At 52.1% G+C, this 56,877-nt stretch carries 52 protein-coding genes, 1 tRNA gene and 1 pseudogene (1 of these 54 running past the window's edge); 20 read left to right on the top strand and 34 right to left on the bottom strand.

Annotated elements, in window-relative coordinates:
• Positions 1–50: 50 nt before the first annotated feature.
• On the bottom strand, positions 51–1,178 hold the full coding sequence (fbp, locus tag ACZ5TN_RS06765; RefSeq protein WP_464917553.1) for a fructose-1,6-bisphosphate aldolase/phosphatase: 1,128 nt from the start codon (positions 1,176–1,178) through the stop codon (positions 51–53).
• A gap of 136 nt (positions 1,179–1,314) precedes the next feature.
• A complete protein-coding gene (locus ACZ5TN_RS06760; protein ID WP_011251115.1) occupies positions 1,315–1,551 on the bottom strand; it encodes a hypothetical protein in 237 nt (78 codons plus the stop codon).
• 92 nt (positions 1,552–1,643) lie between these two features.
• Here ACZ5TN_RS06760 and ACZ5TN_RS06755 point away from each other — a divergent pair.
• The 3 genes from ACZ5TN_RS06755 (at position 1,644) to ACZ5TN_RS06745 (ending at position 5,123) form a co-directional block, all read left to right on the top strand.
• Positions 1,644–1,783 (top strand) — tRNA-Trp (locus ACZ5TN_RS06755).
• Positions 1,784–2,616: 833 nt separating this feature from the next.
• Positions 2,617–3,735, top strand: a complete 1,119-nt coding sequence (locus ACZ5TN_RS06750) for a M20 family metallopeptidase (protein ID WP_464916311.1) — start codon at positions 2,617–2,619, stop codon at positions 3,733–3,735.
• Positions 3,736–3,815: 80 nt separating this feature from the next.
• Complete coding sequence (locus tag ACZ5TN_RS06745) at positions 3,816–5,123, top strand: phosphoadenosine phosphosulfate reductase domain-containing protein (RefSeq protein ID WP_464916310.1); 1,308 nt, start codon at positions 3,816–3,818, stop codon at positions 5,121–5,123.
• Here the strand turns inward: ACZ5TN_RS06745 and ACZ5TN_RS06740 are convergent.
• Positions 5,077–7,008, bottom strand: a complete 1,932-nt coding sequence (locus ACZ5TN_RS06740) for a S16 family serine protease (RefSeq protein WP_464917552.1) — start codon at positions 7,006–7,008, stop codon at positions 5,077–5,079. The two genes, ACZ5TN_RS06745 and ACZ5TN_RS06740, sit on opposite strands and share 47 nt — an antisense overlap.
• 105 nt (positions 7,009–7,113) lie before the next feature.
• On the opposite strand from ACZ5TN_RS06740, the gene ACZ5TN_RS06735 reads away from it, so the two are divergent.
• From ACZ5TN_RS06735 to ACZ5TN_RS06720, 4 genes are all read left to right on the top strand, one after another.
• On the top strand, positions 7,114–8,481 hold the full coding sequence (locus tag ACZ5TN_RS06735) for a TldD/PmbA family protein (protein WP_464916309.1): 1,368 nt from the start codon (positions 7,114–7,116) through the stop codon (positions 8,479–8,481).
• Positions 8,478–9,767: a TldD/PmbA family protein gene (locus ACZ5TN_RS06730; RefSeq protein WP_464916308.1), complete on the top strand. Its 1,290-nt coding sequence runs from the start codon at positions 8,478–8,480 to the stop codon at positions 9,765–9,767. Before ACZ5TN_RS06735 ends, ACZ5TN_RS06730 begins: the two co-directional genes overlap by 4 nt.
• A 61-nt stretch (positions 9,768–9,828) precedes the next feature.
• Positions 9,829–10,497, top strand: coding sequence for a DUF257 domain-containing protein (locus ACZ5TN_RS06725; protein ID WP_464916307.1), 669 nt, complete (start codon positions 9,829–9,831; stop codon positions 10,495–10,497).
• Between the two features lie 44 nt (positions 10,498–10,541).
• Entirely contained in the window at positions 10,542–12,683 is a 2,142-nt protein-coding gene (locus ACZ5TN_RS06720; protein WP_464916306.1) for an alpha-amylase family glycosyl hydrolase, read from the top strand.
• Between the two features lie 2 nt (positions 12,684–12,685).
• Here the strand turns inward: ACZ5TN_RS06720 and ACZ5TN_RS06715 are convergent, their stop codons facing one another.
• From ACZ5TN_RS06715 to ACZ5TN_RS06675, 9 genes are all read right to left on the bottom strand, one after another.
• The gene (locus ACZ5TN_RS06715) at positions 12,686–13,267 is read right to left on the bottom strand and encodes a PH domain-containing protein (protein ID WP_011251123.1); all 582 of its coding nucleotides are present in this window, start codon (positions 13,265–13,267) and stop codon (positions 12,686–12,688) included.
• Positions 13,268–13,392: 125 nt separating this feature from the next.
• A complete protein-coding gene (locus tag ACZ5TN_RS06710) occupies positions 13,393–13,599 on the bottom strand; it encodes a hypothetical protein (RefSeq protein WP_232500581.1) in 207 nt (68 codons plus the stop codon).
• A 143-nt stretch (positions 13,600–13,742) separates the two neighbouring features.
• On the bottom strand, positions 13,743–14,075 hold the full coding sequence (locus tag ACZ5TN_RS06705; protein WP_232500582.1) for a hypothetical protein: 333 nt from the start codon (positions 14,073–14,075) through the stop codon (positions 13,743–13,745).
• Positions 14,076–14,672: 597 nt separating this feature from the next.
• Positions 14,673–15,269 (bottom strand): hypothetical protein, encoded by a 597-nt coding sequence (locus ACZ5TN_RS06700; RefSeq protein WP_011251125.1) that lies wholly within the window; start codon positions 15,267–15,269, stop codon positions 14,673–14,675.
• 16 nt (positions 15,270–15,285) lie between these two features.
• Positions 15,286–16,260, bottom strand: coding sequence for a hypothetical protein (locus ACZ5TN_RS06695; protein WP_011251126.1), 975 nt, complete (start codon positions 16,258–16,260; stop codon positions 15,286–15,288).
• 67 nt (positions 16,261–16,327) lie between these two features.
• Positions 16,328–17,203, bottom strand: coding sequence for a hypothetical protein (locus tag ACZ5TN_RS06690; protein WP_011251127.1), 876 nt, complete (start codon positions 17,201–17,203; stop codon positions 16,328–16,330).
• The gene (locus tag ACZ5TN_RS06685; RefSeq protein WP_464916305.1) at positions 17,200–19,617 is read right to left on the bottom strand and encodes a hypothetical protein; all 2,418 of its coding nucleotides are present in this window, start codon (positions 19,615–19,617) and stop codon (positions 17,200–17,202) included. The genes ACZ5TN_RS06690 and ACZ5TN_RS06685 overlap by 4 nt, the downstream gene beginning before the upstream one ends.
• 66 nt (positions 19,618–19,683) lie before the next feature.
• Positions 19,684–20,046 carry a hypothetical protein gene (locus ACZ5TN_RS06680; RefSeq protein ID WP_464916304.1) on the bottom strand — a complete coding sequence of 121 codons (363 nt, stop codon included), beginning with the start codon at positions 20,044–20,046 and terminating at the stop codon, positions 19,684–19,686.
• A gap of 50 nt (positions 20,047–20,096) precedes the next feature.
• A complete protein-coding gene (locus ACZ5TN_RS06675) occupies positions 20,097–20,969 on the bottom strand; it encodes a lamin tail domain-containing protein (RefSeq protein ID WP_464917551.1) in 873 nt (290 codons plus the stop codon).
• 191 nt (positions 20,970–21,160) lie between these two features.
• Here ACZ5TN_RS06675 and ACZ5TN_RS06670 point away from each other — a divergent pair, with 191 nt between their 5' ends.
• The 8 genes from ACZ5TN_RS06670 to ACZ5TN_RS06635 all read left to right on the top strand — a co-directional run bounded on the left by ACZ5TN_RS06670 (position 21,161) and on the right by ACZ5TN_RS06635 (position 29,565).
• Positions 21,161–21,946: a BtpA/SgcQ family protein gene (locus ACZ5TN_RS06670; RefSeq protein WP_464916303.1), complete on the top strand. Its 786-nt coding sequence runs from the start codon at positions 21,161–21,163 to the stop codon at positions 21,944–21,946.
• A gap of 240 nt (positions 21,947–22,186) precedes the next feature.
• Complete coding sequence (locus tag ACZ5TN_RS06665; protein ID WP_464916302.1) at positions 22,187–24,691, top strand: hypothetical protein; 2,505 nt, start codon at positions 22,187–22,189, stop codon at positions 24,689–24,691.
• Positions 24,684–25,940: a calcium-binding protein gene (locus ACZ5TN_RS06660; protein ID WP_464916301.1), complete on the top strand. Its 1,257-nt coding sequence runs from the start codon at positions 24,684–24,686 to the stop codon at positions 25,938–25,940. The genes ACZ5TN_RS06665 and ACZ5TN_RS06660 overlap by 8 nt, the downstream gene beginning before the upstream one ends.
• Before the next feature lie 160 nt (positions 25,941–26,100).
• Positions 26,101–26,550 (top strand): hypothetical protein, encoded by a 450-nt coding sequence (locus tag ACZ5TN_RS06655; protein WP_464916300.1) that lies wholly within the window; start codon positions 26,101–26,103, stop codon positions 26,548–26,550.
• A 20-nt stretch (positions 26,551–26,570) separates the two neighbouring features.
• Complete coding sequence (locus tag ACZ5TN_RS06650) at positions 26,571–26,960, top strand: hypothetical protein (RefSeq protein WP_464916299.1); 390 nt, start codon at positions 26,571–26,573, stop codon at positions 26,958–26,960.
• Positions 26,961–26,970: 10 nt separating this feature from the next.
• On the top strand, positions 26,971–27,684 hold the full coding sequence (locus ACZ5TN_RS06645; protein WP_464916298.1) for a hypothetical protein: 714 nt from the start codon (positions 26,971–26,973) through the stop codon (positions 27,682–27,684).
• Positions 27,685–27,790: 106 nt separating this feature from the next.
• Complete coding sequence (gene glmM, locus ACZ5TN_RS06640) at positions 27,791–29,140, top strand: phosphoglucosamine mutase (protein WP_011251135.1); 1,350 nt, start codon at positions 27,791–27,793, stop codon at positions 29,138–29,140.
• Positions 29,141–29,142: 2 nt separating this feature from the next.
• Complete coding sequence (locus tag ACZ5TN_RS06635) at positions 29,143–29,565, top strand: EamA family transporter (RefSeq protein ID WP_011251136.1); 423 nt, start codon at positions 29,143–29,145, stop codon at positions 29,563–29,565.
• Positions 29,566–29,587: 22 nt separating this feature from the next.
• Here the strand turns inward: ACZ5TN_RS06635 and ACZ5TN_RS06630 are convergent, their stop codons facing one another.
• Entirely contained in the window at positions 29,588–30,646 is a 1,059-nt protein-coding gene (locus ACZ5TN_RS06630) for a DUF835 domain-containing protein (protein ID WP_464916297.1), read from the bottom strand.
• A gap of 345 nt (positions 30,647–30,991) precedes the next feature.
• Here ACZ5TN_RS06630 and ACZ5TN_RS06625 point away from each other — a divergent pair, with 345 nt between their 5' ends.
• Entirely contained in the window at positions 30,992–32,296 is a 1,305-nt protein-coding gene (locus ACZ5TN_RS06625) for an ArnT family glycosyltransferase (protein ID WP_464916296.1), read from the top strand.
• Here ACZ5TN_RS06625 and ACZ5TN_RS06620 read toward each other — a convergent pair.
• From ACZ5TN_RS06620 to ACZ5TN_RS06600, 5 genes are all read right to left on the bottom strand, one after another.
• A complete protein-coding gene (locus ACZ5TN_RS06620; RefSeq protein ID WP_464916295.1) occupies positions 32,250–32,678 on the bottom strand; it encodes a hypothetical protein in 429 nt (142 codons plus the stop codon). The genes ACZ5TN_RS06625 and ACZ5TN_RS06620 overlap by 47 nt on opposite strands.
• On the bottom strand, positions 32,675–32,983 hold the full coding sequence (locus tag ACZ5TN_RS06615; protein WP_011251140.1) for an ArsR/SmtB family transcription factor: 309 nt from the start codon (positions 32,981–32,983) through the stop codon (positions 32,675–32,677). Before ACZ5TN_RS06615 ends, ACZ5TN_RS06620 begins: the two co-directional genes overlap by 4 nt.
• A 114-nt stretch (positions 32,984–33,097) precedes the next feature.
• Entirely contained in the window at positions 33,098–33,679 is a 582-nt protein-coding gene (locus tag ACZ5TN_RS06610) for a hypothetical protein (RefSeq protein WP_011251141.1), read from the bottom strand.
• Positions 33,676–34,248, bottom strand: a complete 573-nt coding sequence (locus tag ACZ5TN_RS06605; RefSeq protein ID WP_048053782.1) for an AAA family ATPase — start codon at positions 34,246–34,248, stop codon at positions 33,676–33,678. The genes ACZ5TN_RS06610 and ACZ5TN_RS06605 overlap by 4 nt, the downstream gene beginning before the upstream one ends.
• The gene (locus ACZ5TN_RS06600; protein WP_011251143.1) at positions 34,245–35,048 is read right to left on the bottom strand and encodes a hypothetical protein; all 804 of its coding nucleotides are present in this window, start codon (positions 35,046–35,048) and stop codon (positions 34,245–34,247) included. Before ACZ5TN_RS06600 ends, ACZ5TN_RS06605 begins: the two co-directional genes overlap by 4 nt.
• A gap of 95 nt (positions 35,049–35,143) precedes the next feature.
• On the opposite strand from ACZ5TN_RS06600, the gene ACZ5TN_RS06595 reads away from it, so the two are divergent.
• On the top strand, positions 35,144–35,767 hold the full coding sequence (locus ACZ5TN_RS06595) for an ECF transporter S component (protein WP_464917550.1): 624 nt from the start codon (positions 35,144–35,146) through the stop codon (positions 35,765–35,767).
• Here the strand turns inward: ACZ5TN_RS06595 and pyrI are convergent.
• Both pyrI and pyrB read right to left on the bottom strand, forming a co-directional pair.
• Positions 35,762–36,220: an aspartate carbamoyltransferase regulatory subunit gene (gene pyrI, locus ACZ5TN_RS06590; protein WP_011251145.1), complete on the bottom strand. Its 459-nt coding sequence runs from the start codon at positions 36,218–36,220 to the stop codon at positions 35,762–35,764. The two genes, ACZ5TN_RS06595 and pyrI, sit on opposite strands and share 6 nt — an antisense overlap.
• A 3-nt stretch (positions 36,221–36,223) precedes the next feature.
• Entirely contained in the window at positions 36,224–37,156 is a 933-nt protein-coding gene (pyrB, locus tag ACZ5TN_RS06585; protein WP_011251146.1) for an aspartate carbamoyltransferase, read from the bottom strand.
• Positions 37,157–37,272: 116 nt separating this feature from the next.
• Between pyrB and ACZ5TN_RS06580 the strand changes: the two genes are divergently transcribed.
• Positions 37,273–38,175: a thiamine-phosphate synthase family protein gene (locus ACZ5TN_RS06580; protein ID WP_464916294.1), complete on the top strand. Its 903-nt coding sequence runs from the start codon at positions 37,273–37,275 to the stop codon at positions 38,173–38,175.
• Entirely contained in the window at positions 38,172–38,585 is a 414-nt protein-coding gene (locus ACZ5TN_RS06575; RefSeq protein WP_011251148.1) for a secondary thiamine-phosphate synthase enzyme YjbQ, read from the top strand. The genes ACZ5TN_RS06580 and ACZ5TN_RS06575 overlap by 4 nt, the downstream gene beginning before the upstream one ends.
• A 265-nt stretch (positions 38,586–38,850) precedes the next feature.
• On the opposite strand, the gene ACZ5TN_RS06570 is transcribed toward ACZ5TN_RS06575, so the two are convergent.
• The gene (locus tag ACZ5TN_RS06570; RefSeq protein WP_011251149.1) at positions 38,851–39,603 is read right to left on the bottom strand and encodes a hypothetical protein; all 753 of its coding nucleotides are present in this window, start codon (positions 39,601–39,603) and stop codon (positions 38,851–38,853) included.
• Positions 39,604–39,646: 43 nt separating this feature from the next.
• A complete protein-coding gene (locus ACZ5TN_RS06565) occupies positions 39,647–40,993 on the bottom strand; it encodes a cyclic 2,3-diphosphoglycerate synthase (protein ID WP_011251150.1) in 1,347 nt (448 codons plus the stop codon).
• Between the two features lie 235 nt (positions 40,994–41,228).
• On the opposite strand from ACZ5TN_RS06565, the gene ACZ5TN_RS06560 reads away from it, so the two are divergent.
• A complete protein-coding gene (locus ACZ5TN_RS06560; protein ID WP_464916293.1) occupies positions 41,229–42,800 on the top strand; it encodes a hypothetical protein in 1,572 nt (523 codons plus the stop codon).
• A gap of 12 nt (positions 42,801–42,812) precedes the next feature.
• Here the strand turns inward: ACZ5TN_RS06560 and ACZ5TN_RS06555 are convergent, their stop codons facing one another.
• From ACZ5TN_RS06555 to herA, 12 genes and pseudogenes are all read right to left on the bottom strand, one after another.
• The gene (locus ACZ5TN_RS06555; RefSeq protein ID WP_464916292.1) at positions 42,813–44,075 is read right to left on the bottom strand and encodes an ATP-binding protein; all 1,263 of its coding nucleotides are present in this window, start codon (positions 44,073–44,075) and stop codon (positions 42,813–42,815) included.
• An 85-nt stretch (positions 44,076–44,160) separates the two neighbouring features.
• Positions 44,161–44,949: a DODA-type extradiol aromatic ring-opening family dioxygenase gene (locus tag ACZ5TN_RS06550; protein WP_464916291.1), complete on the bottom strand. Its 789-nt coding sequence runs from the start codon at positions 44,947–44,949 to the stop codon at positions 44,161–44,163.
• 40 nt (positions 44,950–44,989) lie between these two features.
• Positions 44,990–46,186: a hypothetical protein gene (locus tag ACZ5TN_RS06545; protein WP_011251154.1), complete on the bottom strand. Its 1,197-nt coding sequence runs from the start codon at positions 46,184–46,186 to the stop codon at positions 44,990–44,992.
• Positions 46,187–46,320: 134 nt separating this feature from the next.
• On the bottom strand, positions 46,321–47,466 hold the full coding sequence (gene thrC / locus ACZ5TN_RS06540) for a threonine synthase (protein ID WP_464916290.1): 1,146 nt from the start codon (positions 47,464–47,466) through the stop codon (positions 46,321–46,323).
• A complete protein-coding gene (locus tag ACZ5TN_RS06535) occupies positions 47,456–48,559 on the bottom strand; it encodes an eCIS core domain-containing protein (protein ID WP_464916289.1) in 1,104 nt (367 codons plus the stop codon). The genes thrC and ACZ5TN_RS06535 overlap by 11 nt, the downstream gene beginning before the upstream one ends.
• Positions 48,560–48,597: 38 nt before the next feature.
• Positions 48,598–49,197, bottom strand: a complete 600-nt coding sequence (gene psmB / locus ACZ5TN_RS06530; RefSeq protein WP_464917549.1) for an archaeal proteasome endopeptidase complex subunit beta — start codon at positions 49,195–49,197, stop codon at positions 48,598–48,600.
• A gap of 36 nt (positions 49,198–49,233) precedes the next feature.
• Positions 49,234–49,890 (bottom strand): annotated as a pseudogene (locus ACZ5TN_RS06525) (ABC transporter ATP-binding protein); the annotation flags it as partial.
• Between the two features lie 68 nt (positions 49,891–49,958).
• Positions 49,959–50,972, bottom strand: coding sequence for a FecCD family ABC transporter permease (locus tag ACZ5TN_RS06520; protein ID WP_464916288.1), 1,014 nt, complete (start codon positions 50,970–50,972; stop codon positions 49,959–49,961).
• Between the two features lie 36 nt (positions 50,973–51,008).
• Positions 51,009–52,343, bottom strand: coding sequence for a DNA double-strand break repair nuclease NurA (gene nurA, locus ACZ5TN_RS06515; RefSeq protein WP_464916287.1), 1,335 nt, complete (start codon positions 52,341–52,343; stop codon positions 51,009–51,011).
• Positions 52,343–54,994, bottom strand: coding sequence for a DNA double-strand break repair ATPase Rad50 (rad50, locus tag ACZ5TN_RS06510; RefSeq protein ID WP_464916286.1), 2,652 nt, complete (start codon positions 54,992–54,994; stop codon positions 52,343–52,345). Before rad50 ends, nurA begins: the two co-directional genes overlap by 1 nt.
• Complete coding sequence (mre11, locus tag ACZ5TN_RS06505) at positions 54,991–56,373, bottom strand: DNA double-strand break repair protein Mre11 (protein ID WP_464916285.1); 1,383 nt, start codon at positions 56,371–56,373, stop codon at positions 54,991–54,993. The genes rad50 and mre11 overlap by 4 nt, the downstream gene beginning before the upstream one ends.
• Positions 56,374–56,384: 11 nt before the next feature.
• Positions 56,385–56,877, bottom strand: the 3' portion of a protein-coding gene (gene herA / locus ACZ5TN_RS06500) for a DNA double-strand break repair helicase HerA (RefSeq protein ID WP_464917548.1). The gene runs 1,286 nt beyond the window's last position; the window shows 493 of its 1,779 coding nt (coding positions 1,287–1,779); the start codon falls outside the window, past its right edge; it ends in the stop codon at positions 56,385–56,387.

Genomic DNA, 56,877 nt, shown 5'->3' with positions numbered 1-56,877 from the left:
TTGGTGGATAAAACGGTACAGGGGTAAAATGAACAGAAAAGGGCTGGAAATCACTCGATAGGCTCGAACCTGTCGGTGAGCCTCTTGAGAACTCCCGGAAGGGTAGTGTACTCCATCTCCTCTAGCGGGAGCCTGTGCGGCTCGAAGGGTCCGTGCCTGCGCATGTATTCGGTTATCTCAAGGGCCTTCTGGCGGGCATAGTCGAAGGCAGGGTCGTCAAAGAGGTCAACTGGGCCGACTAGCTTTCCTTCTGGGCTTATCTGCCAGCCGAGAGCGACAACCCTCGGCGGACCATCGAACCTGGTCGGGTTGGCCTGGTGCATCGGAACCGGCATTAGTGGGCCGTTGTGAGAACCCCTCATCCAGCCGCTGACGAGGTGCGGGAATGCGAAGGGCTCGAGGACCTCACCGAGGGCGGGTAGACCGCTCTGGGCTCTGACGATGGCAACTGGGTCGTCCTTTCCGACGTACTCTCCGGCTACTTCGTATAGCTTCTCGGTGCTGACAACGGCAACGGGCTCGTTCTCAGGGATTGGGTGCCCAGGCTTCGGATAGACCCTCTTGATGACGTAGCGGCTCTTGGCACCTATGAGGGCCAGAAGGTCGTAGAGCTCTTCTGGAGTGTTAAGAATGACCCTCTTGTGCTCGAGGATGTCCCAGACCTCAAAGCGGAAGCCCATGTGCATCTTCGGGTCGATGACGAGGCCCGCGGTGTTGAACGGGTCTGCGAACATCCTGAATATCGGGAGGTTGAAGGCTCCGGGCTCTGTCTTGTCCATGTGGAATGTAACTACAGGCTCGCTCTTCCTGAGGGTTATTTCCATCTCGGCAACTCCTGGTCCCATTCCGCGGACGTTGCCGCTGAAGGCATCCTTGAGGAGATCCTGGCCAGCTCCGTAGAGACCGAGTTCCTTTGCGACCTTGGTGGCCTCTTCGAAGGCCTTCCATGCAAGGCCATGTATGTCTGGACTGTCAACGCCCCTCTTGTGGGTCATGATGAGCTGTAAATCATCGCCGCAGGTTGCAACGTAAAAGTCTATTATAGTGCCATCTTCGACTGCTTTTGAAAGAACATCCTCGGCTGTCTCAACGAGCTGCGGGTGAACCCTTGAGTGTCCAGGCCAGCCGCCTATATCCGCTTTGATAACGCTGATGGTGATCTTATCTCCAACAGCCATGGCAACCACCGGTGTTTTTAACCTCTTTTATGCTTATAAAACGTTAATATCACTGTCGATGATACTCAGAAAACTCTAAATTCGAAGGTGGTAGAAGCGGAATGTTGTACATCAAAATGTCTATAAAAGGAGAAATTCACTCGCAGAGGTCGCTCCAGCCGAACTTTTCCTTTGCGATCTTTATCAGCTGTTTGAGCTCATCCTTCTTGATGTTGACGCTTGAGCTGGCCCCGACTAGGGCAATTATGCCGTGAACTTCTTCCTGAATCTGGATAACGTCGTCGTGAACTTTAACGACTCTCAGCTCCCTCTTTGCGGTTTCGTCCTCCCCAATCTTGAACTTGTCGTGGCCGATAACTACTGGCTCCTCCATGGGTACCACCTCACTATATTTTTGTAATCCAAAGTTAATAAAACTGTCGGGACAAAATTTATAAACCCCAAGCGGATAAGCTACTCCCGGACGGGGGCGTGGTGTAGCCTGGTCCATCATCGCGGGCTCCAGAGGTATGAGGACTTGCGGGTTTACTGATTGGGGATGAGCCTTTGGAGCTCTGACCCGGAGAAACCCGCGGACCGGGGTTCAAATCCCCGCGCCCCCACCATAGAAACTTTGCAGAGCAAAGTTTCATCAAAGAGTGAATGTCCTTTTTGAGTGTCCTGCTTTCCAGTGATTCTCACTATTAATTAGCAGTTTTCAAGGGGTTTATTCGTAGTATAACGCCCGAAGGGCGTTAAAAAAGAAGAAAACCCGCATTGCTCTGCTCGTGCACTAGGAGAATCTACCTTCTCAGCCAATTTCACGAAGACATTCAAACTTTTGGTGAAGCTTTTTCTAAAAGCTTCAGCGCCGCTTTCACTGTCGTTCAAGCGTCCTTGACGGATGGCGGAAGAGTAGTATGCTTTTTTAATGAGCTAGTTTTTGAGTGGGTTTACTTATCGAGTTGCCAGATTTACAGGATTTCCTCACAGTATAGCGCTCGAAGAGCGCTAAAAATAAAGTTCGAAATCACAATTAGCGGGAAGATTTGGAATTAAACCCGCGCGAGTTTGCCTTCTATAAGAGCATACACCCCTAACAGGCGAGATTGAGGGGAAGGGAAACCTTTTGGTCAAGCTTTTTCTAAAAGCTTGCTGGCGAAAAGTTTCATCAAAGAGCGAATGCCCTAAAGTTTCAGTCTGTCAAAAGGAGTTTTCTCACATTGGTATCCTACTGGCATCGATTAAAAACAAACTCACAGATAACAAGCCTGCCTTTAAGAAGCTGGAATTCACGACGAGAATGCAATTCTAAAGGAAATCCTCTCAAAACAACCCTTTAAACAAGAACCACAAACTTTGATGAAACTTTGCTTTGCAAAGTTTCTTTGGTCAAGCTTTTTCCAAAAGCTCCCTGAAAAGTACTTAAGCCTTAACTCAAATTCTCTTTGGTGGTCGTATGGATGAGTTTGAACTGTTAAAACGTCTCGTCTCAATAAAGTCCCCCTTTGGAGAGGAGCACGAGATTTCGGAGTTCATAGCTTCACTCCTCGAAGAGAACGGCATACCTGTGGAGACAGTTCCCGTTGAAGGCTTTGGCGATGATGTGGTCGCTTACCTCAAAGGTAAAGGCCCGACAGTTGTTTTAAACGGGCACATGGACACGGTGCATCTATCTCAGGGATGGACACGGAACCCGTGGGGCGAGCTTGATGGTGATAGGTTCTACGGACTCGGGAGTGCCGACATGAAAGGTGGGCTGGCAGCGCTCCTAAGTGCCTTCCTTGAGCTTTCGGGGTTTCCAAAAAATGAGAGGCCCAACGTCATCTTCACCGCTGTCAGCGATGAGGAGGGCTTTTCGAGGGGGAGTTGGGAGCTTATAAAGAGCGGCAGACTCGACAAAGCCGACATCGTTCTCGTTGGAGAACCAACGAACGAGAAACTCATGCTCGGCGCCAGGGGCAGGTTCGTGATTGAGGTAAGGACAGAGGGAAAGAAGGCCCACGCGGCTAGACCTTACCTCGGTATCAATGCCATTGAAGAGCTTGCCAAGCTCGTCTCCAACCTCAACAGGATACGGATGAAGAAGCACCCGAAGCTCGGAAAGGGCTCGTACTGCACCCTCTACTTCTCTGGCTCGGCCGATGGATTGAGCGTGCCAGACGAGGCAATTGCGATAATTGACAGGCACGTGGTCGTTGGTGAGGACTGGGAGAAGGTTAGAGGAGAACTCTACAGGCTCGCAGAAAGAGTTGGTGTAAGGGCCAATCTTAAGATAGAAAAATACAGGCGCCCAACTCCTGAGATGCTCCCCTACGTTGTGAAGGAGAACAACAGGTTCGTCAGGTGGTTCAAGGAAACTTACAGGGAAGTTGAAGGGAAAGAAGTTGAGATTACCTACGGGGCAAGCGTTGGGGACTTCAACTACTTCGGAACTTACCTGGGCAGACCGACGCTCGTCTTCGGCCCAATAGGCGGCAACTGGCACTCCGCCGACGAGTGGGTCAGTGTATCTTCCGTCAGGAGGGTCAAGGGAATCTATCTGCGCTTCCTAAGGGCTTTGGCTGGCCTCAGATAAGCCGGTCTCCTCACCGGTCGGGGCAGGGAGTTCTCCTCATCGGCCAAAGCCTTTTAAGTTCTCCCCTTTTAAACTCGACCATGTTCACAATAGTCGCAAGAGCTAGAAAGGACGCGAAGGCTCTCCAGTACATAAACGAGCGTAACTATGGCGGCTTTCTCGAAGTTAAAAGCCTCGGCGGTGGGAGGAGCTTTGAGGAAATAGAGGATGGTCTTAACGAGGTTCTTGGAGAACCCTATATCCCTATATTCCTATTCGGTGAGAAAGAGAAGGCCCTCATGGAGGACATCCTTGAGGTTGTGAAGGAGAGCGAAAGGCCGTTCTACGCAAGGCTTTTGAGAACCAAGAAGGTCCGCAACATGCGCGTTGATGAGCTGTACGCCAACCTTGAGGAGATAAAGGCCCGCTTCAGGCTCGGAATCGAGTGGAAGAACGCTTACTCCCTCAATCCTGAAAATCCCTTTGGGGTAGAAGTACACCCCGACTACGACATCTATCTGGCCGTTGGCGACGGTTTTAGAAAGGCCATGAAGTCCCTCCTTGACGTTGATCTCGGCGAGAACTCTCTTGTTCTCAGGAAGTTGATGAACCAGGAGGTTTACTTCTCGGGTCCGAATAAAGTTGCAGAGGTTAGCAAGAAGCTCGGCTTTCCGACCGAGGTTCTCTGGAGGTGTCCCTGCACGGAGGACGTTTCGCTTGAGGATCTGATGGCCGCCAACAGAGACTACATCGAGGCCTTTGCAAACGCGAGCAAAGAGTTTCTGAGGAGATTCAAAGGGTATGATATAGTTGTCCCCTGGAGCGGGGGGAAGGACTCAACGGCGGCCCTTATACTGGCAAAGGAAACGTTCAATGAAGTTAATGCTGTCTACGTCAGGATGGAGTACGAGATGCCAGAGACGGAGGAATACATCGAGAAGCTCGCAGGAAAGCTGGGCGTCAACCTCATCAGGGTGGACGTCCCGATGCCCATAGAGAAGTTCGGTATGCCGACTCATAGAAACCGCTGGTGCACCAAGATGAAGGTCGAGGCATTGTACAATGCCGTCAGCGAGTTTGAGAACCCACTTTTAGTCGTCGGTGACCGCGATGGAGAGAGTGCCAGGAGGCGCCTAAAGCCACCTGTAGTCGAGAGAAAAACTGACTTTGGCCAAATCCTTGAGGTTATGCCAATAAAGTTCTGGAGCGGAATGATGGTTCAGCTGTTCATCCTCATGAGGGGCTTTGATCTCCATCCGCTCTACTACGAGGGCTTCTACAGGCTCGGATGTACCGTCTGCCCGAGCCTTGCAGAATGGGAAGTCGAGCTTTTGAAAAGAAAAGGTGTGAAAGACCTCCCGCTCACCCACGCCTCCTCAGGAGCGGGAGAAGTGCGAGGGCGAGAATGAAAGCTGGACCGCAGACCGATTGTATCCCTGAGCTTGTGGTACTTGTTGAGGTTGCGCTCGGCGTGGAAGTGGTTTCCCCGTTTGTGTTTGTATTGGTTGGCAGGGTTGGTATGGCAGTTTCGTTGCTTGGAACGTTTGGTGTGCTCTCGTTCACCTTTATCAGGAACACGCCGGCGCTCTCCCTTGCGTACTGATAGAATATCATAGCGTTGACTAGGTCATCGGTTGTGTTGCCCTTCTCGTAGCTCTCTGCGAACTCGTAGTAGGCTATGGAGAGGAGCGGATGTAGTCCGTTCATCTGCGCTACCCCTATGGCGGTCTTCGCGGCCTCTTTCATCTCTTGTAGCTTCTCCCTCAGAATGGTCTCGTTGTCTATGCCGAGGGTGTCTAGGAACACCTCCCCGCGAACCCTCGCTTCCATGGCGGTGAAGATTGCCGCTGAGTACTTTCCGTCCCCGTAGTACTGCTCCGCCTTTTGAATCGTGTCCATTAGATCAGTTCCTATGACGTTCCCATACATGGACTCAATGTAGGTCACTATAAGGCTTGACTCGTCTATGTAGTTCCTGGCCGTGTCTTTGAGCTCTTCCCTATCTATAACATCACCCTTTGCAAACCTCTCGCCCAGTCCTGCCCAGAAGCGCGCAGTCTGCGCTCTCTCGTAGGCATAGGCGGCTCTGTCAATGGCATCCCAGTAGTCGGCGCTGTAGTAGTACTTCCACCCCTCTTGTAGGCTTGCTTTGGCGTCCTCTACCCTCTCCTCTGCGGCGGCAACCGCCTGGAGCATCGTCATTCCCCTTATTTCCTTGGACGAGACGAGGCTTTCGGTCTGGTTTATGTAAGAGTTCACACTAGTCAGGAGGTTCGCAACGTCCTCCGGGCTCTCAACGCTGATGTACCAGTCGACGTGCCTCAGGACTATTCTCGCCTGAAAGTTCTTGCTGAGGGCCGTGTAATACATTCCAGAGTCCAAGGCTTCTTTAGCGCCGTCGAGTATGACCTTAGCCTGGTCCAGGGCCTCTTTGAGGACTGTATATGCCGTGTAGTCAACGTTGCTCTTTTTGAGCTTCTCCCTGACGCTCTCGTAGTAAGCGGTGGTGTTCTGATAGTCCTTAACGGCATCGTCCTTGAGGAAGGAGGTGTCTATGAAGACGTTGGCCGGTGCCTTCGGCTTCGGGAGCGCGTGGCCGGTGAAGTAGTAGACGGCCTCGTATATGTCGCTTACCTCCTTGACCTCGAGACCCCAGCGCTCCTTTGCGTATTCGACTACATCAACCTTTTCGCTCTTTGTCTGTACAACCTGCACTATTCCACCTATGGTTTTCTGCTGTGTCTCCTGGATGACCTGAATCCTCTGGCCCTTTGGGATGAGGAAAAGCTCCGCTCCAACCGAAGCGGCCGCTGAAGCCTTCTCAAGGATTCCTCCGACGGGACCTATCGTCCCGTCGGGGTTTATCATTCCAGTCATCATCACCTTTGGGTTTACCTTCCAACCCATGAGGGCGGCGATTATACCCACTGTCATTGTTCCTCCTGCCGATGGCCCGCCTATGATCGGAGTGTCCGTTTTGACCTGTATGAAGACGTCGTACTTGCTCATGTCCTTGCCAGTCACCTTTCCAGCTATTTGGGCCGCCAGCCTCGCGCTTGCCTGCATGTCAACCTCTGAGAGAGGCCAAGTCTCGACGTAAACGTGCCCGCTACCAGGAGCGACGGTTATCACGAAGTCCGTTGCGACACCGACGAGCCGTCCATCCGGGGTTTTTGAGACTGCCGGCGCCTTCAGGACAACTGTGGTTCCCTCTGAGGGACACTGCGCCTTCACTGGGGTTAAGAACGACGCTATGAGGAACACTGCCAGCAGGATTGATAACGCTCGTTTCATAATCACCACCAGAACCTTGGTAGTTTTTAACCGTATAAGCTCTTCGGTTTTTAGGCTGGCAAAATGATATAAACCCAGCTCCGGACTGCTTCTAGGTGAGACGAGATGGAAGTTGAGAGACTCATCAGGTCTGCGGAAGAGCTGGCGAGAAAGCACGGTATTGATTATTATGAAATCAGGATTTCAAGGGTGGTCATGACCGAGGTGTCCATGAGCAACGGTCAGCTCAGGGGGCTTTCCAGTAACTCCGAGACGGGAATAGGCGCGAGGGCCTTCAACGGCGCGTGGGGATTTTCAAGCGCAAACGACTTTGAAAGGTTTGAGAAAGCGATAGAAACAGCCATGAAAATAGCCAAGCTCTCCAGGGGAGAGTCAAATATATACACTGGCGATCCCGTTGTTGATGACGCCGAGATGCCCGTGAAAAGACCCTTCTCCGATATAAACATTGAAGAAAAGGTTGCCCTTGTGAAGGAGACCGATTCCATGCTGGCTGGCGAAAAAATAGTGAACAGGAACGTCTCTTACCGCGATACTGTTGTGGAAACCTTCTATTTCAACTCCCTAGGGAGCGAGATAAGGACGGTTGTTCCCAGGATACGCTTCGGGTTTTCCGTAACTGCGAAGGAGAACGGGGAGATGCAGCAGTACTGGAAGAGCTTCGGGGGAACGCTGGGCTGGGAAATGGTTGAGGGAATTGACATTTCTCACTGGACTTCCCTGGTAGTTGAAAAAGCGAGGGCGCTGTTAAAAGCCAGTTCTCCCCCGTCGGGCGAGTTCCCAGTGATAGCCGACCCGGAGCTTACGGGCCTCTTCATCCATGAGGCGCTTGGACACGCAGTCGAGGCAGACCTCGTGAAGAACGGGGACAGCATTTTGGCCGGAAAACTCGGACAGAAGATAGCGGTTGATGGGCTTACAGTCGTTGATGACCCAACGCTCCCGGGCAAGTTCGGCTCCTACATCTACGACGACGAGGGAATAAGGGCCAAGAGGGTTGAGATTATCCGCGACGGCGTTCTGGTGAACTACCTCAACGACCGCGAGACGGCCCAGTACTTCGGCCTTGAGCCGAACGGCCACGGGAGGGCGCAGAGCTATGCCCACCAGCCCCTCGTAAGGATGGGCAACACATACGTCGAAGCTGGCGACTGGTCGTTCGAGGAAATGCTTGAGGAGGTCAAATACGGACTGTACATGATAGGGGACAAGGGTGGACAGGTTGATACCGCCAACGGAACCTTTACCTTCGGTGCGAGGGAAGGCTACATAATCGAGAACGGCGAGCTTAGGGAGATGGTGCGCGACGTTGCCCTCTCGGGAAAAATCCTTGACGTTCTCAAGAGCATCCGCGCCATTGGAAAGGACGTCAGGATTGAGTACCCTGGATACTGCGGCAAGGGGCAGTCGGTTCCCGTTGATGATGGTGGCCCACACATACTCACGAAGGCCCTCGTGGGGGGATTGAAATGATCGATGTCATTGAGAGCCTCGCTGGAATCTTGAACTCGAAGGACGTTGAATGGGAAATCTACTGGGAGAGCGGGAGGAGCGGTTCCTTCAGGATAGAGCGTGAGACCCTCGACCGCTCTCAGAGGAAGTTCTACTCCGGCATCGGCCTAAGGGTTGGACTGAACGGAAAGCTCGGCTTCTCTTATATAACTGGCATCCACCACTCTCGTTCAGAGCTTGAAAAGTTCGTGGAGCGGACGATAAAGCTGGCCAAGGTCAGTGAGGTTCCTTTCAGGGGTTTCCCAGTTCCATCTAAAGTTCCCAAGGTCAAGGGAATATACGACAGAAAGATCGAAGAAATACCCTTTGAGGATGCCCACGCTCTCGCGCTCCAGTACGCTGAGAAAATGAGGGAGCTGAAGGAAAAAGAGACCCTTTCGGGCTCGATCTCCCTGGCCTTTGAGAGGTATGGTGTCGTGAACTCCAACGGAGTTGAGCTTGAAGCCTCTTCAACGTACATGGGGGTCTCTGCCTACGCGGTCAGGGAGGACACTCCAGGAAATGGCTCGTTCTACCAGGACTACCGCTCCCTCCAGGGCATAGAAGCCCTTGAAGAGGCCATAATGAAAGCGAAGGAGGATGCAGAGCTAAGCGCCGGGGCGAAGAGGCTTGAACCCTACGAGGGAGAAGTAGTGCTGGAGCCAGAGGCCGTCATGTCCATTGTGGAAGTCCTCCTTGAGAACTTCTACGGTGATGAGGTTTACTACGGTAGGAGCAGGTTTTCCAGCTTCGGAGATCGGGTAGCTTCAGAGGACTTTACCCTCCTGGATGATTCAACGCTCGAAGGCCTTCCGGGAAGCTACCCCTTCGACGGCGAGGGCACTCCGGGGCAGAGAACCACACTGATTGAGAACGGTATTCTAAAGGGCTTTCTCCTCGACCATACTTACGCCTCCCTGCTCGGACTTAAGAGTACTGGAAACGCAGTTAGAAGCTTCAGGACTGTTCCATCAATAGGATCGAGTAACCTCGTGGTCGAACCTGGGAAAGAAGGCCTGGAGGACTTTGAAGGGATAATCATAAAGAACGTCTTCGGTGAGCACACCGCCAATCCGGTCAGCGGTGACTTTTCACTTCCAGTTGGTCTCGGCTACGTTGTCAGAGATGGAGAGCTCGTTCCCTTCAAAGACAACATGCTCGTGGGCAACGTCTTTGATCTCCTAAAGACGGCCGAGCCTGGAAAGGCCATTAAAAGAATCTCCTCATTTATGGCTCCGAGGGTTAAGGTTCACGCAAAGATTGTTTAATTATTTGAACAATCTTCCGAGTTTCGATACTTTTTTATATTTCCTCGTTAAGTAACCACAGGTGGTTGACGTGTCAGTGCTAAATCTCCGTGAGTTCTTGTCTGCCTTTTACCCCGGCGAGACAGTGATGATTGAGTACGACACGGTTTCAATGCCCGAAGTGCTGTTCTACCTCATATACCTGAACAGGGAAAACCGACCGGTGCTCATTGACGACGTTGCGGATACTCTCTGCGAGACTCTCACCAAACTTGAGTTCATGGGTTTTGACGTTTCCGGGTTCAACGATGTGCCCGTTATTAAAATAGGCGGTGGGGAAAGAAACTGCGGCAACGTCCTCGGCGAGGTTGACGTTGACAGGTATTCTCTGGATATAAGCTACTACGGCAGGATAGTTGAGAAGGCGTCCTTCAATGACGTCGTTCTAAACCCAGTTCTCGGAGTTCACAAGCTCTTCCTGGCTCTCGAAAGGAGGGGAGCTCTTAGGCTAATCAAGAACATAGCAACGTTTGAGGGCGACAAGAGGAGAATAGCCTTTTACTTCATTAACCGGGACGTGGTTGAGATGTCTTACCCCGAGCTTCTGCCTCTCCTAGAGGAGATTGCAAGCACGGTGATGAACTGGTCCTTTGAGGGTGAAGAATTCGTGCTTTACGTTTCAAAGTCTGCAAACCTGAATATTATGGGGAAAGGAATCTCGTTTACCCTCGATGAAATCTCTTCCCTTTAGCCCAAAGCTTTTAACTGCCCTCTCTTATCACTTCTGGTGATACAATGGGGAGACTGGTCTCGGTAGTGCTGATAATTCTACTCCTGACTCCCATCGTCTCTGCTTGGGAAATTCCCGAGCGGGGGATAATATACCAGGTCATGGTGGATCGATTTTACGACGGCAACACCTCAAACAACGAACCGTTCTACGACCCGACTCACTCCAACTACCGCCTCTACTGGGGTGGAGATTTAGAGGGCCTCATTGAGAAGCTCGACTACATCAAGAGCCTTGGAGTCTCAATAATATGGGTCTCGCCGCTCAACGACAACATCAACTCCCTCGCCTACGGGAGCGCTCCCTATCACGGCTACTGGACGAGGGACTACAAGAGAATAGAGGAGCACTTTGGGGGCTGGGAGGACTTCAGGCGGCTCGTTAAGGAGGCCGAAAAGCGGGGAATCTGCATAATCGTTGACTACGTACCCAACCACTCGAACCCGGTGAACGACGGCGAATATGGTGCCCTCTACGACAACGGCACCTTCCTGACGGACTACTTCAAGGACACGAAGAACGCTGAAGTGAACCCGATTACCGGAATCCGTGAGAACGTCTACCACCACAACGGCAACATCTACACCTGGAGCGGGATACCGCTTAAGTACGCAAACCTCTATGGCCTCGCCGATTTCAACCAGCTCAACCCGTGGGTTGACTCATACCTCACCGAGGGGGCTATGCTCTTCGTTGACTCAGGCGCCTGCGGCCTCAGAATAGACGCCGTCAAGCACATGGAGCTCGGCTGGCTTGAAACCTTCTACCTCCGCCTCTACTCCAAGGGGCCGCTCTTCATCTACGGCGAGTACTTCACTCCCTCTCTCCAGAAGGGCGATGACCTCTACGAGTTCTACCGCTACTCGAACGTCTCCCCAGTTCTTAGTATTCCAATCAGAGAGGACATTGTGAGGACCTTCGCCTTCTTCGGCGGCCTCGACAAGCTCTCCGAGGAGCTTGGAGATTATTACTCCCACTTCGTCTATCCAACAAAGGCTGTGAACTTTCTCGACAGCCACGACCTCGTCCGCTTCTTAAACGCTGGCGATAGAAAAGACGAAATCCAGCGCTTCCACATGGCTCTTGCATTAACCCTAACTCTGCCGGGGATTCCTGTAATCTACTACGGCGACGAGAGCTACCTCGTTAGCAAGGACGGAAAGGGCGATCCCTACAACAGGCCGATGATGGTCTTCGACAACACCACCGAAGCTTCCAGAATAATCCGCACCCTTGCTCGGCTTAGAAAGACCAACGACGCCATTGCCTTCGGCGACTTCAGAACCCTAACCGCATCCTACGAGACCTGGGCCTTCGGAAGAACCTTTGGAAACCACAGCCTTCTCGTGGTCATGAACAAGGGGCCTGCGGTCAACCTGACTTTCTCCGTAGACTGGCCCGACGGCACGTACCGCGACGCCCTCTACGGTGGAGAAATGGTTGTGTCGGGCGGGAAGGCTTCTGTTTATCTCCCAAGGGACAGTGTCTACGTCTTTCACATCGAGGGGGAACAGAAAAAGCCACTTATCGGCTCAATAACTCCTTACGCTGCTCAACCGGGTCAGGAGATAATCATCGGTGGTGCGGGATTTGGAGAAGGGGGCAGGGTCATAATCGGCGGTAGGGAAGCAAAGGTTCTTTCCTGGGAAGACGGGAAGATAGTCGTTGAAGTCCCCAGGCTGGAGACCTCGGCGGCCTGGGTGAACGTTACGGTCGTTTCAGACGGAGGGAGAAGTCTCCCGAGGCCTCTCCGCTACTACTCAGGAAACGACGTTCCCGCGCTCATAGCCCTCAACGCCAGCCTCGTGGGGGAGGTCTCTGGGACGCTGTGGCTTAGCGGCGACCTTCCAGAGCTTGGGGAACCGAGGCCGCTCTTGAAGTCGTCAATGGGCTACTACTTCACGGTTGCTCCACTACCAGAAGGCGTGCCGTTCTCAGTCAGGCTCTACGAGGGAAAAGCCTGGGGCGCTTTAAGGCCGCTGAACTTAACCCTCTACGGCGTTGGGAACAGAACCGTTACCCTTACTGAGAAACCGCCCGGGGTTTCAGAGGGGCAAAAAGCTGGCCAGAAAGATGTTGCTCTCTATGCTCTCTCAGTAGTTATGATAGTGGCCTTGATTGCAGTAGTATGGAAACGAAAAGGGTGAAGTCAAATCTCTTCCAACAGCTTCTTTCTCTTTTCTTCGTACTCCTCCTGGCTTATCACGCCCATGTCGTAGAGCTCCTTGAGCTTCTTCAGCTTTTCGAGTGGGTCTTCTTTCTCTTCCCGAACCTGGGCTGGCTGGTAAGCTGGCATAGTCCTCGTTACGAATTCCCTCGGCTTCTTCAGAACCCACGTCTCGCTGGTCAGCCCTTTGTTGACGTCTATTGAGACGGGTTCTACGGCTATGGCGTTGAGGGCATCCTTTATGGCGTTTATCGCCTTTCTAGCTTCCTCCTTGTCCATCCAGCCAAGCTTGAGCGTTATGTTCTCCTCTCCCTCTATGATAAATTCCGAGCTCATTATACCGAGCTTGACCACGACCTGCTCAAGCTTCTGGTATGGGATGGCCTTGAAGTCGTACCTTCCGAGAACTTTCTCGTCGAGGTATATTATCCTCCTGTCGGTAACGAGGAGCCACTTTGGCTTTTCGATGCTTATCTTCTTCTTTATGGCGAACAGAACCCTCTCATCCGGCTCAAGATGTCTTTGAACTGACTTTGGAAGTTTGGGGTTTTCCTCGACTCCCATGCGTATCACCCATGATGTCTCTGCGGTTATCGTATATGTACTTTGCTTCCATCCCCTCTTACAGTGCATCTTTGTTTCTATCTGTGGATTCCTCCAGTTAGGTAGCTCCCATACCAAGTGCACACTTACCCGTCTAATTTCCTGAACCTTTCGGGCTTGATCTTTCCCAGGGGGTATATCCTCCAAACTCCCTCGACGCCTTTCCTGGGATTCACCCGGGCTGTCCACGCTTCAACTCTCTCCCTCTCTCGTGATTGAGAACTCAAAGCGAAGGGACCCTTGATATTACTCACGAGCTCCCCAGACTTCAGTTTTTGAACAATATCTTCCAACGGGACTTCTTCCAGCGTCCACGTTTTGTTGCTCGGGGCTTTTACTTTCGCCGTTGTTGAGACTGTAACATTGCCCGGGTAATGAGTGACCGCCCTAATCGTGCCGTTCTCTCCAGCTTATGAACTCCAGTATTACATTCCTCTCAGGAACGCTCATGGGTGAAGGCAGGCGAAGCAAACCTCTGTATCCTAAGGGGGCCTCGTAGAATCCCGTGATCTCCCACTCTTCCCGTTATTTTGCCTGCTGATATTTCGCTGTCCTTGACGAGTACAAAGTTAACGTAGGTAGTGCTCTTCTTGGGGACTTTTTCAATCGATAGGTAGATGCTCTCAATCTCCCCGTTCCTGTAAATTTTGCCCTTGTAGAGGAGTTCCCTGCAATTATCGCAGTTTTTGAAGTCCTTCAGCTTTTCTGGACTTGTTGCGAGGACTGAATAATTAAAGGGAGTCTTGCAGGTTATCTTGCTTCTCTTCATTCTCGGCCAGATCTTCAGAAACTTGTAAACCTTGAAAGTGTAAATACTGAGGGTCTTGTTTTCTGGATTGTAAAAAGCGAACTGGTACTTTCTGAACCCGTTAAAACCAGTTTGAGAGGAATAATAAGCGGTAAGAAGTTGCGAGTTTCCCCTAACTTGCTCCGGAATCTTTTGATAGAGATTGTCCATGCTCTCACTTGGGAGATAAAAATAGCTAAAGAAGAGAAAAACCAAAAAAGCGAGGACGAGCAACTTTCCCCTCATTTAACTTTACCCCCAATCTACTAACCTCAACCTGCTCTCTGGCATGCATCCCCAATCATGGATCTCAGTATTGTTTTCATCCCAGAAGGCTTTAACCTGGCAGTACTGACTGCCGAAATACTTGCCGGAGGCATAACCTTCTGAAGTCACCATGATCTGCACGATTCCTGGCCCTTTTTCAATCTTCTCGAGTACTTCACGGATAATCTGACCATCTGTTTGCTTGTAAGCAGAGGCACTCCACTCAGGACTTTCTCCACTCCCTTTTAAGGTAATCCCTGGATAGTATGCGAGTACCTCAGAATTATACTGATCTACAGGCTTTTCCTTTACTCAAAGGAGTTTTGTGTCCTTGTAGGAGGGAAAGACTAGTACGCCGTTCATTCCGATGCTCCCATAGCAAAGATAATCGTGAGCGAAAAGACTCCGCTTTTCACATACTTCTTTTGACCTTATCCATATTGCCTTGCTCGTTCCAAGCGCGTAAATCTGGTAAAACGTTTCATTCGGCTTTATAACCTCACTGAGATTCCACCAGTAAGAACCGTTAATCTCATCATCGTACTTCCATCCGAGGGTTTTGAAGAGGAGTGCCTTCTCGTGGGACTTATAATCCTTTAGAGCACCTAGGTCTAGTATTACCGGAGAGTAATTCACGAAAGCTCTTGCACTCTCTACCTTTTTCTTTTTTAGCCAGAATTGAGAGGATTGGCTAACAGTGTAGAGCTTGAGCACATTAGTCTCCTCGTTGTAAGTCGCGAACTGCCAGAGAGTGTCCTCGTGATAAACTGCTATCAACCCTTCCCCTTTTGGAATTCCTGCGAGTTTGTACGCTCCTTCCGCCGTTGAGAGCTCGTGGTAAGTGTAGGCATTGTACGCGAAAAAAGAAAAGAGAAGGAGCAGGACTCCAGTAGCTAATGCCCTCTTCATCCCCAGATCACCCCAGTTAGCCGCAGTGGTATCCTAATATTCTATCAAAGTAGATTTTCTGAATGCTATTGGATGGATAAATTCTCCAGTATGCGTGGAAATTGTTTTCAGTGTTAATCCAGTCTGAGAATACCTCTAGTTTTCCGTCGTATTTGAAGATCGAGATTGTAAATCTCAGGCTTCCTTTTATTGTCTGCTTGAATCTCTCAGGTTCAATTTTTTCAAACACCTGCTCCCATGGAACTTCCCTGAGAGTCCATGTTTCGTTTGTCAAAACTTTGAATTTAATGTTGTCCGTAAAGATGACCCCTCCGGGATATATGACCTTTCTCCTTGCGCTTTGATTATCTATCGGTAGAATTTCGAGAATAATCCCCTTCATTGGATCTTCCATCATACCGGGAAGGTACAGAAGGTCTGCGTACTCAAACGGATCTGAATATCTAATTGTATCCCCCGAAGATAACTCTAAGGATCCTATTGACAACTCGGAACTTTTGATAACAGCAAGTTCAATGTATTTACTATTATTTTTCTCTTGGTTGTTAACAATATCCTGCATTGAAGGGTAAATGCTCTCAATTTCTCCATTCCTGTAAACCCTATCCCTGTAGAGGAGTTGTCTGCAGTTGTTGCAGTTTTTGAAGTCTTTCAGCTTTTCTGGGTTCGTTGAGAGGGTGGAGTAATTGAATGGTGTTTTGCAAGTGATTTTGCTTTTCTTCATCCTCGGCCAGATCTTCAAGAATTTGTAAGTCTTAAAAGTGTAAATGCTAATAGTCTTGTTTTCTGGATCGTACAAAGCGAACTGGTACTCTCTAAAACCATCAAAACCAGTTTGGGAGTAATAGTAAGCGGCAACAAGCTGCGAGTTTTCCCTAACTTGAGCTGGAATCCGATGATAGAGGTTGCTCATGCTCTCACTTGGGAGATAAAAGTAGCCAAAGAGGAAGAGAAAAATCAAAAAAGCAAGGGCAAGCAACTTTCCCTTCATCCATAGGTCACCTCCATGAAGTAGCCGACTCATGTGTGTATCTTAGTTTCATCTCTTGAAGTACTTATTATCCTCCAGACACGACGCATTTTTTCGTGTAGTGGAGAGTTTTTGTAGTTCCATTGAAGTAAATTGTAGTTTTTTCCACCACTGGGCACCTTAAGTTGGATTCATCAAGCAATTTCGTTGGGAAAGGATTTATAATAATTTCAGAGGCGTTTATGAGAATTTCCTGGCCACTGCAGGGAATTGTGAGGTTCTCCGGGATTTTCGTCACGTTGATCGTTGGACCACTGAGGTTTCCCACTCTTCCTGACACGTTCCATGTTGGATATAATGCCAAAAGTGTATCATTTCCCCGATTTTCAAAGGCTACAACCCATGTTGAGTACGTGCACTTTGAGGGTGAGGGCATCACGAGGTAACCCCCAACGAGCGGATTGCCGTCTATAGAAGGCTCCTTTGCCCTGTCCACAAAGATGAACCTAACGCCGTTGAACTTTTTAAGAATGTCCCTGAAGTTCCAAGTTTGGTTAAGGATTTTCTTTATTTCCTCCCCTTTGAGGACTCTGACTTTCCCGTCGATTTTTATAATCATTGCCGTTTCGTCTTGGTGGGCAGGAATGTCGTCTATTGAGAAAGAAACCTGACTGTAGTTGAGCCCTGTTTTTACCTGTCTTTTTTCAACATTTATCCTCTTCACGATGAGGTTTCTTTTCAAAGTTGCAGTTATCTCTGAAAGGGCACCGTTTTCATAAGTTATGACCCTCCATTCCCCTTCTTTGTGATATACTACTACCAAGCCCCTCTCCGCGTCCATGCGGTTAAGCATGCAGGATGGTGAACTAAAACAGGCATCTTTCCTGTAGTTATAGGTTAAAGCTAAAAGTGAAAGGAGAAGGATTGCTATAAACGCTAGAACTCTGAGGAATCTTCCTTTCATTTCCAAGTCACCTCCATGAAGTAGCCGACGCCTGTGTAAGGCCCAGTTACAGGGACATACATAGAACTGAAAGGCATGTCTGGGATTATACTAGGTTTATGGACTAAAAGATTGTCCGGCTGAATTGTGATATACCATTCTTCTCTGATAAACTTTGCAAATGCTTCCCAGCAACTTCTAGATACTTTCCATTGCTCTGTCACATGTTCCTCTACTGAATTTTTGAACATTTCTGTTAATGTCGAATTAAACCGAGCGTAGTCTTGTGGCCAACTTAGTTCGCTATATCTAAACTGCACGTTCATGACAGAATGGGGTGGTACTTCTCCGAACCACATTTTGAGAGCATTCATTTTATAATCTTTGATACTATAGTAATTTCTGCCTTTTACATCAAGATACTCATCATAAAGCCAAAATACGTAGTGTCCCAATTCGTGCCCTAATGTTTTTCCCCAGTCCACATCTCCAATAGAGATTACAATGTTTTGGTCTGAGAATGCAGAAGCCGCTGAGATTATCTTCTTGGACATCATTATATGGAACTCGTGTTTCTGACTCTCAGTTGCATTAGAGAACCTTTTTATCCAATATCCTCCGATAGATGCTTTTGGCCATCCCTTGTACAAAAGTTCAGTTCTTGTTTGAGGGATTACCCACTTAGTCTTATGTACTCTCACGTCCGCATCATCCCACTGTCTCTTATCGTCCCATATCTGCACGCTGGTTATCATCGCGTACCCGTCAGTGTAGTCGTAAACGAAGTCGCTCGCCTTTCTAATACTGTAAACCAAATTTCTCTTGTCTTCCTCACTCAAAGCCCACTCTGTGGAGACAGTGAGGCTAATCCCGAGAATGTCCCTCTTCGCAGGATCTTTTCCAATGAACAGTTCAACACTGTTCGGAACGCCATCACCGTCGTAGTCCCCGTTCATGTCGTCGGCTTTTCTGTCACTGGGATCAAAGCGCTCGGTAAATCCATTTGCCTCAAGCTCTTTGTTCAGCTCGATTTCACGGTAGAAGGGTATCCCGTCTGCGTCGTTGGTGGTTATGACGAACCAGATTTCGCCGTCAGGAGTGTCGTCAGCTGAGGAGTAAGAAACGACAAGGTCTGACTTCAGGGGCATTTCTCCTGAAGAAGTCACAACTTTGACATCACCTTTAAGTGTCTTTACGTCGTTGCTCATGCTCCCATTGCTCAGAATCTCAGCGGGACTAGAGGAGCTTGTCGTCGCGACGACCTCGTTTCCCGGTGAAGTCACATCAGTCCCGTAGGTGTTCACGAGGGTGACGTTGATCACCGTTCCATTCTCCAGCCGAACCCGAGCAACTTTCAGATTTTTCGGTTTCACTATTGAGAATGCTGTAGTTCCATCTTTCACCGTAACGTCATTAACGCCTTCAATCGTTTTTATGTCGATGATCTCACCATTAATTTTAGCCTTTTCAAGTATACTTTCGTATTTCACGTATACCTTGAGGTCTTTGTCCGGCTCTTTTGGGCTGACATTACAGGAGCCGTCCCCACATCCGCTCAGGTGACCATAGCCGAAATATTTTTCTTCATCCCCCTGATAATCGTCACCGCTCCACGTTCCGGTTTTAAGGTTGTAATGTATTACAGCAACGGTTCCTTTGCTAGGGGAAACATCCATTTCGGTTCTTTTCCCATTGTCGTCTCTGTCGTAGAGATGGAACTGTATGGTGGCGACTTCCTTGTCATCCAGAACATCAAAGGTAGTTAGTGCAATCGTGTAGCTTTGGACGTTGACGAGTGGATTGGTGGTTGGAATTATTTTCTTCTCGTAATCATCCTGATTATCAGTGAGGAAAAGGGCTTTGGTTTGTCCATTTACGGTAAGCTCCAAACTCATATCTGCTGGATTGTGACCAGCAATTGAACTGTCAACATCGTCCAATGCCCTCGCTCTTAGGATGTAGACTGTAACCTTCATGTCCCTCAACGGATCAACGTCCTTGGAGTCAATCACCCCATCACCATCCGTATCATTACTGTAGGGATTCGTCCCGTACTCCCTCTCTAAGGCATTGCACCAACCATCCTTGTCGCTGTCCGTGAGAACCGGCACGACTTTCGTCACGGTCTCCCCCACTTTCCCATACTCATCAACGGGCGTAAAGCGAATGGTCACGTTCTCGCGACAGTTAGTGTGGTTGTAGATCGGAGCGAGGGGGAACCTGTGCGGGTATCCCGGGTACAGGCCAGTCCTCCTAAAGCTGAAGCGCCCGACGACTTCCACACTCACGTTCACCCTGTCGCCTTCCGCATCGTTAACGACGATCGTGCCGTTGCTCCACTCGTTTGAGTACAGGAAAGGTGGAAGATCAACCCTCACAACTTCTGGGGGCGAGTTCTCTCTTACGTAAATGTTCCTCGCCCACGTGGAGTACACCACGGTACCGTTGGCATTGTAGAGCTTTATCTCGACGTCGTGGAAGCCCCTGCCCGGCTTCTTCCACTAAAGGTCAAAGCTCCACCTCTTGTAAACGTAGCTGTTGAGCCTGCTGATTTCCACGCCATCAACGAAGAGCTTGAGGATTACGTCCTTCCTGTTGCCGGAGGGATTGACGACGTTGACGTGGAACCTAATCGGGTGCTTTTCAACGAGCATCGTGTGGGAAACCCCGGAGATGTACGGCCTGGACTCTGAAACTTTGAGCGTTGTTGAGCTTGAGGACGGGCTTCCCCCGTAGTCCGGGACGAACCTCGCCGTGAGGACGTGGCTCCCGGGAGTCGCGCGCCACACGTTGTACATCTTATACTCCCACGTGTGATAAGCGTAGACCGTGACGGCGGATTTCTTGATAAGCACGCCGTCCAAGTAAAGCTCGATGTGCCCCTTTCCATTTACCGGCCCACTGTTGTCGAGGTTTATTGTGACATGGAGGTAATCGCCCTCCTTGGGGGACTGGGTGAGTAGGAGATTCTCCTGACCGTTACCTTGGGCGCTCCGGTGTAAGAGTAAATGTCCGCCAGGTTCCCCTTGTTATCGATCAGGTAGACCGTGTCCCCGGCATTGTTCAGGATTGCGGACGAGGAAGAACTGGCAACCAGTATTCTCCTGACCTCTCCCGGGCCGAGGCTTACCGAGAACTTGCGCACGTGGTCTCTCCCAAAAGAGTCGTAGCAGTGGTTCTTGGGGATTGAGGGGGTTTCGTTTACCCAGCAGCGCTCGTTGTTGTAGGCGTAGCTGTCCATTAAGTACCATCCAGAGGCGGTGAACGTTGATGAGCCGCCGTTGTAGAGGACTACGTACTCTCCGTTATTGTCGTTTGTGAGGTAGTCCACGTCGATTATCTGAAGGCCGCGGGAAGTGCTCAGCGGCTCCACGGTGAAGGCTTTTGCAAGGGACTCTTCGGTGGTTTCCCAGGTTTTTGCTTTTCTCAGCGCTCCGAGGGCTCTCTCCGGGTTTTCCCACTTGTAGGTCTGCATTGCTATTGGCTGGTTGTTGTCGTACCACCATATTTGGAAGATGAGGCTGGTGCCGTTCCAGTGGATGTTTCTGATTCTCATGGTGTCTGACACGATTATGTCCCCATTGAGGATTTCGTTTAGGAGGGCTTCCATGAGTGCTATTAGGGCTTCTCTCTCACCGTCTTCTGCGGTGGAGAGTTCTTTTAGGGGGTTCTTGAAGAGGGGGTTTATCGTGCCTGCTTTCTCCTCTTGAGTTCCTGCGAGTGTCGTGCCCGGCACTCCGCTAAGGAGTATCAGCACCACCAGAACAAGGGCCGCTCTCCTCTTCATTCCTACCACTAGGAATTTAAAGACAATTACTAAACCACCAAGAACACATAAAAATTTTTCGGCTTTCTCCTTTAGTACCTCTAGGGGAACGGAAGCGGCTGTTTATGGGGGAGAGCTTGGAATTTTAAACCGCCTTCAATTCACTCAACAGGTTTAATATACCCTCCACGAAATTCCACCGTGGTGATACCATGGACTTCGAGAGAAGGCCCCTCATTGGAATGGTCCACCTCAAGCCCCTTCCCGGTTCCTACCTCTATGACGGAAATTTTGATTCAGTCATTGAACATGCTCTAAGGGACGCCAGAACGCTGGAGAAAGCCGGCTTCGACGCGGTTATGGTGGAGAACTTCGGCGACGTTCCCTTCCCGAAGTACGCCGACAAGACTACCGTTGCTTCCCTTGCGGTTGTCGCAAAGGCGATACGCGACGAGGTTTCCCTCCCGCTCGGGATAAACGTCCTTAGAAACGATGGGATAGCTGCCTATTCCATAGCCTACGCCGTAAAGGCAGACTTCATAAGGGTGAACGTGCTGAGTGGGGTTGCATACACCGACCAGGGAATAATAGAGGGCATTGCCCACGAGCTGGCAATGCTGAGGAAGAGGCTTCCCTCAAAGATAAAGGTCTTTGCCGATGTGCACGTCAAGCACGCCGTCCACTTCGGTGACTTTGAGGACGCCCTCCTCGACATAGTGGAGAGGGGTTTGGCCGATGCCGTTGTCGTTAGTGGAAAAGCAACTGGAAAGCCTGTGGACGTTGATAAACTCGCGCTCGCGAAGGAGATTTCCCCAGTTCCTGTCATAGTCGGCTCCGGGACGAGCTACGACAACCTTCCCGAGCTCTGGAAGTACGCCGACGGCTTCATCGTGGGTACGTGGATAAAGCGCGATGGAAGGGTGGAGAACGAGGTCTCTCTGGAGAGGGCGAGGAAGCTGGTCGAGCTTGCGAAAGAACTTCGTCAAAGTTCCATTTGAAGTTGCTCTTTGTCGAATTTCTTTTTGCGAAAGGTTTATTACCCATGGCTGTGTAATATGTACAAAGGGAACCTGTCCCGCTTTTCTCTTCTGCGAGATGGTTTCCAGGGAAGTGAGAAAGTTGTCTTCATTGCTCATTGAATCCGTCATCTCCGGCCCAATTATTGGGACCGTGCAGTCCAGTTTATTGGGCATTTGGGACATTTTCGTTTTTTCCAGTATTGAACGGAGGAATGCCGTGTGAACGTGCGCGTTTTTGTGGGTGTAATGATTGTGATTCTCTTCCTGGCCCCCTTCGCCACCGGGGCGGTGAGTCCGCCAACGGGCGCACTTCAGGGACTTGGAATAAACATCGTGCAAACTTCCAGCATTCAGGAGAACGGTGCTAACAGCGTAGTTCTGAGGGGCAGGATTGTTAAGGATGGCGTGAACTACACTGTCCTAGTAACGATAACCGAGTATCCAATTAGAACTAGCGAAGACCTTACCGCCGTGGAAATCGGAGACGTTCCAGAACCAGGAGTCAGCATCGCCCCAGCTCTGAGTGGAGTTCTTCAAAACTCTGGTGGCTCTGAAAACGGTGGGGACGTGAGTTTCCTCCTGGGCTACAACGTTTATGAGGCTTCATTTTATCCCACGACTCTAGATGGAAAACCGGTTGAAGATAATGTCACCGTGAGCGTAAACACGGGCCTGACCTCTTTCTACGCCCTCGACTTCCCCTTCGGAGACCTCAGGATCTCGATTCAGCTTTTGGGAAAATACTTGAACTTCCAGCGTGATCCCGATTCTTTCCTTTCCACGGCCTGCAACCTCAACCAGAACAACCAGACGGAGTGCCACACAGAGTTCATGGAGGATGAATACAACTCCTACCTATCATCAATGCTCTCAATGAAGGCCTACGCCTACTCCCAGGCGAGCTCTCTGGGAAAAAGCGTGAGAAATGCCGTTTTGGCGTCCCTCAAGTCCCCGCCCTATCCCGCGAGGCTCCTTAGCGACTTCCAGCTCTGCGTTCCGGGCTCCGGATGCGTTAAGATTTCCCCCGGTTACCTCGGAACCCTGACGTTCAACGAGACCGACGTAGAAAACGGCGCGAGGCTTATGTTCACGACGGCCGTTTTCGACAGAAACAGCGACGTCTCGGGGATTCGGGCGTACTACATAGACCCAAGCGGACAGTACGGGGGAGAGGCGATAAAGCTCCACTTGGCCCAGGAATTTTACACCTACCTGGCAACCCCAAAGAACAGCACTGTGGCCTACGCTTGGATAAACGGGTCGAGCACAACCATACCCGTTGTCCTCGATGTGGCGATAAAGCCCGGGCAGTTGAAGGAGGGAAAGGTAAGGGTGGTTTTCGTGGTCAGCGACGGCAGCGGGAGTCGTTCCAAGGAAATCTCCTGGGATTTTGTGTTCGCTGGAAACTTTACCGATTACTCCCTCAATGTACTCACGCCAAAGGACGGCACCAGCCTCAAGCAGATAATTGACGGCCTCTTCTCCGTGCCTCTCTACGCGGAGGTCAGGGGGAGCGGTGCCAAGGATCTCTACGCTCTCGTCACCCTCCCCGATGGGAGCTCCAAGAGACTGCCCGTTGAGGGCGGCGAGATACTTGACGTCCTCTACATGAGTGACCCGACCGTGAAGGAGGGGGCGCTCACCATAGGCCTCTACGGGAAGGTGAAGGGCGAGGAGAAGCTCTTGGCAAAGAGAAGCGTCCACGTAACCCTTGCGAGTGTTGAAGTGCCTGGAGACGAGATAGACAACGACATGGACGGCCTCGTTGACTGCGACGACCCGGACATAGCGACCTGCGACGCCTGTATCATGCAAAAGAAGCTCGAATGGGCTGAATCGCTGATGGGGAGGCACATTGACTACATCAACAAGATGATAGAGACCGACCCGGGCATGAAGAGCGTTTACGACCTCTACATTGAACACCTTCGCGAGCTCCATGATCGGTACAAGGACGATCCTGACAGAATGGCCAAGGAGATGAACGCCTACATGGAGGAGAAGGTCTACAGGAACCAGGAGATCAAGGGCTACATCTCCATATTTGCGGATGACCCTGAAAAGCGCCACCAGCTCAGGCAGATAGCCGAGAAATACCGGTACGACCCGATAATGAGGAGGATAAAGATGAGGAGCTTCATATACGAGAACTCCAAGAGCGAGGCCGAGAGAGAAGCCACGATGAACGCTATCCTCACCGGAATCCTTGAGCCGCCCAAGTGGCTCGTCGGCGGCCAGTACGGTTCTGGAGGGGCCCTCGACTGGGCCAACTTCGTGGCGGGCAACTTCGAGACCGTTGGAGACACCGTCAAGCTGAGGGGAACCTCAACCGTGAAGATCCTAAGGACACCAGCCAACGTTTTCCTCGTCGCGCAGGATGCTAGGGCGTTGATGAAGCAGGCTGAGGAACTCAAGAAAATGAACCTGCCCGAGAACACGAAGGTTTCCATAATAGTGCTCGATGGTGCCACCAAAATCGGAAAGCTCCTCGATCCGACGGGCTACTTCGGGAACATGGCAGATGCAACCATAGGTGCAGTGGTCAATCTCCGCAAGAAGATAGAGGAGAGGAACCAGGGCTGGTTCACGTGGAACGGCTACGTACTCCACGAGACGGCAAAGCCCGGCATCTACGAGGACTACGAGACGGGCAAGAAGTTCAAGCGGATTTCCGGCGGGTGGCTCAGTCCCCCAACCTTCGTGGAGGTGAAGGAAAATGGGTAAGTTCACCGGCCTACTCCTGATACTCATCCTACTTGGTGCGGCCTACATATATTACACGAATCCTCACATAATCGAAGACCTCACGAAGATGAAGGACAGCTTCCCCAACGGCTTCGATTCGGGTGGGACAACTACCCCTTCTTCGGGCGGGAGTGGTTTCTCTGAAACATCTTCTGGAAACCATAGCGAGCCCTTCCCCGGCGAGAAGGGGTGGGTTGACTCGGACGGGGACGGGAGTAAGGACGTTTATATCGGGGACGACTACGCCGAGGTTCCAACAACCAACGGCTCCATCCTCTTCGTTGATCGGAACAAGGACGGGAAGATAGATGCCATCTACCTCGACACGACCGGCGACGGGAGCTACGACACTGCCTACCTCGACGAGGACTACAATGGGAAGACCGACACGTGGAGAACGACTTTCAACGGGGTTGATAGCTACGCGTGGGACATCACCGGCGATGGGATTCCCGATGTCTATGACTCCAACGGGGACGGGAAGGTTGACGCCTGGGACACAAACTCCGATGGAATAATAGACGAGCGCGACGTTGATTACGACGGAACCCCTGATCTACACGACTACGACTTCGACGGGGTCTTTGACGAGTTCGAGAGGAACGTTACTCTCTACCCTCCGGAGAGTGCGAACGGGACATCGGGGGCTTTCCTCTGCCCGGACAACAAGGACGACGCCTATCGGCTCTTCGTCCAGGCCTACAACAACGTCACTTCTCTTCAATCTTCGGGGGCGAGCGATGAGGAAATTCAGGAGGCCTACGCGAAATACCAGAAGGCCAAGGCCTGCTACGAGTCCTTCCTGACCTCAACGACCTCAGCCGCTTCCAGTTCAGGGATGAGGGAGATCAAGACCGTTACCCTCGATACGGAAGGAACGGCAGGTGTGAAGTTCTCCACGGGCGAGCTGAAGGGCTACAACGAGATAAGCGATAACGTGTGGGAGGACGTTGATCTCGTGGCAGAGCCGTGGTGCGTTGAGTATCCGGCTTTGCTAGGACACTGGATAGACCTCGGTGAGGGGAACCTCGATACCTTAGACCCAAGCGAGATACCTACCTCAGGCTATCCAACGGGTGAGATTGCCGAAGAGATCAAGATGGGCCACGTCTACGTGAACCTCAACTCCGATGGAACACTTACAGCCTTCGAGCTCGTCTCCCACGAGAAGACCGGCGACTGCTCCCACAGGATAACGATACGGTACTCAAACCTCGGGGGGAGCTGAAACGGAACCCCCAACTGGATTCCACGTCCTTGGCCCGTTTCTGGGTCTTTTCCTGCTTTTGGTAGCGTTAGCTCTCCTTGTTTTGTTTGCAAAGCTGACCTTTAGGCTAATTCGGAGGCTTGTTTGATGAGACTGGAAAGAAAATTGGAAGGTGTTTGAGATGGAGAAAGTCCTTTACGTAATACCAAACCTGGAGTACCACAAGGGCTTCTTCAAGAGCGCCCTTGTGAACCTGGTCGTCACAGACGAGAAGATAATTGTCGCCCACGTGAAGAAGGAGATGATCCAGAAGGCAAGGGAAGAAGCGAAGGAGAGAGGAGACGGCTTCTTTAAGAGGCTTGCATCTGGCTGGACGATGCACGAGCGCTACTACGATATGCCTCCCGAGGATGTTCTCAAAGAAGCCCCGGAGAACTTCTCAATTCCACTGAACGGAATAAAGGAGGTTAAGCTCAAGGGAGGCAACGTTGACGAGGGCAAAAAGGAGGAGATGGAGATAAGGTGGAAGGAGAAGAGCAAGTTCTCAGGGAGCATGAACCAGCGGGAGATAAAGAAAAAGCTCTCCGACCTCGGCGTTAAGGTCAAGGGAGGAGGTCTCTTCGGGTTTTAGGTGTGATGGGGGTGAGAAGGATGGGATTCTTTAAGAAACTGATCCTGGGGTTTTTCTTGCTGATAGTGCTCGGCATCGTGGCGGCGTTTGGCATGCAGTACTATTACGAGACCTTCTACGATAAGGTTCCCGTGGAAGTGAAGAGCGACACTGTGACGGGGGATGTTTTCTATCTATCGCACACCTTGGAACCTGGCACGTACAAGATAGAGGCCGGGGGAACTGGGGTCGTTAAGGGCATCAAGATACTCGATCCAGACACTAACGAGATAGTCTCTTCCTACGAGGACAGTACGAGCATGATTTACGGCTCGGCAAAGCCCTTTGTGGTCAGAGTTGACTACGCGCCACCGAACCCCGACGAAAGCTACACTGCAAAGGTTGGAATATACAGGCTCGTGAAGAAGTGAAGGTGGGAGTATGAGGAAGGTTTACTCGCTTTCGGCCCTGCTGCTCGTGGTGTTTGTGCTCGCGAGCGGCTGTGTCGAGAGCCCGGACGTTAACGTCGAGAGTGAAAAAACCCTCAGTGTAAACGGTGTTACAGTCCACTATTCGGGGGAGGTATCCACAGATCAGGCAAAGGCGCTTATTAACCTCATAAACGCCGAACTGAACCCCAATGAGATAGACGTTTACGTAAAGAAGGATAACGGCTACGTTGTTGGATTGACAAGCACCTACACGAGCTCCAGCGAAATGGAGGATTCTCTGAAGTTTTACCTCATCTTTCTGGCGTCAAAGATGTCTCAGGACGTTTTCAGCGGCGAGAAGGTGCTTCTCCAGATTCTCGATGACGAAAAGAACGTACTCTACCAGGTGGAGAGCAAGTACCGCTACGTTTCCTCGAGCGGTATCAACGTATGGTACAGAGTGGCGAGCGAGGAAGAGGCTCGGAAGGCTCTCGATTATCTTGTCGAATTCGCTGGTCAGGGGCCCTGGGATGTGATCCTTGAGAAGAGCGGTTCCACATACCACGTCAGGGCTATGAGCTCCTTCACGACGGCTGACGAAGCGAACTCGGCCAAAGATGCTTATACGGAACTTGTCTCGGGCCTTGAGGAGAGGCTGAACGGAGACGTCGTTGTCCATGTCCTCGACCCGAACGGGATCGAGCTGACGACCTTTGGCCCGTGATCCCGTTTTCTTTGTTCCTTTTCTCCCATTGGAATTGTTTAACCTGGGCGGAAAGGTTATATTTGAACCTAGGAACTTTCCCCCATAACTTTCATGGGTGATTATCATGGGGAAGTACTTCGGAACCAGCGGAATCAGGGAAGTCTTTAATGAGAAGCTGACACCTGAGCTGGCTCTAAAGGTCGGCAAAGCCCTTGGAACGTACCTCGGCGGCGGAAAGGTTGTTATCGGGAAGGATACCAGGACTAGCGGCGACGTTATAAAATCAGCAGTCATAAGCGGACTTCTCTCAACTGGTGTTGATGTGATTGACATAGGTTTAGCGCCAACGCCGCTCACGGGCTTTGCGATAAAGCTCTACGGTGCCGATGCTGGCGTTACCATCACAGCTTCTCACAACCCGCCGGAGTACAACGGCATAAAGGTGTGGCAGGCCAACGGAATGGCATACACCTCTGAGATGGAGCGTGAACTCGAGTCCATAATGGACTCAGGGAACTTCAAAAAAGCTCCCTGGAATGAGATCGGGACGCTTAGAAGGGCCGACCCCAGTGAGGAGTACATAAACGCGGCGCTAAAATTCGTCAAACTTGAGAACTCCTACACGGTCGTCCTCGATTCTGGAAACGGTGCGGGCTCGGTGGTCTCCCCCTACCTCCAGCGGGAGCTGGGCAATAGGGTTATCTCGCTCAACTCCCACCCGAGCGGCTTCTTCGTCAGGGAACTTGAGCCGAACGCGAAGAGCCTCTCCGCCCTAGCGAAGACCGTTAGAGTGATGAAAGCCGACGTCGGCATAGCCCACGACGGCGACGCAGATAGGATCGGCGTCGTTGATGATCAGGGCAACTTCGTTGAGTACGAGGTCATGCTCTCGCTCATAGCGGGCTACATGCTGAGGAAGTTCGGGAAGGGGAAAATAGTTACCACCGTTGATGCGGGCTTTGCTTTGGACGACTACCTCAGACCCCTTGGCGGAGAAGTCATAAGGACGCGCGTTGGTGATGTGGCCGTTGCCGACGAGCTCGCAAAACACGGCGGCGTCTTCGGCGGCGAGCCGAGTGGCACGTGGATAATCCCGCAGTGGAACCTCACCCCCGACGGAATCTTTGCTGGGGCCCTTGTTCTGGAGATGATTGACAGACTCGGTCCGATAAGCGAGCTGGCCAAGGAAGTCCCGCGCTACGTGACGCTTCGTGCTAAAATACCCTGTCCGAACGAGAAGAAGGCGAAAGCCATGGAGATAATAGCGCGCGAGGCACTAAAGACGTTCGACTACGAGGGGCTGATAGACATAGATGGAATTAGGATAGAAAACGGTGACTGGTGGATCCTCTTCCGCCCGAGCGGAACCGAGCCGATAATGCGCATAACTTTGGAGGCCCACGAGGAAGAGAAGGCGAAGGAGCTGATGGGGAAGGCGGAGAGGCTGGTTAAGAAAGCCATCTCGGAGGCCTGAACGTGAAAATCCCTCTCTACATCATCTACGCACTCCTCGCGGCGTTCTTCGCCGCCCTCGTCCCGATCTTTGGGAAACTCGGTCTCAGGAACGTTGATTCAACGGTGGCTACTGTGATCAGGGCGTTCATAATGTTCGCGTTTCTTCTCTTCGTCTCCCTCGCCACAGGAAAAACAAACACGGCCGGCTTCGATCATCGTGCCCTGCTCTTCGTTACTCTATCAGGCCTTGCGGGGGCTCTCTCCTGGCTTTTCTACTTCATGGCGATAAAAGGAGGGAGAACTACCGCGGTGATAGCGATAGACAAGACCAGCGTTGCCCTCGCGGTACTCCTTACCTGGCTCGTCCTTGGAGAGAAGATAGACTTCAAAACGGCCGTTGGGGCGTTGCTGATAGTTCTGGGCGCGCTGCTGGTGTCGCTGTGATGCGTGTTTTTGGAGTCCCAATTTAACTCAAAAGCCTGATTAAGAGGTTCCACTCCCTCTCGTTCCAAGCTCTGCTGTCTGTCACCACGATCACGCTTCCGTTGTTAAGGTATGCGATGTCTCGGATGGTGCTCAGCCATTTGGCCATCGCATCAAAGCCGTTGTACATGTGGATGTACTCGATGCCGTCAATGAGGACTATCCCTCCGCTTCCCGCTGCTCTGAGGTATCTGTTAATGATCTCTGTGATTTTAGGGAGGTTTGTGGGAGGTACAGTACGTTCGCGCTCCACCTGGCTTATGGTGTAAACAGTCCATTTTTCGGGGGGATCCCTTGAGTTCCGGACGAAGGCTAGGAGCGGGCGGTCTTGGAGCACAGGCAGGATCTTTCTATACTCCTCAGGGGACAATATGGTAAGCCCGGGCTTTACTTCCTTCAGCGGCTTTTGGGTCTCGGAGGGTGTCTTTAAGAACTCCTCATGGCCTGCGAACTTTACGAAGAAGTAGGCGATGAGAACGGTCAGTAAAGCGCTCAGAGAGAACCCTATGGGTGCGAACCACTCAACAGGGCGAAGGAGGGGATAGTCCATCTCGTGCGCTCCGTACACAATCAGCAGGACCCCAAGGTACTTCATGCTGTTTCCATAGAGGTTTCTCAAGCCTACGAGCAGAAAGCCAGAGAGGAGGACGAAGAGGCCAGAAACCGCGTACGCAACTCCAACCGTGGCGAGCCAGTTTGGATCGCTTGAGCGCTCGGCAGCGAGCATGTAGAGGGTGAGGATGATGGGGGTTACGGAGACGTAATAGCCGCGGCTGACGGTGAACGAGAGTCCCTCTTCATCGAGGAGTCTGAGACTCCCATAGAAGAGAAGTGAGGCGAAGAGGGCTTCCATGGTTATGGTGAGTGTTTCGATGCCAAAGAGATCGCCGAGAACCTGAAGAGAAGAGGCGAGGAAGGCAATGGAGAAGATCAGGGCAGACTTTCTAAGTGACTTCTGGTAAGAGTACCACAGGTATATCACAGTGAAGAGCTTTGCGCCGAGACTGAGGGTCTGGCCAGGGATGAGTAGTGTGGGGTTCATGAATGATTCCCGTCATAATTTAATGAGGTGCCCGTTAATAAGATTTGTGCATCTGTGCATCTATGTAGCAATAAGTCCTCTTTTGTGCAATATTCTTATCTCAAGACTCACCTTGTCCCCCTTGTTGTAATGTCTTTCCGTCCGGGCGAATTCTGCGGTGGGGGAAGTGGATCACTCGAATTCATTGGCGCTTTTGTTTTCCTCCGTTTATCTTTAATTTTGTAAAGATTTTGGTGGGATTTCGGAAAACTCTTTTATTTTGGGGTCATACATTCAATTTTAGGTGGACGTATGGAGAGATCGTCCAAGCTACACAACCGATTTTAAAATTGTGGGGTGAGCGAGATGAAAGAAGCCCTCCAAAGGCTCCGGGAATACTTTACCCGAACGACGGAAGGCAGGTATTTGGTAGTCGTTCTGGCCATGGCCCTTATCGTCTTCACCGCCGTGCTGGCCCTTCCCGTTAAGCTCATCGAGCCCGATGATGCGACCTACTACGCGGCGATGAAGGCCTTTGCCCAGGGAAAGCTCATAATAACCCGCTCTGAACTTATGGACTTCCAGAGGGAGATAATCGAGAAGGGGCTCGCCGTCGGGAACTTCGGGAGTATTCAGTACGTTAGCGTTGGCACAGGCTACGCCCTCGAAAAGGCTCCGGGGTATCCTTTCATCCTCGCCGCCTTCTACAGGCTCGGCATTGAAAGATTTGTGAACTTATTCTTCGGCCTCCTCGCGCTCATCGTGTTTTACCGGATGATGTCGAAGGCCTTCGGCCCGAGGACGGCCCTCTTTTCCTCGATAATCCTCCTCTCCAACGCCACCTTTTTGGCTATGTTCTACAGGATTTACATGTCCGACTTCGTCAGCATGGCCCTCGTGCTCATCGGCCTTGGCCTCTACTACCTCGGCCTTGAGGATGGGGACTGGAGGAAATGCATCATCTCGGGCCTCTCGCTCGGGGCATCAGTGCTGGTCAGGTACACCAACGTCGTGGCATACGTTGCACTCGCTATCTACGTTCTCCGGAAGGGCGAGAAGAGGGCGCTACGCTATTCCGCTATTGCCGTTGGAGCCTCCGTCCCGATGCTACTCGCTCTCATGGCATATAACTGGGCGGTTTTCGGGTCTCCGTTCACGGTTGGCTACTCAAAGACCATAGGCTACACGAACTTCGCCTTCCAGTACATTTTAGCCGGGAAAGTCGGCGAAGGGCTGAGTCTAATATGGAGAAACCTCCTGACGCACCCGGAGCTCCTCTTCGAGGGCTTTCCGTCGCTCATACTCCTTCCTGCTGGAGCATACATCGCCAGGAGAAAGAAGATAACGCCGCTCCTGCTCCTCTGGTTCCTTGCTTACTTTGGCCTCTACTTCCAGTACGAGTGGCTTAGAACGGGCCTCTACATCTTCATGACGCGCTTCTACCTTCCGATGGCGCCGGCGGTGGCGGGCCTTGCGGGGGTTGCAATAGAAAGGCTGATGGAGGGAGAAGATGGGAAGGTTGTTGCCCTGACTCTACTCGCCTTCATACTGCTCGTCGACATCTCCTCGCTCGCGGGCTTTTTCAACTTCGCACTCTCGGGAGTAGGGGCCTTGGGAGGGAGGCCTACTTCAGTGCCAGGTAGAGGAGCACCGCCAGGGCCAGGGCGATGAAGAAGTCAGGGACCACGAGGACGGGCCCGGGGCCGATCGCCCTCGTGTGCCCCACCAGCCTGTGGAAGAGGGGGTTGGCAGTCACGGCGTACACAAGCAGGGCGGAGGTGGCCACCATAAGGCCGAGAGTGAACTCTGAGCGGACCTTCCTGTAGAGGTTCCCGTATATCCAGAGGAGCACGATGCCGATCGCCGCACTCAAGGAAGTCAACCCCGCCTTTATGGTCGTGTAGAGCCTCGCGGTAGCAGGGTCAATCACGCCGGGGCTCTGGATTATCCTCTCCACCTCACCCGGGCCTGGAGGTCCAACGTACCTGTAACCCAGAAAGGCCCCAATCAAACCTATGAGGATAACCGTGAGCACTATCAATACCTTTCTCATTTTTCTCCCTCCCCTATTTCCGTCTTAACTCTGCCCCAGATCTCCTCAAACTCCGAGTAATTATCGAGGAGAAGCTGGGAAAGGAAGTACATCCTTCCGTAGCGGTTCTCCGTAGAAGTGACAAGCCCGTTTTTCTGGAGGATATCGAGGTGATAGCGAACCGTGGTGTAGTTCAGACCGAGCCTTTTGGCGAGCTGTCTCGCGTTGGACGGCCTCTCCAGCAGTGCCGCAATTATCCTCGCCCTGTTCAGTCCCCCTTCACTTCCCGCTATTAGCCACCAGAGCAGCTGCTTTACAGGGTTCATCTCAAAACCCCTTTGGCCGGGAGCATATAAAGGCTTTTCTAAGCCCAGAAAAACGTTAGATTTAGTATTATCTTGTAAATTCGGCCCTTAACCCCTGCGCGAACCTCTGCTCATCTACCGAGTGGTGAAGAGAGCTTTCTCCAGCCTTTTGATACTTCCCTCAGCGTCGTCCTTATCGAACTCAATGTAAACCCACTCTGGAAACCTCGCCATCAGTATTTCGAAGAGTATTCCGGGGAGAAGCTTCAGCTCGAAGTTCTGCTCTCTTACCAGCTCCTTTGAGCGCTTTAGCCTTTCCTCCTTGCTCAGGTAGAAAAACTCCTGCATTGCCCTGTAGGGATATTTATCCGGATTGCTGGAGCTGGTGTAGAAGACGCCGCAGGTGGGAGAGCCTTTAACGCCGACAAAGACTACCTTCTCCGGTTTTTCTTCAGTTAGAACGCGCCCAATGAAGTCCGCTATTATCTTAGCTCTTTCCCTCATGCCGAGCCTCTCGTAAACTTCCCTGCTGGCTGGAGCGCGCGGCCAGCCGACCAGCTCGTACTCGGGACAGGGATAAGCTAAAACCTGCCACTCGCCGCCGAGCCTTCCTATAAGCTCCCTCAGCCTTCTAGCCGTCTCGTACTCCTTCTCCTTCGGCCCGCGATAGACGTAGAAGGGGCTGAGCAGGCAGGGAGCTATGATGAGGAGTTTCATCCCATTACCTCCGAAATTATCTCCTCAACCTTCTCCCTCAGCTCCTCCAGAGTCCCTTCGTTGACTATAACGTAGTCAGCGATATCCTTCAGTTTCGTCGTGTGGTACAGCTTTTCCTCTTCTTCGTCCATTTTCAAAAAGTCCTCAAAGCTCTGAATGACCCTGTCCTTCTCCGCTCTTCTTTTTCTTAATCTTTCGTACCTTATCTCTGGCCTTGCCTCCACGTAGATAACTTTTCCGCCGAGGCGTTTGATCGTTTCAACTTCTTCCCGCGAGCGAACGCCGTCGATGACGATGTTTTTGCAGTGTCTCTTCTTGTCAACCGCCAGGCGGATGAGGATGTCTCCGCCGTACTTGTCCTTCAGGTACTTTCCAAACTCGATGAGCCTGTCGCGGGTTGGTTCGGCCTTCTTGGGCAGTTCGGGGATCCAGGAGTAGTCGGAGACGTTGTGAGTGAGCAGGTCTATCAGCGGGTCACTACAGGAAACCCTGCAGAAGCCCTTCTCCTCGAAGAACTTTGCAACAGTCGTTTTTCCGGCGGCTATCTTTCCAACGACGCCTATTATCATCTTCCCCGCCTCCATGCGCGCCATATCAGGTTTGCACCATCCGTTGACTCCATGAGGCCCTCATACGTTAGCCCGACAACAAAGTCAATAAGGGCGTTTTTGTCCACGATGGTCGGCCAGTCGAAGCCGAAGAGGTACTTCAGCTCGAAGAAGCCAATGTGGAGAAAGCGGAACGGGTTCAGGAGTGCTATATCACCCCTCCACGTGAGTCCGAACGGGAAGTCTGCAAGAACCAGCTCCGCTCCCTTCCCCTTGGCAATTTTAACGAGCTTCTCTTCGTCTGGAAAGAACAATTCTCTGGGTTCTCCCTCAATGGGTTCATAGTTGAGCTTGGGAAACGCGTACTTCAGCCCAACGGCCTTGTAAGGTAATCCCAGCTTTTCGGCGAAACCAACAAGGGCCCTCGCGTTGAAGCTGAGGAATATGAGTGTGTTTAGTTCCCCCCTTACATCGGGCCACTCTCTCGGTGGAAACCTCTTTTCGGCCTCTATTATAGGTAGGAGGAACTCAAGCTTCGTTCCCTTAACGGCTTTTTCAGCCAGTTCCAGCTTTCTACGCTTTATTTCAAGGTCGAGGTTCGAATAGACCGTTACCTGTCCTACTCCCAGCCTCTCTCTCAGCTTCCCGATCACCAGGCTGTTGCCGATGATGACGCTCTTGTCCGTCCTGTCGTGGGCAATTATGAAGAGCTTGTCGTTTTTTTCGTCGTACCTTACCTCATCTATCCTGAACGGGCTGTCCGGAAGGCCATGTTCGCGCCTTATTTCTCTGACAAGCTTTTCAATGTCCTTAACTTCCATCGCACTTTGGTGGGACTCCTGGCTTATAAGCGGATTGTTCTATGTATGGAACAAAAATTTAAAAATTTGGGTACAAACTTGTAACGGTGGTGGGGATGAAAATCAGTTCAAAAGAAATCGCTATTATCGGTCTAATGCTGGCTCTCGCCCTCGCTCTGGACGTAATGCCCGTCGAGATGCCGACAGTGTGGGGCATGAAAATAGACCTCGTTGCGGTCCCGATCGTCGTTGCCTACTTCATCCTCGGCTTCTGGGGAGGATTGATAGCCCTCGCCATGCTCTTCCTCGGTCTGAGCGTCGTATCCTCCGCGAGCTGGCTGGGTGCAATGATGAAGACCCTGGCGACGTTCGGTGTTCTCGTAGGCCTCGAAGTTGCCAGAAGGACACTGGGTTTCGATTATTCTGACAAGAAACGGCTCTTCGTGTTTGGGCTGGCTGCTTACATCGTTGGAATTCTCCTTAGAATCCCACTGATGATAGCCCTCAACTACTACGTTGCACTCCCCATCTGGCTGGGTCTCCCCAGGGAGCAGGTTATCTCGGCGGTGGAAGACTGGACGGGTGTTCCCTTCTGGTTTGCAATAGCCCTTCCGAACGCTATCCAGAGTGTCATAGACGTCTTTATCAGCCTGCTGGTTACAGTACCAGTCCTCAAACGTGTTCCCCATGTGGTTGTGGAAACTTCTGAGCCGCAAAGAATAATAGAAAAAGAGCTATAGGTTTTGGGCTATCTCGTCTTCATTTATCGTCCTCTCGCAGTAGTGGCAGCGGAGCTTGAGGGGTTCTCTGCTCTCTACGTGGAATCTCGGCGTAACGTACTCATGGTTGCTGACGCAGTTCGGGTTCGGGCACTTGAGGATTCCTGTTATCTCGTCGGGTATCTCGACGTTGAACTTCTCGATTATCTTGTAGTCCTTCACGATGTTCACAGTCGCCATCGGGGCTATGAGGGCTATTTTGTTCACCTCTTCCTCGCTCAGGTACCTCCCCTCAACCTTGACGATGTCCTTTCTTCCGAGCTTCTTGCTGGGAACGTTCGATGCTATAAGGAGCGTTCCTCCGTTCGGCTTTGTCAGCCCGAGAATCTCGATGACCTTGAGCCACTTGCCCGCTGGGATGTGGTCTATAACGGTTCCCTCGGGGATTACCTCTATCTTAAGGTTCTCTGGCATTTTTCACACCCCCAGAACTCCGAGCGTCAGTCCAAGCAGGGCCATTCTAACGGGCACGCCTGAGAACACCTGCCTGAAGTAGAGAGCGTGCTTCGTCTTGTCCACTTCGGGGTGAATCTCGTCGACCCTTGGAAGCGGGTGCATAACTTTGAGCGTTTCCTTGGCGTTTTTCAGAACTTCAAGGTTCACCTGGTAGCTGCCCTTCACCTTCAGGTACTCCTCCTCGTCCGGGAAGCGCTCCCTCTGTATCCTCGTGACGTAGAGGACGTCGAGTTTGGGAATCGCGCCCTCAAGGTCAGTTGTCTCATAGACCTTAACGCCCCTCTCGCGGAGCTCATCAACGATGTGCTTCGGCATCCTCAGGAGTTCCGGCGAAATCAGGTAGAGCTCGACGTCGTAGAAGGCCAGAGCTTCCGCGAGGCTGTGGACGGTTCTCCCGTACTTCAGGTCTCCGAGCAGGCCTATCGTGAGCCCGTCTATCTTCCCGAATGCTTTCTTGATGGTGTACAGGTCGAGAAGCGTCTGCGTCGGGTGCTGGTTGCTCCCGTCGCCCGCGTTGATGACTGGAATCCCGGCGACCTCTGCCGCCAACCTCGCTGCCCCCTCCATCGGGTGGCGAATAACTATAACGTCGCTGTACTGCTCGACGGTCTTTATCGTGTCGGCCAGGCTCTCCCCCTTCTTGACGCTCGTGCTCGAGGCGGAGGAGAATCCAATTACGGAACCCCCAAGGCGGTGCATCGCGCTTTCAAAGCTCAGCCTCGTCCTCGTTGATGGCTCGAAGAAGAGCGTCGCGAGAATCTTCCCGCGGGCATAATCCAGAGAGCCCTTCTCGTTCAGCTCCTCCTCAAGCCGTTCGGCAACCTTCAAAACAAACTCGATGTCCTCCTTCGAGAAGTCCCTTATGCTTATCACGTCGCGACCTTTCCAGTCCATAAGTGCCCTTCCGATGTAAAAATCGGTGGGTTTTTAAAGCTTTTTTGACATACACCTGACGACAATAACGATTTAAACTTGATGCAGTTGAATAACCTGGTTGTAGGGTGAGAGCTATGAGGGTTCCAAGCGTCTATATAGCGGAGGAGCTTATGCCTTACCTTCGTGCGAGAGTTTCAAAAATCCTGTACTCTAAGGGCTTTACTCAGGCTCAGATAGCGGCCTGGCTTGGAACGACTCAGGCGATGGTGAGCAAGTACCTTTCTGGCAAAGTCAAAGCACCTCCGCGCGAAGTTGAAGAACTTCTCAATGTGCTTGCCGAGGAGATTGCCAGACTGATAGAGGAGGGTGCGGTGAAGGAGGAGCTTATCCTGTTCACAACGAGACGCATCATCGGCCTCTTCAGGGATAAAACGTTCTGCGAGCACTACTCCCGCTACGCTGGAGTCAGCACCGAAGTGTGCTCCCAGTTCTTCTCCTCAACGCCAGAAAAGGACGTCCTCTCCGAGCTGGGGATTGCATTGAGGGAGCTCCTTGCCCTTGAAGGGTTCGGCGATCTCATCCCCGAAGTCAGGAGCAACTTTGCCTACGCCCTTCCTGGAGCTAAGAATCCCTCGGACGTCGCCTCAGTACCAGGGAGAATAACACTAGTCAAGGGCAGACCATTCGCTCTTCCACCCGAGTTTGGGGCGAGCAAGTTCACTGCAGGACTTCTCCTTGAGGTTATGAAGCGCAGACCTGGGATCAGGAGCGTTATAAACATCCGCTACGGAAAAAATGTGGAAGGGGCCCTGAAAATGGTGAGATTCAAGACAGCAAAGGTAAAGACAGGCGGTATGAATGAGGGAGATGCCATGAGGGCCATTGCCGCTCCCTTCGAAAAGGGAGTTTACGACGCCATCATAGATGAAGGAGGAGAAGGCGTTGAGCCGCTCGTTTACATCTTTGGGGGGACTCCTTTTGAGGTGCTGAGAAAGGTCGAGAAACTAATTGATGTTCTCAGAGGTGAGGTTTCATGAAGGTCTTTACAAGGGAACTGCGCTTTTCAACGGAAGGTGAGATAGACCTGGTGGACATAACCCATGAAGTCGAGAGGATCGTGGAAGAGAGCGGGGTTCAGAACGGCCAGGTTCTCGTCTTCGTGCCCGGAGCCACGGGGGCTATAATCACGATCGAGCACGAGAGCGGCCTCCTGGAGGACTTCAAGAGGGCTCTGAAGGAGCTGATCCCGAAGGGTGCGGGCTACCTTCACGACAGGATAGACGACAACGCCCACAGCCACCTGAGAGCGAGCCTGCTCGGTGCGAGCGAGTGCTTCCCAGTGGTGGATGGAAGGCTGGTAAGGGGGACGTGGCAGCAGATATTCTTCGTCGAGCTCGACGTGAGGCCGAGGCACAGGCGCGTTGTGGTGCAGGTTATTGGGGAGTAGCTTAACTTTATAAAATCTTGAGAACTTTCAGTTCTCACTCATTTATAAACCCTGAGAAGCCCAAGTTCTCACACGCCCCACAAGAATAAAGGGGGTACTAACCCGCCCAAGTTCATCGGCTCCGCCTTCGGCGGCACTCCCCGGGCAGAAGGAGTTGGACGTTTTTGGATAAAAGGTTTTGGGTGGACAGCAAAGCGCCCGAAAGTGAAGGTGACATATAAAAGCCCATCAGGAGGAGAGGTTTTGAAAAATCCTGGAAAATGAACTAAAACTCCATCATGCTCTTGAAGAGTCCCTTCAGGTCGGTAGGGGAGCCTCCCGTGAGGAAGTCTATGAACCTCGCCCCACCCTCGTAGAACAATGTTCGATCCCAGGGCTTTTCGAGGCCGTAGTGGTTCTCTGGCAGTCCGAGCCTCCTGAGTATCCTGTTCTCTATGAACCTCGCCAGTCCTTCCTTCCACTCCTGCCAGACCATGTATTCGTACTCCTTCTTTGTTAGGTGCTCTCTGAGCTCTCTGCGGCTCTTCTTTACGCCCTCAGCGTCTCCCCTTTCGAGAGCCGAGAGAAATTCGGCGTAGGCCCTTTGGAACTCCCCCTTCTCATAGGGGAACGGATAGTTCAGCTCCCAGGAGTAGTTGCCTTTGGCCTGCTCCTCCAGGAACACTTCGAGCGACTTTTTAAGCTCGAGCTCGCAGCACTCGAACTGATAGCAGTGCACGAACTCGTGGAATATTGAAACGTAGCCTCTCAGGGACTCAAAGACGTCATCAGAGACAACGCAGGCCATTTTGTAGTCGTACTCTTCAACGGGAAAAGCGGCTCTGATGCCTTCTGGCAGGGGAGTTTTGGATTTGGCTGTCTTTACGAGATTGTAGGTCTGCTTGGATTCGTCCGGCTCAAAAATCCACAGTTCGTCGCCCTTTACGACCACGATCGGATAGACCTTCTTTAAAATTGGATGGATGTCCGATATTTCCCTCTGGACTTCAAATACCTTCTTCAGTTCGGCAGCATACATTAAGCTACCACCGAATATAAGAAAGAAAAGGGGCTTAAAAAGTTCACTTCTTGAGCTTCTCGCAGTTCTTGGCCCACTCCTCAAGGACCTCCTTGAGCTTGGGCTGGCCGATCTCCTCGAGCTCGTACTTAACCCTAACAGCCGGCTTGTTGAGGTTCATGAACCTGCGGAGGTCAACTGGAGTGCCCATGATGACGACGTCGGCATCGGCGCGGTTGATGGTCTCTTCAAGCTCCTTGATCTGCTTCTTGCCGTAGCCCATAGCGGGGAGTATAACGTCGAGGTGCGGGTACTTCTTGTAGGTCTCGATGATAGAGCCGACGGCGTAGGGCCTCGGGTCGATGATCTCAGCGGCTCCGAACTTCTTGGCGGCAACGTAGCCCGCTCCGTACTTCATGCCGCCGTGGGTGAGGGTCGGACCGTCTTCTACAACCAGAACGCGCTTGCCCTTGATGAGCTCGGGCTTGTCAACGAAGATCGGTGAAGCAGCCTCGATGACGGTCGCGTTCGGGTTGACCTTCTCAATGCTCTCCCTGACCTTCTGGATGTCGTCGCGGTTGGCGGTGTCTATCTTGTTGATGATTATGACGTCGGCCGCCCTGAAGTTGGTCTCACCTGGGTGGTACTTGAGCTCGTGGCCGGGCCTGTGCGGGTCGGTAACGACTATCCAGAGGTCCGGCTCGTAGAACGGGAAGTCGTTGTTTCCGCCGTCCCAGAGGATTATGTCGGCTTCCTTCTCGGCCTCTCTCAGTATCTTCTCGTAGTCAACGCCCGCGTAGACGACCATGCCGCGCTCGATGTACGGCTCGTACTCCTCCCTCTCCTCGATGGTGCACTCGTACTTGTCAAGGTCTTCAAAGGTCGCAAAGCGCTGAACGACCTGCTTCCTGAGGTCGCCGTAGGGCATCGGATGCCTTATAGCAACGACCTTGTAGCCCATCTCCTGGAGGAGCTGGGCGACCTTCCTTGAAGTCTGGCTCTTTCCACAGCCGGTTCTTACGGCGGTAACCGCTACGACAGGCTTGCTTGACTTGAGCATGGTGCTCTTCGGCCCGAGGAGCCAGAAGTCGGCTCCGGCTGAGTGAGCCCTGCTGGCGAGGTGCATTACGTGCTCGTGGGAGACGTCGGAATAAGCGAACACGACGACGTCAATGTCGTGCTCCTTGATGATCTTCTCCATGTCGTCCTCGCTCCAGATGGGAATTCCGTTCGGGTAGAGCTCACCGGCGAGCTCGGGCGGGTAAATCCTGCCCTCGATGTCGGGAATCTGGGTGGCGGTGAAAGCGACTACCTCGTACTCGGGGTTGTCCCTGAAGAACACGTTGAAGTTGTGGAAGTCCCTTCCGGCGGCGCCCAAAATCAGAACCCTCTTCTTTTTCTTCTCTGCCATAGGTATCACCTCAAAATTTCCGTTTTGGCGCTAGTGTATTGTTTTTGGCATTTATAACAGTTTTTGTTTACCGGTGTAAGCGTTCTGTGAGGGTTTTTCGATGTGGGCATTGATGATGTGAAGACTTTTCGCGAAACGGTGAACAAGAACTGGAGGCGGCTTGGTGGGGCCGCACTTGAGGTAGATTAATAAGCCCCGTGGACTATTGGGCATAGTAAAAAATGAGGTGAGTGCAATGAAGGGAGCGCGCGATTATTCCGCGTTGGCGATTGCTTTGGCAGTTCTTCTCCTGGGCTGGTTCTTCAGACCATGGTTCCACGGGCTCGTGATGGGCTTCTACAGGAATCCTGCGCTACTCTACATGTTCCTCGCCCTGGGGGCGTTAATGGCCGTCAAACCAAAGCGCTACATCCTGGGGAAAAACTACACGCTTCCGCTGATCCTAGGCGGGCTGTTCATCCTTTCGATAGTGGCTCTAATTCTCTCGTCTCCCTTCGCCAATACGGACCTGTACAAGGAGTACCATCCGTCGCTCGTAACGGGAGAGCTCAATCTCTCCACGAGCTACATTAGAATCCTTCCCAAATTTACCGCTTATCGCTACGCCATAGACACGATCGAGTACGCACGCTACACCCTCAGCGACGGGCATCTGACGATGCTGAACGGCACCCCTGTGTGGGGCTTCTACATAGTTCCCGACGGCTCCTGGAACTCTATCAGGCTCAAGGATAAGGGCGTCCTGTTCGTGGATATGGGCACGACTCAGGCCAAGATGCAGCGCATCGAGGAAGAACTTCAGGTCGGCCCGGGGATGCAGTTCTTTGACAACCTGAACTGGGTTCTCTACAAGAAGCACTACCTCGTTGACCTCGACCTTCCGAGGGCCCTATACTACAACGGAAAACTGTACATAGTCGTCCCTTACATCTCCTACGATTTCAAAGTTTTCTACACGGTTCCAAAGTGGGGCGGCGTCTTCATCGTTGATGAGGACGGCAACGTTGAGGATCTAAGTCCTGAAGAAGCCATCAAGGACGAGCGTCTCAAGGACTTCCCTATCTTTCCTGAAAAACTTGTTAGGGACGTTGTGGAGGCTCAGAACTACTGGAAGGATAGCGTCTTCGCCAACATAAAGAACCTCTGGCTCCACCACGAGAACCAGATAGAGCTCATCGATGTCAGCAACCAGGGGAACAGACAGCCTTTTTTGGTTGTGGCCACCGATGGGGGGAAGTACTGGATGACGGCAGTTGAACCCTACGGAAAGGCCCACGGTTTGGCTGCAATCTACCTTATGAATGCCCGCACGGGCGAGATGAGTCAGGTCAAGTTTGAAACTCCCCTGACGGGCCCAGTGAAGGCAATAGACTACGTGAAGAAGGCCCTTCCGACCTTCGACTGGAGCCAGTTCATGGCCGTTGAGCCGATACCCGTTTTCATCGACGGGACGCTCTGGTGGCGCGTGGCGATCATTCCGCGGAGCGGCTCGGGCGTTGCCAAGATAGCCTTCGTCAACGCGGAGACAAAGGAGGTAAAGATATTCGAAGACGAGAGGGAAGTTAAAGAGTTCCTTCTCAGGGGAGAAGTCGTTCAGGCGGAGGAGATAGCGGGTGAAGTAAAGGCCCTCTACTCATACATCAAGGACGGCAACACCCACTGGATACTTGTAGTTGGCAACAGGACGCTATACACCAGCGCGGCTGACCTGAGCGAAGAGCTTATCCTCAAGCTGCTATCCATTAAGCAGGGGGACAACGTCACGGTGGTCATAAGCGAGGGCAGGATTGTAGACATAAAGCGCTGAGGGAGTTTTGCTTTATGCTTTTTTCTGTCTCTTTTCGAGTAAAAACTTATACAGCGGAACTACTTTGACTTCTTTACCCTTTTCCTCTATTCTGTCCTCGGTATCCATCGTTACAAGGATTAAATCATCGCATTTGAGCTTTTTCCCTGCTTTAACGAGGTTCAAAACTTCCCTCTCGTAGTTTGAGGCGTTGAGCTCGTAGGTTACCTGTATCAGTTTTTTTACAGCGTTTCCTTCCCTCACGACAAAGTCAACTTCGCTCTCTCCGTCGGAATAGTACGAAAGGTCGATCATCGGATTGAAGTAGCTCTTTTCTCTCAGGAGTTCGAGGAAAACCATGTTTTCGATTTTTCTGCCGGCGTCTTCCCCCTTAAAGAACAGATTCGTGAATGAAGTGTCCACAAGATAAAGTTTCCTCGGGTTCACGAGCGTCTTTCTGTGGGAGGGACTGAAGAGGGGGAGCTGGAATATCAGGAAGGCGCTCTCCATGGCGCTGAGATAGTTTATCAGGGTCTTCACATTTAGCTCCAGTCCTAGGGCCTTCAGGCTCCTCTGGAGTGAGCGGTATGTGAAGTAGCTCCCGTAAAGAGACAGGACGTGGTAAAAGACCTCCTTGAACTCTCCTATGTCCCGGAAGGAAAACCTTTCGATTATGTCCCTGTAAAGAACCGTTTCCAGGATTGAGATGACCTTTTCCCTAGACCTGGTCTTCCAAACCTCAGGAAAGCCCCCCCATTTCAGGTAGTCCTGCAAAAGGGCTTTCAGCCTTCCCCTCTCCCTGAACGTATCAGCTTTGGTGGTTCCGGTAATCTCTCTAAAAGACAGGGGGAGTACGAGCCGTGATAGGTGCCTTCCCCTAAGCCTCGTGGGTATCTCAGAGGAGAGGAGTGCCGACGAGGAGCCCGAGACGTATAGGTCAAAGTCCTTGACGTCGTGGAGCCAGCGGAGCTTTCTGTCCCAGTCTCCCCACTCCTGAACTTCGTCGAGAAACAGGGTGACCTTTCCGCTTGGATACTCCTTCCTGACTTCTTCGGCGAGCTCTCTCGCCTCCATTCTTGCCAGCTCGGGCTCGTCGAGCGGAAGGTAGAGAACGTTCTCACCGTTTTCCAGCATATTCTTTGCCTTTTTCAGCATGAGGAAAGTTTTTCCAACCCTCCTAGGCCCGATTATGGCCTTTATGTCGCTTCCATGCGGCATTTCAACTTCCCGCGCGATCTCCTCAACGTAATCGAGGGCACCTATGTACTCAAGGGTTATCTCCTTCAGCCCAACCATGTGTAAAAATAATGCACGATAGTATTTAAAGCTTGTGTATTGGGAATACACAAAATAGTAAGAAAGTGTGTATTTCAACTACACGCTACTCCCTCACCCACAGCGCCCCAGCCATGCCGAAGTACGTCGGGCAGGCGTAGGCGCTCTCGACGAGCTTGACTGGAACTCTGTGCATCGCCCCAAGCATTATGAGCATCTGCCAGTAGCTGTCGGGTAAGGCCTTCTCTATCAGCTCGTCCGGAATTTCTGGAAGCTCCTCAAGGCGGTTCTTGTTTATCAGCTCCATAATAAGCCTGTCGTACTCCTTGCTCTCCTTCCTGTAGCCGTAGGGACCGTTCTCGTCGTGCGCGTGCCCGTGGTCTGCGCTCACTATGAGCGCGATTTTCTTCTCACTCCCCTCAAGGACTTCGCCGAGGACTTCCCCAGCCTTGATTAGTGTCTCCCTGCTAAGCCTTCTCGCGGGGGTTAGCAGAACGAGCGGCTTTTTTTCAAGGAACTGGAGCGGTATAAGTTCTCCCCATGTTAGGGGCCATCTTGAATACCTTCCGCTCCTGCTGGCGAAGTGCAGGTCAACGGTCGGGATTTCGGCTTCCTTCCAAGCGTTATAGACCTCTTCGGCAAGCCCCCTATCTGTCTCCCACTCCCCGGGAAGTTCAACGCCCTCAAAGCCGAGCCAGGAGATGAGATGCTGGGCCATGATAACGCCGAGATGGTCACTTATCCTGACGTTGTGAGGGCTTATGAGGACGTAGGAGTCAGCGTCTGAGAAGGCCTTCCCGATGTCCTTCAGGACTCCGGCGAGCTTTTCCGTTTCCTTATCTTCGGGACTCAGAACGGGGTTCCCGTGGGGCATGAGGCCTATTCCAAAGAGCATGGTACCACCATTTTAAATAATAAAAAAGAGTCTAAAAGGTTCATCCCCACTGTAGGGGAACCTCATAGTAGTTGCCGTTCTCGGAATATTTTGCAAAGTAGAGAACGTTGCCGTGCCAGCTGTTTATTATCACCTTAACAGCAGGTCTGTTGTTTGAGGACTGTCTGTATGTATCTACTGTTCCAGAGAAGCATATCTGGACTCCCTCTCCAGCACATGCCGAGACTGAGGTTGAAAAGTATACCCCACCATCGTCTGATGATTCTTGGAAATACGCCGTAAACTCGTCACCTGCATCTCTGAGGTGACTGTACCTGATCAAGTTTGAGGGTATTGTTCCAGGATCGTTATCAGTGTCTATTTTTGAGAAGTACACGATTTCTTGGGGGATAAGTTCATAAACTGTCCTGCAGATTAGGTATCCACATACATCGTACCTATCAATGCGGTACCTTACAGTGGCGTACACTGTTTTCATTTTCCCATCAGAAGTCGGGACTTCGGAGGCATATCCAAAGGGGGTGCTAACCCTTCCAGAACGCTCCCATCTGTCACTGCTTGGCTGTTCCCATTGGGCCACGGTCTGGGAAAATGAATCAATGGCTAGGGTATCGTCTTCGTTTATTATCAGGTGCTCTTCTACCCCTGGGACGCTGTGAAGCCTGAATATTTTTACGTCCTCCATGAACATATCTCCCACTTTCACGCTAGTAGCTTGGAATTCATTTTTAGGGTTGAGGTTCTGGATTGAGGGTCCTATGTTGTCCCTGTGGAGGGGGACTTTTATGTTCACGGAGGTCAATGGTTTCTCGGGATGGAACTCAATGAACTTGGTTCCCCAGTAGTTCTCACCCGAGACGATAATCAGTAGCTTAACTGGCCTGTAGACAGTCCTAGGCTCCCTAACAACCTTTCCATCTTTGATTACTGTCTCTATTTTTGTGCCCTTAGGAATCCTTTGTATCTTGACTGTAGGTGTCAGCATCGGTCCTTGATAGAGGATCTTGGGTTCCCCGAGGGTGTAATCCACAACCACAAGGGTGGCCCTTTGAATCTGGTGGTCCATTCCCAAGCTAATTTTCGCCAGCCCCACTGGCTTTCCCTGGAGCCAGTCGAGGTATGTAGAGTACAGCGTTCCGGCGTTGTCCGGCTGGACTCCGTAGGCTGAGGGTATTATCATAGTTACCATCACTGCGACGATTACTGCAGCTACTGCAAGTTTCTTTTTACTTCTCAAGGGAGCCACCTCCACTCTTTCTCAAGGGAGCCACCTTTGTGGCTCAAGTGAGTCATTGTTTTTTATCTTATATAAGTATTTCGCGATCTGATGTATTCAGCAACTCATCGTTACATCTTTGGCAGAATACTTTACTAAAATGACACACAGTTCTCCAGTCCTTCCAGCGGACAATTCACTATTTTGCCGGAGGGCATATGTGCGAGCACTTTTAATCCTGACCCCGTGAGAATAGACACAACTTTTGCCCCTTCATCGATTTTTTCACTCTCGACGAGCTTTTTGAGAACAGCAATCCCCGTTGCGCTCGCGGGCTGAACGAAGAGGCCTTCCTTTGCAAGCTCTCCCTGCGCTTCGAGGGTTTCTTCGTCGCTCACGGTGGTGCACTTCCAGCCGAACTCGCGGAGCAGCTTAAGGACGGCGTTTCCGCTCGGCGGGTACGGATTTGCTATGGCCTTCGCTATCGTGTTTGGGTTTTCGAAGCGCTCTATCCTTTCTCTTCTTTCTCTGAAGGCCCTGCATATCGGTGAACAGCCATCTGCCTGGACGGCTATCAGCGTTGGGAGTTCATCGATGAGCCCGCTCTCCTTCAGCTCGATGAAGCCCTTGGCAATTCCCCTGAACAGACCGCCTGAGCTCGTGGGGATTAAGACGTAGTCAGGAGTAAGCTCCTCCGCTATCTCGAAGGCAATCCCCTTGTAGCCCTCGACGCGGAATGGGTTGTCGGAATTGATGAAGTATATCCCAAGCTTCTCACCCAGCTCCAGGCTCTCGAAGTAGAGCCTTCCGTAATCTCCCCTAACCCTTATCACGTCCGCACCGTAAACGCTCACAGTTTTGAGCTTCTCCTCGCTCGCGCTCTCTGAGACGAGAATTTTGGCCTTTAGGCCAGCCCTCGCGGCGTAAGCAGCTACACTGGCCGCCATGTTGCCAGTGGAAACCGTTCCAATGGCCTTGTATCCCGCTTTGACCGCGTAGCTCACCGCCAGAAACGTTCCCCTGTCCTTGAAGCTCCAGGTCGGGTTTGCGGTCTCATTCTTCAGGTAGAGCTTTACCCCGAGCTCTTTTCCAAGTTTGGACTTCACGAGGGGAGTATCCCCCTCGCCGAGCGAGAGATCCATTGCTGGTTCTATCGGCCAGAAGTCCCAGAATCTCTCCCAGACGGTCTTTCCAAGGTAAGGCTCTGCATTGAAGGCTTCAAACTCAACTGGTTCACCGCACTCGCACCTCTGGACGGGCTCATCGTAAGTTTTTCCACATATTGGACATTTAAGCTTCAACTCTAACCCTCCTAACGGCTTTTAAGGTAACGACATTATCATCCCGAATTATCTCGAAGGTCGCGTATGTGTTCCCATCGGCGAGCTTCTCCAGGGTTTCCGCGAAGAGTTCGGCGGCTTTTTCATCCTCAAACTCAACCTTCCAGAGGATAACGTAATCGGTACCGTTGTTGGCCAGGATCAGTCTGTCCCCCATCCAGCTCGTTGAGACGTTCCATGCCGTATCGTTGTCGAGCTTCGCAACGTCCCTCATGAGGACGTAAAGGTAGAACACGCCCATTCTATCGTTTCTAAGGATGCTCCAGTTCTCTGGGACTTCTACCGTCACGTTCTTTGGCTTCCTGTTTTCAAGGTAGTACTCTGGAACCATTACCTGAAGGGTTGTTTCTGGATAGCGTTCGTAGGCCCGATTCACGAGCGTCCAGTTGCCCTTTTCGTAGAGGTATCTCACGAAGGAGTCTCCGAAGACGTAGGGGAATATGTGGATGTCCGTTAGTGGATCCCCGCTCAGCGAGCGTATCTTGTGGATCGGAATTCCGTTCCTCTCGCAGTAGATATCTGCAACCAGATCAGCATCTCCCTCTATTAGAGCCTGGATCGCGAGGGTTCCGTCGAAGGTGTCTGCGCCGTATTTGGCGTTGAACCACTGCTTCTGGAGTACGTGGACGCTCTCGTGGGCTATCGTCCTTCTCGCCGTGTCGGGATCTGCCATGAAGTTCTCCTCGATGATGTAGATTGTATCTCCAACGGTCGCCGCTATCCAGCCCGCGCTCCTCTCGCTCTCCTCTTTGATGTATTCGTAGTCGGGTGGGAGAAGAAGGGTCATCTTGTAGACCAGCTCCTCCCTGCGAAGCCTTTCGAGGTCGGGCTTTCCGGGCTTCCACATTTCGAGAGCAGTGGTTTTGCTTATGACGACGATCGTTGGTTTCTCTTTAAACTCCAGCCCCCTTATCTCCTCGACCTGGGTCAGTATCTTATCGGTCTCCTTTAGTATGGAGTCAGCCCCTTCGCTGACTTTAACGGCAGAGTACAGGGACGAGAACAGGAGCAGGAGTAAAGTGAGTGCGAGGGTTTTGCTCTCCGGTTTCCACATGGTAGGGATTCCGAAGAAAGAGGTTAAAAAGGATTGGTTCACTCCTTGAACTCGACGAACTCTTCCTTCATGCCGTCCTTGGTTATGACAACGACCTGGACCTTCCTGTCCCCGGTGTAAACGTCCCTCTTTCCAGCGGTTCTCACTGCCCTGACTGCCAGCTCCTTGGCTTCCTCAAGGCTCATGTCCTTCCTGAACCCGTCCTCGAGAACGGCTATTGCGAAGGGACTGCCCGAGCCGGTTGCAGTGTAGTCGTCGAAGATAAGCCCTCCGAGCGGGTCGAGGTTGGCCAGTGTGGGTTCCTCCACGTAGCCGCCGATGATTATCTGAACCATGTACGGGAACCACTTGTTCTCGTTCAGGATGTTGCTGAGCAGGTGGGCCATCGCCTTGGCGGTCATGGGCCTGCCCCACGTGAACTGGTAATACCTTGCTTCTGCCTCCAGCATCCTCGCGAGGGCCTGGACGTCGCCCACGCTTCCAGCCGTTGTTATCGCTATCCTGTCGGTTATCGGGAGTATCTTCCTTATGTTGAGGGTCTCAACCATGTGGTCGAGTGAAGCCTGAGTGTCAGCGGCAAGGACGACGCCTTCCTTCGTCCTGATTCCCACGGTTGTCGTACCCGTTTTCTTCTCCACCTTTCTCACCCCTAACCTAAGAAACGCACGTTCGTTTTAAACCTTTGCCAGCTCTGGGATAAAGACCCTGTGGGAGTCAACTTCCACTATTTTTGCCCTAATTCCGTAAACCCTTTCAAGGACATCGGGCGTTATCTCCCCTGGCTTTCCCTCCCAGAACTTCTCCCCATCTTTCATCACGACGAGCCTGTCTGCATACTCGAGGGCCAGGTTCACGTCGTGGAGAACCGTGATGATGATCTTCTCCCCCTTCAGCTCTCGGAGAAGCTCCATAACCGTTAGCGCGTGGTTAACATCGAGGTGGCTCGTGGGTTCGTCGAGGAGCACCGCCCTGCTCCCCTGTGCCAGAGCCCTCGCTATCAGAGCAAGCTGGAACTCCCCGCCGCTGAGGGCCGTTATCCTGTCCCTCCTTCTCTCCCAGAGGCCCACTCTCCTGAGGGCGTCTTCGACACTTCCCCCCGTCATGTAGCTCCCCATCTCCACGAACTCCTCAACGGTGAAGGCAAACTCCGGGAAGGAGCTCTGGGGGACGTACGTTATCAGCCTGGCCCTCTCGGCCGGTTTGAGGGAGAGAAGGTCCCTCCCGTCCAGCTCGACCTTTCCAATCGGCTTCAAAATGCCCACGAGGGACTTGAGGAGGGTTGATTTACCGGCCCCGTTTGGTCCTATTATAGCTAACAGCTCACCCCTTCTGGCCTCTATCTCCACATCTTTCAGGACTTCCCTCTGCCCGTAGGAGTATGAAACCCTCGCGAAGAGCCTCATCTCATCAGCTCACCCCTCTTGTGCTTCATGAGTAAATACAGGAAGAAGGGCGCGCCCATAAATGCTGTGATTATGCCGACGGGAATTACCTGAGGCTTTGCAACGGTTCTCGCTAAGAGGTCAGCGAGAACGAGGAGGATCCCTCCGAAGAGGGCAGTTGATGGAGTAAGCTCCCTGTGGTTCGGCCCGAGAATGATGCGCATTATGTGGGGGCTGACGAGACCAACGAAACCTATAACACCCGAGGTGTAGACCGCGAAGGCCGTCAGCGTGGCGATAACGCCAAGGAATACTTTCCTGTACAGGTGGAGGTCGAGGCCAAGGGCTATGCTCTCCTCGCCGAGCAAAATCAGGTTCAGCTCGCGCCACTTCCAGATGAGAAAGCCCGTCCCGAGCGAGGAAACAACGAGCATTATCAGGACTTCCTTCCACTCCGCCCCGTTGAAGCTTCCCAGAAGCCACGTCCAAGTGATGTAGGCGTTGTGCGGGTGGGTGACGTAGATGTACCAGGTGGCGGCGTTGGCGAGGAAGCCGTATGCTATTCCGGCTAGGAGCAGTGTGTCAACGGGCACCTTCCCGTTTGTCCTGGCCAGGGAGTACACGATGAAAACCGAGAGGAAAGAGAAGGCCAGCGACAGGTAGGGCATGTAGGTTATCCCTACCAGCAGGGAGAGCGCAGCGCCGAACGCCGCACCGGAGCTTATTCCAATTATGTATGGGTCTGCGAGCGGGTTTCTGAAGAGTGCCTGCGATGCAACTCCTGCCGACGCGAGAGATAGGCCCACCAGATAGGCAAGAAGAACCTCGGGAAGGCGGATTTTCCAGATTATTGAGAAGTACTTCGGCGGCTCGCCGAGGTTGAACGGGAAGAATCTTGAGAGAGTCACCTTGACCCCGTAGGCTATGCCGCTCGTTACATCGGAAGGACTCAGGCCGACCGGACCTATGTAGACCCCGAGGAATATTGAAAGGAGCGAGAGCACGATGAGCGCTGGGATAATCTTCCGCATGTGCTGGACTTTTTGTCCAGGTGTTTAAACCTTTCGCTACTCCAGTGGACTTCTTCCGTACTTCAGGAACACCCTCAGCTCGGGGCTCTCGGCCTTTATTATGTTGAGCAGGGCTTTAAGTTCGGCCTCAAAGGCCTTCTTTTCGATCTTGACGCCCTCGTGTGCCCTCTGGAGCGGCCTGAAGTAGCCGTTGCTCTCGTGCCATAGAATCTCGCTCAAAAGATCATCGTCTATGTCGCGGTTGCTCTGGAGCAGGTAGATTACTCCGCCCTTCATAGTCCTTATGTATGCACTGGGCACTCCTTTTGTTATCGTCTCCTCGACGTTCTTGAAGATTCCAGAGAGGACATCGGGAATTGAATGCTCGACCTTTGTTCGTTTTGGGAACCTGTAATAACCTGAAAGTTCACTTCCATATCTTTTTTTGAGGAATGCATCTAAGTATGCAACGTCCACGATATCCAGCTTGACCTGCTTGGCTATTGATTTATTGTAAAAGCTCTTTGCAAGATAAACGAGAGTTATATCGTCCGAGAGGAGTTTGTCTAGGGAGTACAGATATTCAAGGTAGCTTAGGACAACATGGATCGCATCCCGGATGTCCTCGATGATGATCTTTTTGCAGTATTTTTTCTTAATCTCGTTGAGGATTTCTTGAACGGTTTTGTCAGAGTTCTCTTCTAAGTACTCGAGAGGTATTGGAATTTTCTCTGGAAGTGTCTCACACGAGGAAATTCTAATCTTTCTGGCATATCCAAGAAGCCTTGAGGACGCGTATTTCTTGACAAAGTTATTGAGCAACTCATCGGCAAGAATGACTCCTGAATACGCTTTTTGAGATTTCCCAAGGACATTCATCAAGTTTTCGTAATTACGATCGAGCTCATCAAGAAAATCAGTAATCAAATCGCTGAATTTCTCTTTTAATAGGGCTTCAAGGGCATTTATTCCTCTCACGCTCTCAGGATAGACTGGTGGCCTCGTCAGGGAGCCCGTCAGGGTTCCGTCCATCATGACGTAGTCAACGTCCCCGAGCTTCGCGGACAGGTAGCCCAGCTTGTTCTCAAGGGTCTCCATCTGGAGCCTGATGATCTGATCGGAGATGCCCTGGTTGTAGAGCATCGCGTTGGTGTAGACAAGCCGATAAGCTGGCCCGTTGCCGAAGGCGTAGCTTGAAACGGCGTAGAAGATCGTGCCGCTCAGCCTTTGCTTTCCCTGGCTTCCGTCAACGGCGTAGACCCTCGTCTGCTTCCTCTCCTTCGGCAGAGGTTTCCACTCTATCTCGGCCAGCTTGCTCTCAGCCTCGCGGTAGCCCCTCTCCAGGAGCGCCTTTATCCTGTCCACGCTCCTCCTGTCGATGAGCCTGTACATCAGCCCACCTCCGCTTCCCTGACGACTGAAACGCCGTTCTCAAGGCTCACCCTTATCACCCTGTCCGCCGCGTCCTTCAGCTCCTCGTCGTGGGAAACCACGATGACCTGCGGTATCTTCCTGAGGTAGCGCTGCATTATGTCCACGAGCCTTCTCCTCCTCTCCTCGTCGAGGTACGGCGTCGGCTCGTCGAGAATGAGCAGGCTTATCTCTCCGGCAAGGTAGAGGGACAAGGCCAACCTGAAGGCAAGGCCTAAAGCTATCCTCTCGCCACCGCTGAGGAAGCCGAGTCCGTATTCCTTTCCGTTGTAGACCACGCCGAGCCTCACCTTGTTCTCCTCGGCCTTCACGGTGACTCCCGAATATTTTTCCTCGGTAAGCTCCTCAAATATCTCGCTCGCCATCTCGCCGACCTTGGCCAAGGCCCCTTCCTTGAGCAGGTTCTTGTAGGCCTTAACCTTCTCCCTGAGCCTCTGCACGCGCTCTCTCGCTTTCTTGAGCTTCTCAAGCTCCTTTGCCTTCTCCTTTCTGGTTTCCTTCTCCTCCCTCAGCTTCTCAAGGCTGGCCTTTACCTCGTCCCTGCGCTCTTCGAGCGACTTCAGGCGGGCCTCAAGGCCAGCAAGCTCGTTTGAAAGCTCCCTCGTCTTCTCCTTCAGCTCCTCGTGTCTGTCCTTATCGTAGGACTTTTCGAGCTCTTCAACTCTCTTCCTCAGCTCCTCGACCCTCTTCGAGGTCTTCTCGATTTCCTTAAGAATGGCCGTGAGATCAAGTTTGAGGCTCTTCAGAAGGTCTTCCTCCCGCTTGAGCTCGTCCCTCGCGGGCCTAAGCTCGATATAGCGCTTGTAAGCAGGCTCGAGCTCCTTCAACCTCTCTTCAAGCTCCTTAACGTCCCCAAATCCGAGCTTTTTCAGCTCGCCGAGCAGGGAAACCCTCTCCTCCTCAAGCTCCCTCAGCTTCTTTTCCACAAGGGCGAGCTTCTTCTTGAGGAGCTCCCCTTTCTTAATCTCATCCTCCAGGCTTTTTATCTCGCCATCTAAACCAGCCAGCTTTTTCTTCAGCTCTTCAGCTTTCTCGTTGGCCTCTTCGAGCTTTTCGAGGTCGTATTCCTTGAGCTTCTCCTCGGTTTCCCTGATCTGCTCAAGGACTTCCCTGAGGGCAAAAAGCTCCCTCTCCTTCTTCAGCGTCTTCTCGACCTCCACGAGCTCTGATCTAAGCTTCTTTTCCCTCTTTTCGAGCTCTTTCATCTCAGCCGATATCTCTTTTAGCTCGACCGTGTACTTCTCGAGGAGCTCCTTCCGGTGTTCCTCCGTGAGCTCTGCGCCGCAGACAGGACACTTCCCCTTCGCCTTCTTCAGCTCTATTATCGCCTTGTTCCTCTCCCCGGCGATGCTCTTCAGCTCGCCCCTCCTCGAGCCTATCTCCTCGAGTTCTTTCATGATCTCTTCCTTTCTCTCCCGGGCCTTCTGGATTTCTGCTTCTAGCTTTTCTATTTCCCCCTCGCTCAGAGTGAGCCTCTTCTTCAGCCTCTCGAGGTTGGCCATCAGCTCCTTAGCCCTCTGGTATGCCTTAAGATCCTCTTCGAGGGCTCCCAGCTCTTTTTGAAGTCCTTCTTTCTCCTTCAGGAGCTCCTTCACTCGGGCCTCTTTCTTGCTCAGTTCCTCAATGCGCTCCCTCAGGTTCTCCGCCTGCTGGGAGTAAGTGGCCAGGAGCTTTTCTATTCTGTTTATGCCCTCGGTAAAGTTCCTGTAGAACCTAGAGAGCCTTTCGTATTCCTTTGCCTTTTCCTCCAGACTCTCGAGCTCCTTTACCTTCTCCTTCAGTTCTTCAACCCTCTTCTCGGTTTCCCGGATCATGCTCTGGATTCCGCTCTTCTTGGCCTCAAGCTCTCTCAGGTTTCCTTCCTCGCTCTTCAGCTCAATCCTTGCCTTTGCGAGTTCCTCAGCAGTTTTTTCAAGTGCCTTCAGCTCCTTCTCAAGCCCCTCAAGCTTCCCTCTTAGTTCAGGGAGTTTCGGCGAGATTTCGTTTATTTCCCTGAGGACGGAAGTGAGCTCCTTTTCGAGGTTTCCTATCAGCTCGTCTATGTTCTCGGTGCTCTTCAGGTAGTCTTCGATGGCCTTTATCCTTGCATCAATCTCCTTTCTCACATCCAGAAGGTTCTTGTAGGAGTTTTCGTATCGGTCGAGGCCGAGAACCTGCCTGACTACTTTTTCCCTGCTCTCGTCGCTCTCAAGGATGGCGTCTATTTCGCCCTGTCGGATGTATATCGCGTTGAGGAAGACATCGTAGGGAACCAGCTTCTCCATCCACTCCCTCACGGGCTTCTGACCAGTCTCAAGGGTCTTCCAGGAGCTTCCGTCGTAGTACTTCACGAAGGCCAGTCCCCTGCCGATGTTTCTGTGTATCTGGTACTTCACGTTCCCCTTCTCGAAGAACACGGTAATTTCCGTCCCGCTCCCGTTTATCCTCTCGAAGTCGTCCTTTTTCAGGTCTTTCGGCTTCGACGGCCAGTAGAGCCCCACAAGGAGGGCATCGAGGAGAGAGCTCTTCCCGCTCCCGTTCTGGCCGATTATCAGGTTTATCCCGCTCGAGAAGTTCACCTTCGTGAGGGCGTGAGAGCGGAAGTCCTTTATTATTAGCTTTTCAATCTTCATCTCCCACCACCGAGCCAGTCAAGGAGGTTTGAACCTTTGGAGGGCTTTTTAACGACCTTCTTTTCAGACTCCTTGCGCTCTTTCTTCTCCCTCTGTCCTTTCCCTTGGGTTTTGGTTCTCTTTTCTTTCTCAGGGCTTCCTTCTTTCTTAGCTGTAGCATCTTCTTTCCTTTCGGGCTCTTCAGTTTTCTTAGGGAGCTTCTCGTCCCATCCCTCACCGAGGAAGAGCTCAACGACTTCTTCAATAGACTCGATGGTCTTTTCGCCCGTGAGGTTTATCGCCTTCAGCTCGACGGGAATGAAGTACTCCTCTGGCTTTGGAACTTCTCCTGAGGGGGTTCTCCCAGTCAGCTTCCTCTCGAACCTCGTCCTCACGTAGACGTAGCGGGCCTTTATCAGCTCGGTGAGCTTTGAAACGTCGTAGGGCCTCTCCCAGCGGATGTCAAGCCTCACAAAAGCTTCCTCTGGAATCTTGGTGGAGAGGCGCTTCAGTTCCCTCTTTGCGGTTTCTTCGTCGGCCTTGATGTTGACGTCAATGAAGGGCCTGACCTTCAGCTCCACGAACCTCGGCTCCCAGTCCTCGACGATGTAGAAGCCCTTAGGGTTCCCAGCGGTCGGCTTGAAGGTATTCCCGTCCCAGCGGTACCTTATCTCGTAGTCCCCGAAGTCCCACCTCTGGAGCGAGCCGGGATAGGCGAGCTTTCCGATGTCGTAGCTCGTCAGGAACGCCCTGTGGATGTGGCCGAGGGCGTAGTAGAGGTAGCCCTTCGGCAGGTCGCCGAGCCTGAGCTCGTAGTAGTCGCGCTGGCTCTCGGGCAGCTTGCCCATCATCTCCTCGACGAGTTCCCTGATTCCCTGGTGGAGCATAAGTATGGAGTCCCCCTCGGGTCTGAATATCTCCTTCGGCGGGTTCTTTTCGAGCCACGCCGCGCTCATGTATTTCATACCGTGTATCTCTATGCTTTTGTTGCCCTTATCAAAAACCCCTTTAACGAGCCAGCCCCTCTCGGTCTTCTCGCTCCTCTGGTGCTCGCTCTCAACCTTCTCCTCCCTGAGACCGATGAGGTAGAGCAGGCCAAGCTTTTCGAGGAGATGGTAAGCAGAAACCCTCCTCTGCGTCCTGTCGTGGTTGCCCTCGATTCCAAAAACTGGTATACCCCTCTCCTTCGGCAGTGAGAGTATTTCCATCGCCTGCTTCAGCGTTTCAGGGCTGGGCCTGCTGGAGTGGAAGAGGTCCCCTGCTATGAGTACGAAGTCAACCTTCTCCTCTACGGCTATCTCAATCGCCCGCCTGAATGCCTCCGCGAACTCGTCGGCCCTGTACGGCAGGCGGTACTGCTCGAAGCCCAGGTGGACATCCGCTATGTGTGCGAACTTCATCACATCACACCTCAAAAGTCAACCTCGATGCCCTCTTCTTCATACATCTCTTCCTTCTCCTTCTCCTCAAGCTCGCGCCTCTTCCTTTCAAGCCACCTCTCGACCGCGCCTATGTCTTCTCCTCCGTAGTTCCCGCCGAGGGCCTTGAAGTTGTATATCTTAACCAAAGCCGGAAGGCTTATCGCCTGACCGACTATCACTGCCTCACCCTTGCCCAGTCCAGCGATGTCGCTCATAAGCTCCCCGCTCACCTGCTCGCTGGCCCTTATGACGTACTGCTGGTCGTTCGGGTTGACGATGCGCATGATGATTTTGGTGTTCGTCTGGCTCAGGACGTCTTCGCTGAGCCTGCTCGGCCTCTGGGAGACCAGACCGAGGCCGACGCCGAACTTCCTTCCCTCCCTCGCTATTCTTCCAAGTATTCTGACGGCTCCTCCCTTCTCTCCATGAGGCGCGAAGATGTGAGCCTCTTCCACGATGACCATAACAGGTTCAGCAAGGGCG

The sequence above is a fragment of the Thermococcus sp. JCM 11816 genome (assembly GCF_055396515.1).
Note: the sequence above shows the minus strand (reverse complement) of the source record. Positions and strands in the feature narration are given on the sequence as shown.

Excerpts from the sequence above, each read along its gene's own strand:
- fbp (WP_464917553.1), bottom strand. The coding sequence starts at position 1,178 with ATGGCTGTTGGAGATAAGATCACCATCAGCGTTATCAAAGCGGATATA.
- ACZ5TN_RS06760 (WP_011251115.1), bottom strand. The coding sequence starts at position 1,551 with ATGGAGGAGCCAGTAGTTATCGGCCACGACAAGTTCAAGATTGGGGAG.
- ACZ5TN_RS06750 (WP_464916311.1), top strand. The coding sequence starts at position 2,617 with ATGGATGAGTTTGAACTGTTAAAACGTCTCGTCTCAATAAAGTCCCCC.
- ACZ5TN_RS06745 (WP_464916310.1), top strand. The coding sequence starts at position 3,816 with ATGTTCACAATAGTCGCAAGAGCTAGAAAGGACGCGAAGGCTCTCCAG.
- ACZ5TN_RS06740 (WP_464917552.1), bottom strand. The coding sequence starts at position 7,008 with ATGAAACGAGCGTTATCAATCCTGCTGGCAGTGTTCCTCATAGCGTCG.
- ACZ5TN_RS06735 (WP_464916309.1), top strand. The coding sequence starts at position 7,114 with ATGGAAGTTGAGAGACTCATCAGGTCTGCGGAAGAGCTGGCGAGAAAG.
- ACZ5TN_RS06730 (WP_464916308.1), top strand. The coding sequence starts at position 8,478 with ATGATCGATGTCATTGAGAGCCTCGCTGGAATCTTGAACTCGAAGGAC.
- ACZ5TN_RS06720 (WP_464916306.1), top strand. The coding sequence starts at position 10,542 with ATGGGGAGACTGGTCTCGGTAGTGCTGATAATTCTACTCCTGACTCCC.
- ACZ5TN_RS06715 (WP_011251123.1), bottom strand. The coding sequence starts at position 13,267 with ATGGGAGTCGAGGAAAACCCCAAACTTCCAAAGTCAGTTCAAAGACAT.
- ACZ5TN_RS06705 (WP_232500582.1), bottom strand. The coding sequence starts at position 14,075 with ATGAAGAGAAGCAAGATAACCTGCAAGACTCCCTTTAATTATTCAGTC.
- ACZ5TN_RS06700 (WP_011251125.1), bottom strand. The coding sequence starts at position 15,269 with ATGAAGAGGGCATTAGCTACTGGAGTCCTGCTCCTTCTCTTTTCTTTT.
- ACZ5TN_RS06695 (WP_011251126.1), bottom strand. The coding sequence starts at position 16,260 with ATGAAGGGAAAGTTGCTTGCCCTTGCTTTTTTGATTTTTCTCTTCCTC.
- ACZ5TN_RS06690 (WP_011251127.1), bottom strand. The coding sequence starts at position 17,203 with ATGAAAGGAAGATTCCTCAGAGTTCTAGCGTTTATAGCAATCCTTCTC.
- ACZ5TN_RS06675 (WP_464917551.1), bottom strand. The coding sequence starts at position 20,969 with ATGAAGAGGAGAGCGGCCCTTGTTCTGGTGGTGCTGATACTCCTTAGC.
- ACZ5TN_RS06670 (WP_464916303.1), top strand. The coding sequence starts at position 21,161 with ATGGACTTCGAGAGAAGGCCCCTCATTGGAATGGTCCACCTCAAGCCC.
- ACZ5TN_RS06660 (WP_464916301.1), top strand. The coding sequence starts at position 24,684 with ATGGGTAAGTTCACCGGCCTACTCCTGATACTCATCCTACTTGGTGCG.
- ACZ5TN_RS06655 (WP_464916300.1), top strand. The coding sequence starts at position 26,101 with ATGGAGAAAGTCCTTTACGTAATACCAAACCTGGAGTACCACAAGGGC.
- ACZ5TN_RS06650 (WP_464916299.1), top strand. The coding sequence starts at position 26,571 with ATGGGATTCTTTAAGAAACTGATCCTGGGGTTTTTCTTGCTGATAGTG.
- ACZ5TN_RS06645 (WP_464916298.1), top strand. The coding sequence starts at position 26,971 with ATGAGGAAGGTTTACTCGCTTTCGGCCCTGCTGCTCGTGGTGTTTGTG.
- glmM (WP_011251135.1), top strand. The coding sequence starts at position 27,791 with ATGGGGAAGTACTTCGGAACCAGCGGAATCAGGGAAGTCTTTAATGAG.
- ACZ5TN_RS06630 (WP_464916297.1), bottom strand. The coding sequence starts at position 30,646 with ATGAACCCCACACTACTCATCCCTGGCCAGACCCTCAGTCTCGGCGCA.
- ACZ5TN_RS06625 (WP_464916296.1), top strand. The coding sequence starts at position 30,992 with ATGAAAGAAGCCCTCCAAAGGCTCCGGGAATACTTTACCCGAACGACG.
- ACZ5TN_RS06620 (WP_464916295.1), bottom strand. The coding sequence starts at position 32,678 with ATGAGAAAGGTATTGATAGTGCTCACGGTTATCCTCATAGGTTTGATT.
- ACZ5TN_RS06615 (WP_011251140.1), bottom strand. The coding sequence starts at position 32,983 with ATGAACCCTGTAAAGCAGCTGCTCTGGTGGCTAATAGCGGGAAGTGAA.
- ACZ5TN_RS06610 (WP_011251141.1), bottom strand. The coding sequence starts at position 33,679 with ATGAAACTCCTCATCATAGCTCCCTGCCTGCTCAGCCCCTTCTACGTC.
- ACZ5TN_RS06605 (WP_048053782.1), bottom strand. The coding sequence starts at position 34,248 with ATGATAATAGGCGTCGTTGGAAAGATAGCCGCCGGAAAAACGACTGTT.
- ACZ5TN_RS06600 (WP_011251143.1), bottom strand. The coding sequence starts at position 35,048 with ATGGAAGTTAAGGACATTGAAAAGCTTGTCAGAGAAATAAGGCGCGAA.
- ACZ5TN_RS06595 (WP_464917550.1), top strand. The coding sequence starts at position 35,144 with ATGAAAATCAGTTCAAAAGAAATCGCTATTATCGGTCTAATGCTGGCT.
- pyrI (WP_011251145.1), bottom strand. The coding sequence starts at position 36,220 with ATGCCAGAGAACCTTAAGATAGAGGTAATCCCCGAGGGAACCGTTATA.
- pyrB (WP_011251146.1), bottom strand. The coding sequence starts at position 37,156 with ATGGACTGGAAAGGTCGCGACGTGATAAGCATAAGGGACTTCTCGAAG.
- ACZ5TN_RS06580 (WP_464916294.1), top strand. The coding sequence starts at position 37,273 with ATGAGGGTTCCAAGCGTCTATATAGCGGAGGAGCTTATGCCTTACCTT.
- ACZ5TN_RS06575 (WP_011251148.1), top strand. The coding sequence starts at position 38,172 with ATGAAGGTCTTTACAAGGGAACTGCGCTTTTCAACGGAAGGTGAGATA.
- ACZ5TN_RS06570 (WP_011251149.1), bottom strand. The coding sequence starts at position 39,603 with ATGTATGCTGCCGAACTGAAGAAGGTATTTGAAGTCCAGAGGGAAATA.
- ACZ5TN_RS06565 (WP_011251150.1), bottom strand. The coding sequence starts at position 40,993 with ATGGCAGAGAAGAAAAAGAAGAGGGTTCTGATTTTGGGCGCCGCCGGA.
- ACZ5TN_RS06560 (WP_464916293.1), top strand. The coding sequence starts at position 41,229 with ATGAAGGGAGCGCGCGATTATTCCGCGTTGGCGATTGCTTTGGCAGTT.
- ACZ5TN_RS06555 (WP_464916292.1), bottom strand. The coding sequence starts at position 44,075 with ATGGTTGGGCTGAAGGAGATAACCCTTGAGTACATAGGTGCCCTCGAT.
- ACZ5TN_RS06550 (WP_464916291.1), bottom strand. The coding sequence starts at position 44,949 with ATGCTCTTTGGAATAGGCCTCATGCCCCACGGGAACCCCGTTCTGAGT.
- ACZ5TN_RS06535 (WP_464916289.1), bottom strand. The coding sequence starts at position 48,559 with ATGTGGAAACCGGAGAGCAAAACCCTCGCACTCACTTTACTCCTGCTC.
- ACZ5TN_RS06520 (WP_464916288.1), bottom strand. The coding sequence starts at position 50,972 with ATGCGGAAGATTATCCCAGCGCTCATCGTGCTCTCGCTCCTTTCAATA.
- nurA (WP_464916287.1), bottom strand. The coding sequence starts at position 52,343 with ATGTACAGGCTCATCGACAGGAGGAGCGTGGACAGGATAAAGGCGCTC.
- rad50 (WP_464916286.1), bottom strand. The coding sequence starts at position 54,994 with ATGAAGATTGAAAAGCTAATAATAAAGGACTTCCGCTCTCACGCCCTC.
- mre11 (WP_464916285.1), bottom strand. The coding sequence starts at position 56,373 with ATGAAGTTCGCACACATAGCGGATGTCCACCTGGGCTTCGAGCAGTAC.